General features: G+C 64.5%; 47 protein-coding genes and 1 pseudogene. 28 read left to right on the forward strand and 20 right to left on the reverse strand.

Annotated features, from left to right (window positions below; all coding sequences use genetic code 11):
• Nucleotides 1-202: 202 nt before the first annotated feature.
• On the reverse strand, nucleotides 203-1381 hold the full coding sequence (locus HU720_RS11445; protein ID WP_186520037.1) for an acetyl-CoA C-acetyltransferase: 1179 nt from the start codon (nucleotides 1379-1381) through the stop codon (nucleotides 203-205).
• Nucleotides 1382-1749: 368 nt separating this feature from the next.
• On the opposite strand from HU720_RS11445, the gene fabV reads away from it, so the two are divergent.
• Nucleotides 1750-2961, forward strand: coding sequence for an enoyl-ACP reductase FabV (gene fabV, locus HU720_RS11450; RefSeq protein ID WP_186520038.1), 1212 nt, complete (start codon nucleotides 1750-1752; stop codon nucleotides 2959-2961).
• Between the two features lie 109 nt (nucleotides 2962-3070).
• Nucleotides 3071-3967 carry an alpha/beta fold hydrolase gene (locus tag HU720_RS11455; RefSeq protein ID WP_186520039.1) on the forward strand — a complete coding sequence of 299 codons (897 nt, stop codon included), beginning with the start codon at nucleotides 3071-3073 and terminating at the stop codon, nucleotides 3965-3967.
• A gap of 167 nt (nucleotides 3968-4134) precedes the next feature.
• On the opposite strand, the gene HU720_RS11460 is transcribed toward HU720_RS11455, so the two are convergent.
• From HU720_RS11460 to HU720_RS11480, 5 genes are all read right to left on the reverse strand, one after another.
• Nucleotides 4135-4476: a HopJ type III effector protein gene (locus HU720_RS11460; protein ID WP_186520040.1), complete on the reverse strand. Its 342-nt coding sequence runs from the start codon at nucleotides 4474-4476 to the stop codon at nucleotides 4135-4137.
• Entirely contained in the window at nucleotides 4469-4765 is a 297-nt protein-coding gene (locus tag HU720_RS11465; RefSeq protein WP_186520041.1) for a DUF1244 domain-containing protein, read from the reverse strand. The genes HU720_RS11460 and HU720_RS11465 overlap by 8 nt, the downstream gene beginning before the upstream one ends.
• Before the next feature lie 10 nt (nucleotides 4766-4775).
• Complete coding sequence (gene folM, locus HU720_RS11470) at nucleotides 4776-5468, reverse strand: dihydromonapterin reductase (protein WP_186520042.1); 693 nt, start codon at nucleotides 5466-5468, stop codon at nucleotides 4776-4778.
• Nucleotides 5469-5519: 51 nt separating this feature from the next.
• Nucleotides 5520-6095: an antibiotic biosynthesis monooxygenase gene (locus HU720_RS11475; RefSeq protein ID WP_186520043.1), complete on the reverse strand. Its 576-nt coding sequence runs from the start codon at nucleotides 6093-6095 to the stop codon at nucleotides 5520-5522.
• 148 nt (nucleotides 6096-6243) lie between these two features.
• Nucleotides 6244-6861, reverse strand: coding sequence for a hypothetical protein (locus HU720_RS11480; RefSeq protein WP_186520044.1), 618 nt, complete (start codon nucleotides 6859-6861; stop codon nucleotides 6244-6246).
• Between the two features lie 190 nt (nucleotides 6862-7051).
• On the opposite strand from HU720_RS11480, the gene HU720_RS11485 reads away from it, so the two are divergent.
• Nucleotides 7052-7513, forward strand: a complete 462-nt coding sequence (locus HU720_RS11485; RefSeq protein ID WP_186520045.1) for a flavodoxin — start codon at nucleotides 7052-7054, stop codon at nucleotides 7511-7513.
• 126 nt (nucleotides 7514-7639) lie between these two features.
• On the opposite strand, the gene HU720_RS11490 is transcribed toward HU720_RS11485, so the two are convergent.
• The gene (locus tag HU720_RS11490; RefSeq protein ID WP_186520046.1) at nucleotides 7640-8521 is read right to left on the reverse strand and encodes a LysR family transcriptional regulator; all 882 of its coding nucleotides are present in this window, start codon (nucleotides 8519-8521) and stop codon (nucleotides 7640-7642) included.
• Between the two features lie 98 nt (nucleotides 8522-8619).
• Between HU720_RS11490 and HU720_RS11495 the strand changes: the two genes are divergently transcribed.
• From HU720_RS11495 to HU720_RS11505, 3 genes are all read left to right on the forward strand, one after another.
• Nucleotides 8620-9003 carry a CidA/LrgA family protein gene (locus HU720_RS11495; RefSeq protein ID WP_186520047.1) on the forward strand — a complete coding sequence of 128 codons (384 nt, stop codon included), beginning with the start codon at nucleotides 8620-8622 and terminating at the stop codon, nucleotides 9001-9003.
• The gene (locus HU720_RS11500) at nucleotides 8993-9679 is read left to right on the forward strand and encodes an LrgB family protein (RefSeq protein WP_186520048.1); all 687 of its coding nucleotides are present in this window, start codon (nucleotides 8993-8995) and stop codon (nucleotides 9677-9679) included. The genes HU720_RS11495 and HU720_RS11500 overlap by 11 nt, the downstream gene beginning before the upstream one ends.
• Nucleotides 9680-9852: 173 nt before the next feature.
• Nucleotides 9853-10758 carry an alpha/beta hydrolase gene (locus HU720_RS11505; RefSeq protein ID WP_186520049.1) on the forward strand — a complete coding sequence of 302 codons (906 nt, stop codon included), beginning with the start codon at nucleotides 9853-9855 and terminating at the stop codon, nucleotides 10756-10758.
• Between the two features lie 423 nt (nucleotides 10759-11181).
• Here HU720_RS11505 and HU720_RS11510 read toward each other — a convergent pair whose 3' ends face one another.
• Nucleotides 11182-11964 carry an IclR family transcriptional regulator gene (locus HU720_RS11510; RefSeq protein WP_186520083.1) on the reverse strand — a complete coding sequence of 261 codons (783 nt, stop codon included), beginning with the start codon at nucleotides 11962-11964 and terminating at the stop codon, nucleotides 11182-11184.
• A 179-nt stretch (nucleotides 11965-12143) separates the two neighbouring features.
• On the opposite strand from HU720_RS11510, the gene hmgA reads away from it, so the two are divergent.
• From hmgA to maiA, 3 genes are read left to right on the forward strand one after another with little or no spacing between them, the layout of a single operon-like run.
• A complete protein-coding gene (gene hmgA, locus HU720_RS11515) occupies nucleotides 12144-13445 on the forward strand; it encodes a homogentisate 1,2-dioxygenase (protein ID WP_186520050.1) in 1302 nt (433 codons plus the stop codon).
• A 3-nt stretch (nucleotides 13446-13448) separates the two neighbouring features.
• The gene (gene fahA / locus HU720_RS11520) at nucleotides 13449-14741 is read left to right on the forward strand and encodes a fumarylacetoacetase (protein ID WP_186520051.1); all 1293 of its coding nucleotides are present in this window, start codon (nucleotides 13449-13451) and stop codon (nucleotides 14739-14741) included.
• A 12-nt stretch (nucleotides 14742-14753) separates the two neighbouring features.
• On the forward strand, nucleotides 14754-15386 hold the full coding sequence (gene maiA / locus HU720_RS11525; RefSeq protein ID WP_186520052.1) for a maleylacetoacetate isomerase: 633 nt from the start codon (nucleotides 14754-14756) through the stop codon (nucleotides 15384-15386).
• Here maiA and HU720_RS11530 read toward each other — a convergent pair.
• Nucleotides 15380-16186 (reverse strand): tetratricopeptide repeat protein, encoded by an 807-nt coding sequence (locus HU720_RS11530; RefSeq protein WP_186520053.1) that lies wholly within the window; start codon nucleotides 16184-16186, stop codon nucleotides 15380-15382. The genes maiA and HU720_RS11530 overlap by 7 nt on opposite strands.
• Before the next feature lie 122 nt (nucleotides 16187-16308).
• Here HU720_RS11530 and HU720_RS11535 point away from each other — a divergent pair, with 122 nt between their 5' ends.
• Nucleotides 16309-17328, forward strand: coding sequence for a Glu/Leu/Phe/Val dehydrogenase family protein (locus HU720_RS11535; protein ID WP_186520054.1), 1020 nt, complete (start codon nucleotides 16309-16311; stop codon nucleotides 17326-17328).
• A gap of 6 nt (nucleotides 17329-17334) precedes the next feature.
• Here the strand turns inward: HU720_RS11535 and HU720_RS11540 are convergent, their stop codons facing one another.
• Complete coding sequence (locus HU720_RS11540; RefSeq protein ID WP_186520055.1) at nucleotides 17335-17598, reverse strand: YebG family protein; 264 nt, start codon at nucleotides 17596-17598, stop codon at nucleotides 17335-17337.
• Nucleotides 17599-17838: 240 nt separating this feature from the next.
• Between HU720_RS11540 and HU720_RS11545 the strand changes: the two genes are divergently transcribed.
• Complete coding sequence (locus HU720_RS11545; protein WP_186520056.1) at nucleotides 17839-18309, forward strand: phosphate-starvation-inducible PsiE family protein; 471 nt, start codon at nucleotides 17839-17841, stop codon at nucleotides 18307-18309.
• Between the two features lie 3 nt (nucleotides 18310-18312).
• Here HU720_RS11545 and HU720_RS11550 read toward each other — a convergent pair whose 3' ends face one another.
• The 5 genes and pseudogenes from HU720_RS11550 to HU720_RS11570 all read right to left on the reverse strand — a co-directional run bounded on the left by HU720_RS11550 (nucleotide 18313) and on the right by HU720_RS11570 (nucleotide 23094).
• The gene (locus HU720_RS11550) at nucleotides 18313-18612 is read right to left on the reverse strand and encodes a DUF3509 domain-containing protein (RefSeq protein WP_186520057.1); all 300 of its coding nucleotides are present in this window, start codon (nucleotides 18610-18612) and stop codon (nucleotides 18313-18315) included.
• 132 nt (nucleotides 18613-18744) lie between these two features.
• The gene (locus HU720_RS11555) at nucleotides 18745-19092 is read right to left on the reverse strand and encodes an HPF/RaiA family ribosome-associated protein (protein ID WP_186520058.1); all 348 of its coding nucleotides are present in this window, start codon (nucleotides 19090-19092) and stop codon (nucleotides 18745-18747) included.
• 179 nt (nucleotides 19093-19271) lie between these two features.
• A pseudogene (gene fecA / locus HU720_RS11560) lies at nucleotides 19272-21602 on the reverse strand (TonB-dependent Fe(3+) dicitrate receptor FecA); the annotation flags it as partial.
• 77 nt (nucleotides 21603-21679) lie between these two features.
• Nucleotides 21680-22603, reverse strand: a complete 924-nt coding sequence (locus HU720_RS11565) for a FecR domain-containing protein (RefSeq protein ID WP_186520060.1) — start codon at nucleotides 22601-22603, stop codon at nucleotides 21680-21682.
• Nucleotides 22600-23094, reverse strand: coding sequence for a sigma-70 family RNA polymerase sigma factor (locus HU720_RS11570; protein ID WP_186520061.1), 495 nt, complete (start codon nucleotides 23092-23094; stop codon nucleotides 22600-22602). Before HU720_RS11570 ends, HU720_RS11565 begins: the two co-directional genes overlap by 4 nt.
• Nucleotides 23095-23252: 158 nt before the next feature.
• On the opposite strand from HU720_RS11570, the gene HU720_RS11575 reads away from it, so the two are divergent.
• The 6 genes from HU720_RS11575 to HU720_RS11600 all read left to right on the forward strand — a co-directional run bounded on the left by HU720_RS11575 (nucleotide 23253) and on the right by HU720_RS11600 (nucleotide 29646).
• Nucleotides 23253-23558, forward strand: a complete 306-nt coding sequence (locus tag HU720_RS11575) for a DUF3649 domain-containing protein (RefSeq protein WP_186520062.1) — start codon at nucleotides 23253-23255, stop codon at nucleotides 23556-23558.
• Entirely contained in the window at nucleotides 23555-25123 is a 1569-nt protein-coding gene (locus HU720_RS11580; RefSeq protein ID WP_186520063.1) for a PepSY-associated TM helix domain-containing protein, read from the forward strand. Before HU720_RS11575 ends, HU720_RS11580 begins: the two co-directional genes overlap by 4 nt.
• Nucleotides 25123-25449 carry a DUF3325 domain-containing protein gene (locus HU720_RS11585; protein ID WP_186520064.1) on the forward strand — a complete coding sequence of 109 codons (327 nt, stop codon included), beginning with the start codon at nucleotides 25123-25125 and terminating at the stop codon, nucleotides 25447-25449. The genes HU720_RS11580 and HU720_RS11585 overlap by 1 nt, the downstream gene beginning before the upstream one ends.
• Nucleotides 25450-25453: 4 nt before the next feature.
• Entirely contained in the window at nucleotides 25454-26005 is a 552-nt protein-coding gene (locus HU720_RS11590) for a sigma-70 family RNA polymerase sigma factor (RefSeq protein ID WP_186520065.1), read from the forward strand.
• Complete coding sequence (locus HU720_RS11595) at nucleotides 26002-26973, forward strand: FecR family protein (RefSeq protein ID WP_186520066.1); 972 nt, start codon at nucleotides 26002-26004, stop codon at nucleotides 26971-26973. Before HU720_RS11590 ends, HU720_RS11595 begins: the two co-directional genes overlap by 4 nt.
• 261 nt (nucleotides 26974-27234) lie before the next feature.
• Nucleotides 27235-29646, forward strand: coding sequence for a TonB-dependent receptor (locus HU720_RS11600; protein WP_186520067.1), 2412 nt, complete (start codon nucleotides 27235-27237; stop codon nucleotides 29644-29646).
• A 248-nt stretch (nucleotides 29647-29894) separates the two neighbouring features.
• Here HU720_RS11600 and HU720_RS11605 read toward each other — a convergent pair whose 3' ends face one another.
• Entirely contained in the window at nucleotides 29895-30770 is an 876-nt protein-coding gene (locus HU720_RS11605) for an AraC family transcriptional regulator (RefSeq protein WP_186520068.1), read from the reverse strand.
• A gap of 212 nt (nucleotides 30771-30982) precedes the next feature.
• Here HU720_RS11605 and HU720_RS11610 point away from each other — a divergent pair, with 212 nt between their 5' ends.
• A complete protein-coding gene (locus tag HU720_RS11610) occupies nucleotides 30983-31882 on the forward strand; it encodes a DMT family transporter (RefSeq protein ID WP_186520069.1) in 900 nt (299 codons plus the stop codon).
• Nucleotides 31883-31889: 7 nt separating this feature from the next.
• Here HU720_RS11610 and HU720_RS11615 read toward each other — a convergent pair whose 3' ends face one another.
• Together HU720_RS11615 and HU720_RS11620 are read right to left on the reverse strand one after the other, a co-directional pair.
• Nucleotides 31890-32864: a D-glycerate dehydrogenase gene (locus tag HU720_RS11615; protein WP_186520070.1), complete on the reverse strand. Its 975-nt coding sequence runs from the start codon at nucleotides 32862-32864 to the stop codon at nucleotides 31890-31892.
• A 223-nt stretch (nucleotides 32865-33087) separates the two neighbouring features.
• Complete coding sequence (locus tag HU720_RS11620) at nucleotides 33088-34035, reverse strand: LysR family transcriptional regulator (RefSeq protein ID WP_186520071.1); 948 nt, start codon at nucleotides 34033-34035, stop codon at nucleotides 33088-33090.
• Nucleotides 34036-34215: 180 nt separating this feature from the next.
• Between HU720_RS11620 and HU720_RS11625 the strand changes: the two genes are divergently transcribed.
• The 6 genes from HU720_RS11625 to HU720_RS11650 all read left to right on the forward strand — a co-directional run bounded on the left by HU720_RS11625 (nucleotide 34216) and on the right by HU720_RS11650 (nucleotide 40757).
• The gene (locus tag HU720_RS11625; protein ID WP_186520072.1) at nucleotides 34216-35742 is read left to right on the forward strand and encodes an efflux transporter outer membrane subunit; all 1527 of its coding nucleotides are present in this window, start codon (nucleotides 34216-34218) and stop codon (nucleotides 35740-35742) included.
• Nucleotides 35739-37916 (forward strand): FUSC family protein, encoded by a 2178-nt coding sequence (locus HU720_RS11630; RefSeq protein WP_186520073.1) that lies wholly within the window; start codon nucleotides 35739-35741, stop codon nucleotides 37914-37916. The genes HU720_RS11625 and HU720_RS11630 overlap by 4 nt, the downstream gene beginning before the upstream one ends.
• Nucleotides 37906-38106, forward strand: coding sequence for a DUF1656 domain-containing protein (locus tag HU720_RS11635; RefSeq protein ID WP_186520074.1), 201 nt, complete (start codon nucleotides 37906-37908; stop codon nucleotides 38104-38106). Before HU720_RS11630 ends, HU720_RS11635 begins: the two co-directional genes overlap by 11 nt.
• Before the next feature lie 10 nt (nucleotides 38107-38116).
• Nucleotides 38117-38977, forward strand: a complete 861-nt coding sequence (locus HU720_RS11640) for an HlyD family secretion protein (RefSeq protein ID WP_186520075.1) — start codon at nucleotides 38117-38119, stop codon at nucleotides 38975-38977.
• A 141-nt stretch (nucleotides 38978-39118) separates the two neighbouring features.
• On the forward strand, nucleotides 39119-39445 hold the full coding sequence (locus HU720_RS11645) for a helix-turn-helix transcriptional regulator (RefSeq protein WP_186520076.1): 327 nt from the start codon (nucleotides 39119-39121) through the stop codon (nucleotides 39443-39445).
• Entirely contained in the window at nucleotides 39435-40757 is a 1323-nt protein-coding gene (locus tag HU720_RS11650) for a HipA domain-containing protein (RefSeq protein ID WP_186520077.1), read from the forward strand. Before HU720_RS11645 ends, HU720_RS11650 begins: the two co-directional genes overlap by 11 nt.
• Before the next feature lie 11 nt (nucleotides 40758-40768).
• Here HU720_RS11650 and HU720_RS11655 read toward each other — a convergent pair whose 3' ends face one another.
• Nucleotides 40769-41224 (reverse strand): universal stress protein, encoded by a 456-nt coding sequence (locus HU720_RS11655; protein ID WP_186520078.1) that lies wholly within the window; start codon nucleotides 41222-41224, stop codon nucleotides 40769-40771.
• Between the two features lie 225 nt (nucleotides 41225-41449).
• Here HU720_RS11655 and HU720_RS11660 point away from each other — a divergent pair, with 225 nt between their 5' ends.
• The 4 genes from HU720_RS11660 (at nucleotide 41450) to HU720_RS11675 (ending at nucleotide 46770) form a co-directional block, all read left to right on the forward strand.
• Complete coding sequence (locus HU720_RS11660) at nucleotides 41450-42355, forward strand: LysR family transcriptional regulator (RefSeq protein ID WP_186520079.1); 906 nt, start codon at nucleotides 41450-41452, stop codon at nucleotides 42353-42355.
• Between the two features lie 296 nt (nucleotides 42356-42651).
• The gene (locus HU720_RS11665; RefSeq protein ID WP_186520080.1) at nucleotides 42652-44175 is read left to right on the forward strand and encodes an MFS transporter; all 1524 of its coding nucleotides are present in this window, start codon (nucleotides 42652-42654) and stop codon (nucleotides 44173-44175) included.
• Nucleotides 44176-44203: 28 nt separating this feature from the next.
• Nucleotides 44204-45265: an HlyD family secretion protein gene (locus HU720_RS11670; protein WP_186520081.1), complete on the forward strand. Its 1062-nt coding sequence runs from the start codon at nucleotides 44204-44206 to the stop codon at nucleotides 45263-45265.
• 11 nt (nucleotides 45266-45276) lie between these two features.
• The gene (locus tag HU720_RS11675; RefSeq protein ID WP_238337686.1) at nucleotides 45277-46770 is read left to right on the forward strand and encodes an efflux transporter outer membrane subunit; all 1494 of its coding nucleotides are present in this window, start codon (nucleotides 45277-45279) and stop codon (nucleotides 46768-46770) included.
• Between the two features lie 231 nt (nucleotides 46771-47001).
• Here the strand turns inward: HU720_RS11675 and HU720_RS11680 are convergent, their stop codons facing one another.
• Nucleotides 47002-47814, reverse strand: a complete 813-nt coding sequence (locus HU720_RS11680; RefSeq protein WP_186520082.1) for an SDR family oxidoreductase — start codon at nucleotides 47812-47814, stop codon at nucleotides 47002-47004.
• Nucleotides 47815-47973 lie beyond the last annotated feature (159 nt).

Genomic DNA, 47973 nt, shown 5'->3' on the forward strand with positions numbered 1-47973 from the left:
TTTCAGGGCTGCTGCGCAGCCCAACGCGGGACAAGCCCGCTCGCCACAACTGTCTATCATTTCCCATAGGATTGGGTCCAACCAGCAATGTTGCGGTTGCGCATGGCCTCTATGGGAGCTGGCGCCAGCCTGCGATGAGGCCCTTGCAGGCTTCGAATTTCCCACAAGCACTAACCCCGTCAGCGGGCGCAGGCCCCAGGCATCACCGCTCTATCGCCAGCGCCACGCCTTGCCCACCACCAATGCACAGCGTGGCCAGCCCTTTCTTCGCATCGCGGCGAATCATTTCATGCAGCAGGCTCACCAGCACCCGGCACCCCGAGGCACCAATCGGGTGGCCCAATGCAATCGCGCCGCCGTTGACGTTGACCTTGGCGGCGTCCCACTCCAGCTCCTTGCCAACCGCCAATGCCTGCGCCGCGAAGGCTTCGTTGGCCTCGATCAGGTCTAGTTCGCCCAACTGCCACCCGGCTTTGGCCAGGCAGCGCTGGGTCGCCGACACCGGGCCGATACCCATGATTGCAGGGTCTACCCCGGCGCTGGCATAGGCGGCAACCTTGGCCAGTACCGGCAGGCCCAACGCTTGGGCTTTGCTGGCGCTCATCAGCAGCACGGCAGCAGCGCCGTCATTCAGGCTGGAAGCATTGCCGGCGGTGACGCTACCGTCCTTCTTGAACGCCGCCCGCAGCTTGCCGAGCGATTCGGCAGTGGTGCCGGCGCGCGGTTGCTCGTCGGTGTCGAACACCAGCGCCTCGCCCTTTTTCTGCGGGATATGAACCGGGGTGATTTCAGCCTTGAAGCGCCCGGCCTCGATGGCCGCCACGGCTTTTTGCTGGGAAGCTGCGGCAAAGGCGTCCTGTTGCTCACGGGTCAGGCTGTACTTTTGCACCAGGTTTTCAGCCGTGATACCCATGTGGTAGTCATTGAAAGCATCCCACAGGCCGTCGCTGATCATGCTGTCGATCAACTGGCCATGGCCCATGCGCTGGCCGGTGCGCGCCGATGGCATCACATAGGGCGCCAAGCTCATGTTTTCCTGGCCACCGGCAATGACCACCTCGGCGTCGCCACAACGGATGGCCTGCGCGGCCAGGTGCAGGGCCTTGAGCCCCGAGCCACAGACCTTGTTCAGCGTCAGTGCCGGCACGGCAAACGGCAGGCCGGCCTTGACCGCGGCCTGGCGTGCGGGGTTTTGCCCGGCGCCTGCGGTCAGCACCTGGCCAAGAATCACTTCATCGACTTGAGCCGGGTCCAGTTGCGTCTGTTGCAGCAATTGGCGGATGACCGCTGCCCCCAGATCGACGGCGGACACACTGGCCAGCGCCCCCTGGAAACTGCCGATGGCAGTACGGGTAGCGGCGACGATGACGACTTCGTTCATTGTTGTTCTCCGAAATGCAGGCACGATTGCCACAGCATCTCTGCGCCGCGCTCATTTGGGAAGTTTGTTTTTCTTTGTGATTGATCTGGTTTGCAAATGAATGGCTGGACGCTGGCCGCATTGATGCCAGGCAAACATGAGGCTGATGAAAACCTTACGGAGTATGTCGGCATTAGGCTGGGCCGGGCCGGGTGCAAGTAACCAGCCGCCGATACGAGAGCGCAGCGATTCCGGCCGTAGCCGTTTTGCATCCCCCCGATGACCCCGTAATATGTGTCGGATTACGTCCGGGGGTAGTCTCACCCTCCATATCAACGCAAACGCTCTCTGTGGCGCTTGCTCAGCCTTAACCTGACGAGGTACAGACATTGGCCATCATTCATCCCAAGGTTCGCGGTTTCATCTGCACCACGACTCACCCGAAGGGCTGCGAGCTCAACGTCCGTGACCAGATCGAAGCCACCCGCAAGCTGGGCGTGCGCGAGGATGGTCCGAAGAAAGTCCTGGTGATCGGTGCGTCCAGCGGCTACGGCCTGGCAGCGCGCATCACCGCAGCATTCGGCTTCAAGGCCGACACCCTGGGTGTGTTCTTCGAAAAACCGGGCAGCGAAACCAAAGCCGGTACTGCTGGCTGGTACAACTCTGCTGCGTTCGACAAGTTCGCCAAGGCTGACGGCCTGTACAGCAAATCGGTCAATGGCGATGCCTTCTCCGATGAAGCCCGCGCCAAGGTCATCGAGCTGATCAAGAACGAAATGGGCGGCAAGGTCGACCTGGTCATCTATTCGCTGGCCTCGCCTGTGCGCAAGCTGCCGCAAAGCGGTGAAGTCATCCGCTCGGCGCTCAAGCCGATTGGCCAGCCGTACAAGTCGACCGCCATCGACACCAACAAGGACACCATCATCGAGGCCAGCATCGAGCCGGCCAGCGAGCAGGAAATCGCCGACACCGTCACCGTAATGGGTGGCCAGGACTGGCAGCTGTGGATCGACGCCCTGGCCGGTGCCGACGTATTGGCCGAAGGCGCGCGGACAGTGGCCTTCAGCTACATCGGCACCGAAATCACCTGGCCGATCTACTGGCACGGTGCCCTGGGCAAGGCCAAGCAAGACCTGGACGAAACCGCCCTGCGCCTGGACCAGAAACTGGCCGGTGAAGTCAAAGGCGGCGCCAACGTGGCGGTGCTCAAGTCGGTGGTTACCCAGGCAAGCTCGGCGATCCCGGTGATGCCGCTGTACCTGTCGATGGTGTTCAAGATCATGCAAGAGAAGGGCGTCCACGAAGGCACCCAGGACCAGCTCGACCGCATGTTCCGCGACCGCCTGTACCGCACCGACGGCGCCCCGGCCGAGGTCGACGAAAAAGCTCGCCTGCGCCTGGACGACTGGGAACTGCGCGATGACGTACAGGACGCCTGCAAGGCCATGTGGCCACAAGTGACCACCGAGAACCTGTTCGAACTGACCGACTACGCCGGTTACAAGAAGCAGTTCTTGAACTTGTTCGGCTTCGAGCGCGCTGACGTCAACTACGACGAAGACGTGGCAACCGATGTGAAGTTCGACTGCATCGAGCTGTAAGCGGCGCAATGCCTGGCGCGGTGGTTCGGGGTAGCGGACCACCGCGTTTGTTTTGAGTACCGGCCGCAATTTTTGCTAGCGTTGGCGCACAACCGCAAAGAGCCGCGCCATGAGCAGCCCCTTCGTTTTTTGCCACACCGCCGCCGACGGCTACCGCCTCGCCGGTTACCGCTGGCGCCATACCCCTGCCGACCCCCAGCGCCCGCTGGTGATCATCAACGCCGCCACCTCGGTGCGTTGCCGTTATTACGCACGCTTTGCCGACTACCTGTTCAGCCAGGGCTTCGATGTACTGACCTACGATTACCGTGGTATTGGTGAGTCGCGCCCGGCGTCCTTGCGCGGGTTCCAGGCGTCCTGGAGCGACTGGGGGCGGCTGGACTTCGAAGCGATGCTGCAACTGGCGGGCGCCGAGCATCCCGGTCAACCAGTGCATGTGGTCGGCCACAGTTTCGGCGGCTGGGCGCTGGGCCTGGCGCCGAGTGCTGCGCAGGTGCAACGGGCGGTGCTGGTGGGCGCGCAGTTCGCCTATTGGCGTGACTACGCCGCAGGGCAGCGCTGGCGGTTGGTGGGCAAGTGGCACGTGCTGATGCCGCTGCTTACCCGCGTGTTCGGGTATTTCCCTGGCAAGCGCCTGGGCTGGCTGGAAGACACCCCCGCCGGCGTGGTGCACGATTGGAGCACGCCCACGGCGCGCTATGAACATCGCCCCAGCGGCCGTTTGCTGAGCAGCTTGCCGTTTTCGCAGGTCAGCGCGGCTACCTTGGCCGTCAGCCTGACTGATGACCCATTCGGCACGGTGGCGGCCACCGAGCGCTTGCTGGCGTACTTGCATGGCAGTGAGCGCCGGCACCTGCGGGTGGCGCCTGGGGATATCGCGGTGGGGGAGATTGGCCATTTCGCGTTCTTTCACGAACGGTTTCGCGAAAGCCTGTGGCCGATTGCGTTGGCGTGGTTGCAGGCGGGGACGCTGCCGGAGGCGGTACCGGGCCGGGTGATCAGTTGAAGGCCCAATCGCGGGTGTAGGAGCGGCCTTGTGTCGCGAAAGGGCTGCGCAGCAGCCCCAGTATCTCGCCGTCATGCAAAATTGCTGGGTCTGCTACGCAGCCCTTTCGCGACACAAGGCCGCTCCTACACTGGCTGCGTGGTAGTGGCCTCGCCCCGCAAGCGGTATCAGGCGAGCCGCGTCAGTGGCTGCCCGGCAAATTTCACCCCCGCCAGCCCGTGCTTGATCAGCGCACGGATGTTGCCATGGTCACTGCCTTCAGGCGTTGCCAGCACGCTGCGGTAGTGCTCACCGAAAGCCAGCAGCGCTTCCTGGTCGCTCAAGCCTTCCAGCAACGCCAGGCCCAAGGTCTTGCACGAACCTTCGTTTTGCCCGGCGGCATTGTGCACACCGCCATTGTCGAACGCCTGGGGCTGGTAGCTGTAGTTGCCGGCAATGAACGCCAAGGTGTCGGCGAACGCGTGTTCGCCACTGGCCAGGCTGGCGCGCAGGGTAGTCAGATCAGTCACGGGGTTTTCCTTTTTCGAACGCCGCTTGCTGCTCGGCGCTGGCTTCTTTCTGGTGTTGGGCTTTCCACTCGGCGTAAGGCATGCCGTAGACCGCCTCGCGGGCGTCGTCCAGGCTCAGCTCCAGCTGGCGCTCGTCAGCGGCGGCTTTGTACCACTTGGACAGGCAGTTGCGGCAGAAGCCGGAGAGGTTCATCAAGTCGATGTTCTGCACGTCGGTGCGCTTTTGCAGATGGTCGACCAGGCGCCGGAACGCGGCGGCTTCGAGTTCAAGCTGTTGTTGTGGGGTCATGGGGTGTCTCTCAGATCATGCGGTTCTTCAGGTGGCGGCCGCCGTTTATCACCAACTGGCTGCCGGTGCTGTACTGGCTTTCGAGCAGAAACAGCACGGCGTCGATCAGCGGCCGGGCGCCGGGTTCGAATTCCAGCAGGGCTTTTTTCAGGGTTTGCTGGCGATAGTGCTCATCGCCGCCTTCCTTGAGGATCAGCAGGCCAGGCAGGATACCGTTGACGCGCACCTTGGGCGCGTACAGTTCGGCGAACGACAACACCATGTTCTGCAGCGCGGCCTTGGTGGCCGCGTAGCCGATGTGGCTCTTGCTGCCGCGCGAGGAGGTCTCGTCGCAGATATGGATGATGTCGGCCTTGTCGACCTTGTTCAGCAACTCGCCCAGGGCCAGGTTCAGGTGGTAGGGCGCCTCTACATGCAGGCGGAACATGGTGTCGAGGTTGTCCAGGCCATCGTCCAGCCACAGCGAGGCGTTGTGAATGACGGCGCGCAGGCCGTCATAGTTGCCGTGCAGGTGGTCGATCAGCGCCTGGCGCTGGTCGGCAACGGTCAGGTCGGCCTGGAACGGGTAGATGTTCGGGTGCGCCGCGTGCGGCTGAATATGCCGGCTGGCGCTGACCACCGTATGGCCGGCCTGCGCCAGTTCCAGCGCCAGGGCCAGCCCGACACGCTGGCTGGCTCCGGTGATGAGGATTGGGCTGTTCATGTTCGGGGCGGTCTGTCGTCTGTCCGTGCGAAGTGCCCCAGCATACCCGAACTAGGTGGCCTTGCGGGCCTGCCCGGCGCCGTCTGAATGGGCGGCAGGCGCGGCATTCAGCCAGCCGGCCAGCAGGCGCGTGGACAGCGGTATGAACAGGTAGACCATTAGCGGCGTCAGCGCCAAGGTGCTGAGCAGCACGCGCGGTAGCAGGTCGAGCGCGCCCAGCCAATGGCCGAACACCAGGTTGAACAGCAGCGAGACCGGGAAGAACGCCAGCCAGATGGCGGTGGCCTGCTTCCAGCGCGGCGGCTTTTGCACCGTTTGGGTGCCGAACCAGTCTTCGATACCGCTTACGCGCGTCTCTCTGGGGCGTTCGAACAGGCCGTCACCGCGTTGCAGCCAGGCCCGGCGCGAGGCCGAATATTCCCAGGCATGCAGGGTGTCTGCGTTGGTAAAACGGAAGATGATCTGAAACTCATCGCCTTCGGCTGGCGGGGCGAGGATGCCTGAGCCGAGGTAGCCGGTGAAGTCGGTAGCCAACTGCTCGCCTTCGTGCAGCCAGGCCAGCAGGTCCTGGTAGCGGCCACGGGCGGCGCGGCGCGACACCATCAAGGTGACGGGGTGGGTAGACATCGTGTATCTCCTGGCGACGGGACTGGCGGGTAGCCGGCCCCTATGGCGTGCGGCCCGGGGTGGTGGGCGACGCAGGCTTGCTTGCAAGAATCGGGCGAGGATTATCGCTGAATCAGGTTACAGATGCTGTGCAGTTAGTCAGAAACCCTTAACTGGCCATTTGCGCATGCAGCTCTGGGTGCACCTGGCGGTGGGCCTGGAGGATGTATTCGCGCAGGCGTTCGATTTCTTCGGCGGGGCTGGCGGTCAGGTCGTAGGCGGCAAGGTTGGCCCCGATGCGCCGGCGCAGCACGCCGTTCAGGCCAATGGCCGGGATGCCGTCCGGGGCAAAGCGCAGGTCGAATTGCGCAGGTGCTTCGGGCAAGCCGCGCACCTCGACCAGCACGCCTTTGAAGGAGATGTCGCGCACCCACAGCGCGCTTGGCTTGCCGCGTGCGCCGAGCAACGGCGCTGGCTGCGGCAGCGACAGGCGCCACGGGCGCAGCATGGGGCCGTCTTCGTAGATGTCGGGGGCGCCGAGCTGCAAGTGCACGGCGTGGAATTCGTCCTCGACCAATTGCAGCGGGAAGCTGATCTGCTGGTTGTCGAGTTTCGCCTGCAGGGTGACTTGCTCGTGGGCCACCAAGCGGGTGAGCAGGGCTTTCAAGCGGCTGTCGCCATTGACCAGCAGGCCCGACATGGGGTCGGCCAGGTTCAGTTGCGGCATGTGCTGCATGTCCTGGATGAAGTCCAGCTCGTCCTGGGAGAGGAGGGCATCTGCGTGCATGGTCGAACTCGATGAAAGCGGATTTGGAGATTTCTTCACGGCGATGGACCGCGCTGGGCGCGCTTGGTTCAGTCGCTCAAGCATTTTGCGCGACGGGCGGTCGGGCACGGGACTTTCGGCGGATGCGGCCTTTTGCCATTGCCGGGTGCTAGTATCCTACGTTTTCACTCAGTTACGGAATGCTCACTCGATGAAAGTCGCCATTATTTCAGGTTCGGTGTACGGCACCGCCGATGAAGTCGCCCGGCATGCCGAGTCGTTGCTCAAGGCTGCAGGTTTCGAGGCCTGGCATGCGTCGCGCGCCACCTTGCAAGACCTGCAAGGCTTCGCCCCTGAGGCGCTGCTGGCGGTCACTTCGACCACCGGCATGGGTGAGCTGCCCGACGGCCTGATGCCGCTTTACAGCGAAATCCGCGATGTACTGCCTGGGGCCTGGCGCGGCTTGCCGGGGGCGGTGATTGGGTTGGGCGATTCCAGTTACGGCGACACGTATTGCGGTGGTGGCGAGCAACTGCGCGAGCTGTTTGCCGAGCTGGGCGTGCGCGAGGTACTGCCGATGCTGCGCCTGGACGCCAGCGAAACCGTCACCCCCGAAACCGACGCCGAGCCTTGGTTGGCCGAGTTTGCAACGGCGCTCAAGAGTTTCCCGTAGGAGCGGCCTTGTGTCGCGAAAGGGCCGCAAAGCGGCCCCGGCGATATCAACGTGGTGCACAATCCTGGGGCTGCTTCGCACCCCGTTCGCGACACAAGGCCGCTCCTACGCGGTCCGCGTTTAGCGTTATTTCGGCGCTTCGCGCAACAACGCCAGCCATGCCTGCGCCGCGCGTGACAGGTAGGCCCCGCGCCGCCAGATAAACGCAATGTCCCAGCGCAGGTACTCCGGCGCCCGCAGAGGCAACCTCACCACCCCCGGCCGCTCCAGGGCGCGTGCGACGATCGCCGGTAACAGCACCACACCTTGCCCTGCCGCCACCAACGCCGCGAGAAAGTCCGCCTGGCCGCTGCGCCCGCCTTCTTTCGGGGTAAACCCCTCTTGCTGGCAAGCACTGAGCAACCGGTCATTGAGCACAAAACTGCGCTGGTACAGCAGAAACGGCGTGTCTGCCAATTGCGCCAGCGCCACGTCAGCTTGCCCGGCCAGTGGGTGATCGGCAGGCAGCAATGCGTCCAGCGGCTCGTTGCAGAACGGCTGGTAATCGAACGCCGAGTCGCTCGGCGTCAGGCTGCCGCCCAGTTCCAGCTCGCCGCTGCTCACCGCCTGCTCAACCATGCGGCTGCCGCCTTCGAGCAATTGCACGGCGATGTTCGGGTAGCGCCGCCGGTATTCGGCGAACAACCCGGCAAACAGCGCATCGCTGCCCAACAGTGGCAAGCCCAGGCGCAGTTCGCCACGCAGCATCTGGTCAAGGTCATCGAGCTCGCCCAGCAATTCCTGGCGCTGGCGCAGCATCACTTCGCCGCGCTCCAGCACGATGCGCCCGGCGGCAGTCAGTTGCAGCTGCGAACCGTGGCGCTCAAGCAGCGGCTGGCCGATGCTCTGCTCAAGTTGCGCAACCTGCTTGCTCACCGCCGACTGGCTGATGTGCAGCGTGCCAGCGGCCTGGGTGAAGCCGCCACGGTGTACCACCTCGATAAAACTGCGCAGCTGTTTGAAGTCCATGCTCGAATTCCATTTTGGAATGTCGAGTAGTCTAACAATTCGCTTCTGGAGTGGGCGGCCCAATTTTACAATGGTGCTGTCGCTGAGGACCCCCGCCCATGAACCCTGTAATCCACAAAACCCTACGCCTGCTGGCTGAGCTTGCGGTGTTGCTTGGCCTGTTTCTGCTCGGTGGCCAACTGGCCGCCTGGTTCGGCTGGCCCATCCCTGGCGGTGTGATGGGCCTGGCGCTGCTGCTGGTGCTGTTTGCCACCGGGGCAGTCAAGCCTGCCACCCTGCAGCGTGGCGCCGGGTTGCTGATGGCCGAAATGCTGCTGTTTTTCATCCCGGCGCTGATGAGCCTGCTGGACTACGGCAGCCTGCTGCGCAGCGAGGGTTGGCGCATTTTGCTGGTGATCGCGCTGAGCACCTTGCTGGTGATGGTCGTCACCGCCGTCACCGTCGAACTGGTCTGCCGCTGGAGGCTGCGCCATGAACCTTGAGCCGATGTCGCTGTTCTGGCTGGCCTTCACCTTGGCCGCATACCTGGGCAGCCGCTGGCTGTATCGGCGCACCGGGCGTTACCTGTTGTCGCCGCTGATTCTGGTGCCGGCGCTGCTGCTGGCAGTGGCAGTGCCGCTGCATACCGCCTATGCCGAATACGCCCGCAACACCCACTGGCTGATGGGCGTGCTGGGCCCGGTGACGGTGGCCTTCGCCGTGCCCATCTGGCAGCAGCGCGCGTTGCTGGCGCGGCACTGGCCGGCGCTGCTGGTGGGCATGCTGGCGGGTAGCGTGGCTTCAATCGGCAGTTCCTGGGCGCTGGCCCGTGGGCTGGCGCTGGACCCATCGGTCAGCCTGTCGCTGCTGCCGCGCTCGATCACCACCCCGTTTGCCATGCCGGTCGCCCAGGACCTGGGCGGCGTGCCGGAACTGACAGCAGTGTTCGTGATGTTCACCGGGGTGCTCGGCGCGGTCTTTGGCGGCATTCTGCTGCGTTGGCTGCCGCTGCGCACGCCGCTGGCCCGAGGTGCGCTGTTCGGCGTTGGCGCCCATGGTGCAGGCGTCAGCCGTGCCCGCGAAGTGGGGCACGAAGAAGGCTCGGTGGCGGGCCTGGTAATGGTGCTCACCGGCCTGCTCAACCTGTTTGCCGCGCCCTTGCTGGTGATGCTGGTGTGACCGTTCGTGCCACAGGCTCGCACGGTCATCAGGCTGGCTGCCAAGGCGACTTAATACCTTCGTATTGCCTTCTAGACTCAGCCTCGACATAGAGAGCACAAGAATGTGCCGAGGTGCCTTGCAATGAACGCAGCCTTGCCCTGTTCACACACTTACACACCGGGATGCCCCTGATGCCACTGGCCGAGATTCCACTGTGCGTCTGGCGCACCCGGAGCCAGGGTTTCACCTTCCGGGGCCAGAGCATTCGATACTGGACAGCAGGGCAAGGAGAGCCTCTGCTATTGCTCCACGGGTTCCCCACTGCCAGCTGGGATTGGCACTATCTGTGGGCACCGCTCACCCAACGCTTCCGCGTGATCGCCTGCGACATGCTCGGTTTTGGCGATTCGGCCAAGCCGCCTGACCACGACTACAGTTTGATGGAGCAGGCCGACCTGCAGCAGGCCTTGCTGGCGCACTTGCGCATCGAGCAGCCGGTGCACCTGCTGGCCCATGACTACGGCGGCAGCGTCGCCCAGGAACTCCTGGCCCGGCACCACGAACAGCGCCTTGAAGTGGCCAGTTGCGTGTTTCTCAACAGCGGGCTGTTCCCCGAAACCTGCCGTATGCTGCTGGCGCAGAAACTGCTGCTCAGCCGCCTCGGCTGGCTGATCGGGCGCTCGTTTGGCCGGGATGATCTGGTTCGCAATGTCACCCAGGTGTTCGGGCCATGCACCCACCCCAGCGAAAGCGCACTGGATGACCTGTGGAGCCTGGTGGCGGCCAACCGTGGGCCGCGGGTGCTGCACAAACTGATCAATTACATCCCGGAACGTTTTGCCTGGCGCGAGCGCTGGGTCGGCGCGCTGCAGCGCGGCGGTGTGCGCTTGCGGCTGATCACCGGGGTTGTCGACCCGCTTTCCGGGGCGCACATGCTCGAACATTACCGGCAACAGGTGCCCGAGGCCGATACCGTGGCCTTGCAGGGTGTTGGCCATTACCCGCACACCGAAGCGCCGGTGCAGGTGTTGCGCCATTATTTGGCGTTTCGTCAGCAGCCGCTGAGCTACATCCCACAGAAAGTCGCCTGGTCCTGAGTCAGGGCGGTGCGCGGTCTTTGTAGGAGCGGCCTTGTGCCGCGAAAGGGCTGCGCAGCAGCCCCGGCGATTGTGCGTGAGGCCAAGATCTTGGGGCCGCTGCGCAACCCTTTCGCGACACAAGGCCGCTCCTGCACAATCACAAGCGACTTGCCTGAGACGGACAAAAAAAAGCCGCTGCAAACGCAGCGGCCAATCGAGACGTAAGATCAAGGAGCTTCAAAATCAACGTCGTTGAACCTGGGCGGGCACTCGAGGCGAGGGGGAGATGCCTTCCGTGCCGGCCAGTGCGATCAGAATAAGCGCTTGATCCTGTGGGAAAAATAGCCGCTTCTGACATTCACCTTTACGGTTCGGGTAAAAGTGAGCGGCGCACTATAACCACGCGCGCCGCCGAATTTGCGTAATGCTATGTAAGCCTTTTCAACGTTCGCCGCTGAACCCCATCCGCCAACTGGTCGCCTGCGCCGCCGCCAGCAGGCGCTTTGCGGCCGGCCCCTGCTCATCGGCATGGAAGATCGAGGTCGGCCCGACCACGGTCATCACCGCTGCCACCTGGCCCATGGCATTGAACACCGGCGCCGACAGTGCATCCACCCCCGGCATCAGCAGGCCATGCACATGGTGCAGGCCACGCTCGCGGATCTGCGCCAGCAACGGCTCATAATCCTCTACGCTTTGCGCCATGGCTGCCAGTTCACGGTCACGCAGTTCGATGGTTTCGCGTTGCGGCAGGTGCGCGGCGAACACCAGGCCTGTGGATGAGCTGAGCAGTGGCAGCACCGAACCCATCTGCGTCACCACCGTCACGGCGCGCACCGCAGGCTCGATGCTGACCACCGTCGCCCCTTGGTTGCCCCACACGGCAATGAAGCAGCTTTCGTTGAGCTCGTCGCGCAGTTGCGACAACGGCAAGGCCGCCACCTTCAGCACATCGATGCTGCCCAACGCTGCCATGCCGACGCGCAACGCTTCGCGGCCCAGGCCGTAATGGTTGGTCGCCGGGTTCTGCTCGGCAAACCCGCTGGCGATCAGTGCTTGCAGGTAACGGTGCACCTTGCTTGCCGGCATCTGCACGTGTTCGGCCAGGCGCGACAACGAGGTCGATGGCGAGAGTTCGGCCAAGGCCTTGAGGATGTCGGTGCCGACCTCTGCCGAGCGGACCTTCTGTTTGCCGTTGTCGGCGCTGGTGCTGGTTTTGGCCATGGGAATTTCTGTGTCGGACATTTCGGATTGGCGCCTTTATAGCTTGACGCCGGCATGGGAGCAAATTACGTTATTCGTAATCTGATTACGATAAAAACAATGCAGACGTGCTGCCAGCCTGTCATCCCCGGGCCTCGCAGCCTGCTGCCCGTAAAGGCTCACGCAGCCCGGAGGCATCGATGAACCGCAGCACCTCCCCCGACCTTCAGTACCTGAGCGGTTTCGGCAACGAATTCGCCAGTGAAGCGCTGCCCGGCGCCCTGCCGGTGGGGCAGAACTCGCCGCAAAAGGCGCCCTATGGGCTGTACGCCGAGCTGCTGTCCGGCACCGCCTTCACCATGGCCCGCAGCGAACTGCGCCGCACCTGGCTATACCGCATCCGCCCCTCGGCCTTGCACCCGCGTTTCCAGCGCCTTGAGCAGCAGCCGCTGGCAGCACCGCTGGGCGCAATCAACCCCAACCGCCTGCGCTGGAACCCGCAGCCGATGCCCGCCGAGCCCACCGACTTCATCGACGGTTGGCTGCCGATGGCGGCCAACTCGGCGGCGGACAAGCCAGCCGGGGTCAGCGTGTACATCTACCGCGCCAACCGCTCCATGGAGCGGGTGTTCTTCAACGCCGATGGCGAGCTGTTGCTGGTGCCTGAGCAAGGCCGGCTGCGCATCGTTACCGAGCTGGGTGTGTTGCAGGTCGAGCCGCTGGAAATTGCGGTGATCCCCCGGGGCATGAAATTCCGCGTTGAACTGCTGGACCCCCAGGCCCGCGGCTACCTTGCCGAAAACCACGGCGCCCCGCTGCGCCTGCCGGACCTGGGCCCCATTGGCAGCAACGGCCTGGCCAACCCCCGTGATTTCCTCACCCCGGTTGCCCATTACGAAGAGGCCCAGGGGCCGGTGCAACTGGTGCAGAAGTTTCTTGGCGAGCACTGGGCGTGCGAGTTGCAGCATTCGCCGCTGGATGTGGTGGCCTGGCATGGCAGCAACGTGCCGTACAAATACGACCTGCGCCGTTTCAACACCCTCGGCACGGTCAGCTTCGATCACCCCGACCCGTCGATCTTCACCGTGTTGACCTCGCCCACCAGCGTGCCGGGCATGGCCAACATCGACTTCGTGATCTTCCCGCCGCGCTGGATGGTGGCCGACAACACCTTCCGTCCGCCGTGGTTTCACCGCAACCTGATGAACGAGTTCATGGGCCTGATCAAGGGTGCCTACGACGCCAAGGCCGAGGGTTTCCTGCCCGGCGGGGCTTCGTTGCACGGGGTGATGAGCGCCCATGGCCCCGACGCCGATACCTGCGACAAGGCCATCGCCGCCGAGCTTGCGCCGCACAAAATCGACAACACCATGGCCTTCATGTTCGAGACCAGCCAGGTGCTGCGGCCAAGTGTGCAGGCCCTCGAAAGCGCGCAATTGCAGGCCGACTACGACAGCTGCTGGGCCTCGTTGCCTAGCACCTTCAACCCGAACCGGAGATAACCGATGAACCACACCGCCATTGCTCGCAGCTGGGTCGAGCACGCCAACGGGCACCGCGACTTCCCGTTGCAGAACCTGCCGCTGGGTATCTTCAGCCGGCCAGGGCAGGCGCCGCGTAGCGGCGTGGCCATCGGTGACGCCATCCTCGACCTTGAGGCCGTGCTTGCCGCAGGCCTGTTCAACGGTTCAGCCAAGGCGGCGGTCGAGGCCATGCAGGGTGGTGCACTGAACGCATTCTTCGCCCTCGGCCGCCCGGCGCGCGTGGCCCTGCGCGAGCGCCTGCTCGGTTTGCTGGCAGAAGGCAGCGAGCACCAAGGGGCGCTGCAAGCGGCGCTGTACCCTGCCAGCGACTGCACCCTGCATCTGCCGGCCAAGGTCGGTGACTACACCGACTTCTACGTCGGCATCCAGCACGCCACCAATGTCGGCAAGCTGTTCCGGCCCGACAACCCGCTGCTGCCCAACTACAAATACGTACCGATCGGCTACCACGGCCGGGCCTCCACCCTGCGCCCGTCCGGCACCGATGTGCGCCGCCCCAAGGGGCAGACGTTGCCAGCCGGGCAAACCGAGCCGAGCTTGGGCCCCTGCGCGCGCCTGGACTACGAGCTGGAGCTGGGTATCTGGATTGGCCAGGGCAACCCGATGGGCCAGGCCATCCCGATTGGCGAGGCCGATGAGCATCTGGCCGGCCTGTGCCTGCTCAACGACTGGTCGGCGCGTGATATCCAGGCTTGGGAATACCAGCCGCTTGGCCCGTTCCTGTCCAAGAGTTTCATCACCACGCTGTCGCCGTGGGTGGTCACCGCCGAGGCGCTGGAGCCGTTCCGTTGCGCGCAACCGGCCCGCCCCGAGGGTGACCCGCAACCGCTGCCTTACCTGCTCGATGCCCGCGACCAGGCCAGCGGCGCCTTCGACATCGAACTGGAAGTGCTGCTGCGCACCGCACGCATGCGCGAGCAGAACCTGCCAGCGCACCGCCTGGCGCTGAGCAACACGTTGAACATGTACTGGACCGTGGCCCAGCTGATCGCCCACCACAGTGTCAACGGTTGCGCGTTGCAGCCGGGCGACCTGTTCGGTTCGGGCACGCTGTCCGGCCCTACGCCGGATTCCTACGGCAGCCTGCTGGAGATCAGCGAGGGCGGCAAACACCCGGTGCAGCTGCCCAGCGGTGAGCAGCGCAAGTTCCTCGAAGACGGCGACGAAGTCATCCTGCGTGCCCGCTGCGTGCGCGAGGGCGTGGCCAGCATCGGCTTTGGCGAATGCCGCGGTACTGTGGTTGCGGCCAACTGAGAGGGCAGGGCGATGGAGCTGTTCGGCTATTACCGTTCCACATCGTCGTACCGGGTACGCATCGCTTTGGCACTCAAGGGCCTGGGTTACCAGGCCATCCCGGTCAACCTGCTCAAGGGTGAGCAGCGCAGCGCGGCGTACCTGGCACTAAACCCCCAGGGCCGCGTGCCGGCCTTGCGGGCGGATGACGGCGAGGTGCTGCTGCAATCGCCCGCCATCATCGAGTACCTCGAAGAACGTTATCCACAGCCCGCGCTGTTGCCAGCCGGCTGCGAGATGCGGGCCAGGGTGCGCGCTGTGGCGGCAATTATCGGCTGCGATGTTCACCCATTGCACAACGTCAGTGTGCTCAACCAGCTGCGCCAACTGGGGCATGACGAGGCGCAGGTGAGCCAGTGGATCAGCCACTGGATCGGCCAGGGCCTGGCGGCGGTGGAGCAGTTTATCGGCGATGGCGGCTACTGTTTTGGCGAGGCGCCGGGGCTGGCCGATGTGTACCTGATCCCGCAGCTTTATGCCGCCGAGCGCTTCAACATCGACTTGAGCCACTACCCGCGCATTCGCCGTGTGGCGGCGCTGGCCGCGCAGCACCCAGCCTTTGCCCAGGCCCATCCTTCCTGCCAGCCAGACACCCCAGCTCAGTGAATCGAACGCTTGCCCGAGGGTAGCTGGGCCAGGCGTTCGCTGAGTTTGAGGCGCTGCACGGGGTCGTCGGTCAGCAGCAGCGCGTGCTCCAGGTCGAAGCGTTCGGCCTGGGGGCATTCCAGTTGCTGGTACAGGTTGGCGCGGCTGAGGTAGTCGTTGACCTGCGCCGGGCCCAGCAGCATCACCCGTTCTGCGTCCACCAGCGCAGCCATGGCGTTGTCGTTGCTGATGTGCAGTTGGCGCAGGTTGCGCGACAGCCGTTGCAGCATCTGCCGCGGTGTGGCGCTGCGCATATGCTCGGCATTCAGTGGCATTTGCGGGCCGTACTGGCGCGCCAGCAGTTCGCGGCAATCGGCAGGGTACAGGCGGCGGCCACCGCAGGGGTCGAGCAGGTGATCGGCGCCGGGTACGCGCAGCAGAAAATGGCCGGGGAAGTTCACCCCCTCCAACGGGATCGACAACCGCTGGGCCAGTTCAAGGGCGATGATGGCCAGCAGCAGCGGCTGGCCGCGACGGCGTTGCAGCACCTTGTCCATCAGCGCGGCTTGCGGGCGCAGCGGGTGGTATTCGTCCTGGGCAAACCCTTGGCTGTTCAGCTCACGCAGCAGCGGCTGGGCCAGTTCGCCCAACGGCAACATCGGCAGGCGCTTGCTCACCTCACGTTGCAGGTTGTGCACCTGGCCCAGGCACGCGGCAGGGTCGACGCTGCGGTCATGTTCGGTGGCCAGCCACAAGGTAGCTTCCAGCAGGGCGACCGGCTCGCGTTCCAGGCAGGCCAGGCAAGCTTGGCGTGGGTTCATAGAAGTCTCCGTCACGCCTGTACTTGTAGCGCTGGCGCAGCCTTTCGTCCAGTGGTCCGGCCGTCACCTGGGCATTGGCCGGCTGCCTATACTGCTAAATGCACCTGCCGGGGAGCCCGTCGATGTTTGCCCTAATGCAAAGCACTCGCACCCAGTCACTGCACCTGTTCACCGACCCGCCCACCGGGTTGAAGGCAGTGGTGGTTATCCACAGTGAACAACTGGGGCCAGCCTTGGGCGGCTGTCGCTACCTGCCGTACGCCGACGACGAAAGCGCCATCGCCGATGCCATCCACCTGGCTCAGGGCATGAGCTACAAGGCTGCGCTGGCCGGGCTGGCGCTGGGCGGGGGCAAGGCGGTGATCGTGCGCAACGCCCATGTCGAAAACCGCGCCGCGCTGTTCGAAGCCTTTGGGCGCTTTGTCGATAGCTTGCAGGGGCGTTTCATCATCGCCGTGGACAGCGGCACCTCGACTCTGGACATGGACTGCATCGCCCAGTCGACGCAGCACGTCACCAGCACAACGGCATCCGGCGACCCCTCGCCGCATGCGGCCATGGGGGTCTTTGCCGGCATTCGCGCAACCGCGATGGCTCGCTTCGGCAGCGATAACCTGGAGGGGTTACGGGTGGCGGTGCAGGGGTTGGGCAATGTGGGCTATGCGCTGGCCGAACAGCTGCATGCGGCGGGTGCCGAGTTGTTGGTCAGTGACTTGGATCAGGGCAAGGTACGCGTTGCAGTGGAGCAATTGAACGCCAAGCCTTTTGCCCATGAGGCGCTGGCCAGCACCCCGTGCGATATCTTCGCGCCCTGCGGGGTTGGGCCGGTGCTCAATGGGCAATCGGTGATGCAACTGCGCTGTGCGGCAGTTGCCGGCTCGGCCAATTACCAGTTGACCCATTTGCAGGTGGCCGACCAATTGGAGCGACGCGGCATTTTGTACGCACCGGATTATGTGATCAACGCCGGTGGGTTGATCTATGTTGCGCTGACCCACCGTGGCGCCGACCACGGCACCATTACCGCGCACCTGGCGGGCATTGCCAGCCGGCTCACCGAGGTGTTCGCCCACGCCCAAGCTGAAAAGCGCTCACCGGCGCGGGTGGCGCAAACGCTCGCAGAGCGGTTGCTCTACGGTTGACGGCAATTACTGCGCCGCTTCACCTTCGAGCAATTCGGCCAGTGCATCTGGTTGGCTCTTGAACGCGCGGGCAAAGACATCGCGGTTTTTGGCCATGTAGATGCCGGCTTCTTCGACCTGCTTCTCGCTCAGCGAAGGCACCGCTTTTTGCAGCACTTCTGCCAGGCGCTCGGCCAGTTCGAGCATCTTGTCGTGACGATCTGCTTCGGCCTTATCCATGAACAAGCGCTCCGGGTCGCGGCTGCTGCGGTATACCACTTCGACGGCCATTCATCACCTCTGTGCCTTTTAGCTTGGTTGGATTTTTACTGTATAGGCATACAGTACATCGACAGGCCCCCGTTGCGCAACCCGAGTGATGGCCTTTTGCACAGAAAAACAGCGTAGCGCAAAGGTGCCCTGCGGCAATCGGCCACCTTCCAAGACAGGGTGTATGGCCCTTTAACTGCATGGCAAAAACGTCATGCACGCCATCCATCATCCTTCTGTCGTATCGGGGAATCGAACATCGTGAACATCAAATGGGCAGACAAGCTGCGCAAGGGCCTGCACGGCTCGGCAGATTCGCTGGGCAACCTGTGTGTGGAAGCGTTCCACTACCTGGCGTTGTTCGGCATCGGCGCAATCACCGCCTATGCGGCGGTGGTGACCTTCATCGACATGCTGGGCAAGGGCGGGATCAGCGTGGACGATATCCTGCTGCTGTTCATCTACCTGGAGCTGGGGGCGATGGTGGGGATCTATTTCAAGACCAACCACATGCCCATCCGCTTCCTGCTCTACGTCGCCATCACCGCGCTGACGCGCCTGCTGATCGGCGATGTGTCGCACCACAAGGCGCCGGATGCCGGGCTGCTGTATGTATGCGGCGGCATCCTGCTGTTGGCGTTTTCCATCCTGGTGGTGCGCTACGCCTCTTACCGTTATCCATCCACGCGGGTGCTGGATGCCAACGGTACGGAAGTCGACGAGGGCAAGTAGGCCTCAGTTGGCAAGACCCGCAGCGGGGAAAGGTGTGCTGCGACGGTGCTCGCCGGTCAGTGCGGCGAGCACTTCCAGCGGGTTCTGCCCAAGCTCGATGGCCAAGCCCAGGCGGATGCTGTCGATAACCCGCTGCAGGCGCACCGGGTCGTTGCGTTGCTCTTTGCTGATCAGGCGCTTGGCGACCACGCCGCTGTCGTCGGAGAGGGTCAGCATGATGCTGCCGTCCAGGCGTTCGATGCTCAGGTTGACCCGGTACTCGGGTGTGAAGGCAGCACTGATTTGGTCGAATGGGTTGTTCATGGTCAAGGTCTGCAATGAATGACTGCAGAAATTGACCGGGCCTGGGCGGGGTTGGTTCAGCCCCGTTGATCGCGGCAAACGAAAACGCCCGGCGCAAGGCCGGGCGTTGTGTCAGTAGTTCAAGAAGCTTGATCAGGCGTCTGGGTCGCTTAGCTCCAGCACCCCGCGCTTGCTGCGCAGCTTGCCGTAGAAGTGTTCCAGCGCGTGGTTGAGCTTGCTGGCGGCGCCGTCTACCGCCTGGTCTAGCGACCCTGCAGTGTGGGTAACCGAAATTGGCGAGTGGCCTTTGGGGCGAGCCTCCATTTGGCAGCGTTTGTCATGGGTGCCAGGCTTGGCGCCGTTGTCGTCGCGCAAGTGGACTTCGATGCGGGTAAGGTCATCCTCGTAACGTTCGAGGTTGCTTTGCAGGGTGGTACGCACCCAATCGTTCAAGCGGACGTTGCCCTGGATCTGGTTGCTGCTGTTGACCTGGATTTGCATGACTTCAATCCTTATTCAGCTTTGCTCGCAGAAGGTGCCGCCAAGCCACTGAGGGCGTTGGTCTTTGTGCGCCTCTTGACTCTAAGGTCAGGCAAGTGGAGAACGAATTCAAGCCCCTATTTGAAAAATAATATGTATTTGGGGTTTTGCCGGGCGCGCCTCACGCACCCGGCAGTCGGTCAGAACGCCACCGACGTTTGCACGTACAAGGTGCGCGGCTCACCGACGTATTTGCCCTTGTTGTTATCGTCGAACGAGCGGGTGTAGTACTGGCGGTTGAACAGGTTCTTCACCCCCACGGCTACCTTCAGGTCCGACAGCTGCGGGCCAAAATCGTAGCCTGCGCGGGTGCTCACCAGCATGTAGCCGGGGATGCGCCCGGTGCTGCCGTCGGCGCTCTCGCTGCCGGTATTGGCGTTGTCGGCGTACTGGCTGCTCTGGAAGCTGCTGTCCAGGTCCAACTGCCATGGCCCGTCGCTGTAACCGACGCCCACCGTGCCTTTGTGGCGCGAGGAGAACGGCACCTGATTGCCTCTGTTCGGGCCATCTTCGCGGATAGTCGCATCCACAAAGGCGTAGCTTGCATGCACATCGAAGCCGCTCAGCGCCGGGCTCAGGCTGTCCAGGGCGTAACGCAGGCTGGTTTCGATGCCCTGGTGGCGCGTCTCGCCACGGGCGATGACACTGTCGTTGCTCTGGTTGCTTTCGTACTGGTTGTCGAAATTAATCAAAAACGCGCCGATCTCCGCTTGCAGGTCGCCATTGTCGTAGCGCGTGCCAACTTCCCAGGTGCGTGCCTTTTCCGGTTTTACTGCACCGCCAGTCACCCGGTTGGGCATCTGGCTGTACTGCACGCTGCCGAACGAGCCTTCGGTGTTGGCGTACAGGTTCCAGTTGTCGGTGAGGTGATACATCACGTTCAGCGCCGGCAGCGCAGTGTTGTAACTGCCCTGGTAGCGACGGCCGTTGAGTTCGTTGGTCTGCTCGGAGTCGATCATCTCGTAGCGCACGCCCGGGGTGATGGTCCAGCGGCCGATGTCGATGCGGTCATCCAGGTAGATGGCGTGGGCTTCGGTGTGGCCGCGGGTGTCGCGGTCGTTGCGGCTGTCGGTGGTGGGCAGCACGTTGGCGTTGGTGTTTTCGCGGTAGCGCAGTTCGTGGCCGGCCTCGTTGACGTAGCGGTAGCCGATGCCCAGTTCATGCCAGCTATCGCCCAGCGCCAGGCCCTGCGAGAAGCGCGTTTCGATGCCGCGCACCCAGTACTCGCGTGGCGACAGCGAGACGAACCCGACCTGTTCCAGGTAACCGCTGCGCAGGGTGTTGGTGTAGAAGCTGTTGACGCTGAACTGGCGGTCGTCCTGCTTGTAGTCGTAGCCGACGTTGAACAAGGTGCGGCGCCCCCAGAACTTGTCCTTCAGGCGCGTCGACTGGTACGGGTCGGCATCGTAGTCGGCGCTGCTGAGGCCGCCCGGCATCTGCGCTTCGCCTTCGTAATACTGCGCCATGGCGTGCAGGCTGTTGGCTTCATCGAGCTGCAGCTTGCCCTTGAGCATCAGGTCGTCGATTTGTGTGTCGCTGTGCTCGCGCCAGTCGCCGCCGCGCGTGCCCGAATACAACAGGGCGCCGCCCAGGCCGTTGTCGTTGGTGCCACCGACCAGCAGGTTGGCGCTGTTCTTGAACCCGTCGTGGCTCGACGAGGGGCTGATCTGGTTTTGCATCGCCGCCTTGAACGTCGCCTCTTCGGGGATGGCGCGGGTGACGAAGTTGACGATGCCGCCGACGTTCTGCGGCCCGTAGCGCACGGCGCCGCCGCCGCGCACCACATCCACGGCATCCATGTTGCCCATGCTCAGCGGCGCCAGCGACAGTTGCGGCTGGCCGTAGGGGGCGAACGGCACCGGGATGCCGTCCATCAGCACGGTGGAGCGCGAGGCCAGGCGCGGGTTGAGGCCGCGAATGCCGAAGTTCAGCGCCAGGTCATGGCTGCCGGTGCCGCTGTTTTCTGGCGCGTTGACGCCGGGTATGCGGTTGAGCACTTCACGCGCCGTGGTGGCGCCGCTGCGTTCGAATGCCTCGCGGCGCACCACATCGCGGGCGCCGGGGTGTTCGAAGACGTTGTCCTGGCGGGCATCGGCCAGCCAGTCGCCGACCACGGTGGACGCGCCCAGCTCGACCGGCGCACCGGCTGCCGGGGTTGGCAGCGGTTGCAGGGTGTAGGCGTTGTCAGCCTCCTGGCGCGCCTGCAAGCCGCTGCCGCGCAGCAGCGCATCCAGGCCTTGGGCGGTGTCGAAACGGCCTTCCAGGCCTGGGCTGCTCAAGCCTTGGGTCACGGCAGAGCCGAACGAGATCAGCGCGCCGCTCTGGCGGCCGAACTGGTTGAGGGCTTGTTCGAGGTTGCCGGGGGCGATGTGGTAGTCGCGGGTTTCGCCAGCCAGGGCGAAGGGGGCAACGAGCAACAGGGCGTAGGCCGGAGGGCGCAGGTACATGTGACGAAGGTCCTGTGAGAAGGGGTTCTGCCTTCTCTGTCACGCAAGGTTCGGAAAATGGCTCAGGGTTATGAAATTATTTTTTCGGCGGCGATCAACGCTCACCCGGTAGCCGCTTCGACCGACACCCAGTAGCGAGTAAACCTGCGCACCTTCACCGGCAGCGCCACTTCGAGCATGGCCAGAATCCGCTCGCTGTCGGCAAGCGGGTAGGACCCGGAAATGCGCAAGTCAGCCACCTGCTCACTGCACCCCAGTTGCCCCAGCCGATAGCGCGAAAGCTCGGCAATGAAGTCGCCCAGGCGCATCTGCGCCACCACCAGCATGCCGTCCACCCACGCAGCGCGGTTCGGGTCCAGCGGTGCGATGGCCTGCCAGCTGCCGGTGGCGAAGCGCGCCTGATGCCCCGCCAGCAGCGACCGCCCGGCCACCTGTGCACTGCCGCTGAAGACCGAGACCAGGCTGAACCCGTCGAACTGGCGCACGTTGACCCGGCCGCTCTGCACTTGCAGCTCGCCCTGGGCTGTTTGCAAACGCAATGGCCGTGGGTCGTTGGCCGCTTCGAGCAGCAGTTCGCCCTCTTTGAGCCGCACCAGCCGCTGCTGGCCGTCGAAGCGCACATCGGCTGCGCTGCGGGTGTTCAGGTGCAGCTGGCTGCCGTCGTCCAGGGCCAGGCGGCGGCGCTGCCCGACTGGGCTGCGGTAGTCCGCCATCAGCCCCGGCAACGGGTTGTGCTGCTGCAGGCCAAGGCCGGTGGCACTGGCCACTCCCACCAGCAACAGCGCCTTGAGCGCACGGCGCCGGGCCGGGGAGGGCGGGGCCTGCAAGGTGGCGTGCACCACCGGCGAAGCCACCCCGCGCAGGCGGCCATTGACCTGCTGAATGTGCGCCCAGGCGCGTTGGTGCTCGCTGTCGGCATGCAGCCAGTGTTCCAGCGCCTGTTGCTGGTCGAAGCTTTCGTCCTGGGATTCCAGCAGCCAGTGCACCGCCTGTTGCGCCACTTGGGGCGAAAATGGGGTGTTCACAGGGCGAAGTAGCAGCGCAGCGCTGCCTTGTGCAGGTAGCGCTTGACGGTGGCCAGCGAAATGCCCAGCTCGCGGGCGATCTCGCCCTGGCCCAAGCCATCGACCTGGGCCAGCAGGAAGGCCCGCTTGACCAGCGGCGCCAGGCCATCGAGCAGGCGGTCCAGCTCCAGCAGGGTTTCGAAGATCAGCGCTTTGTCTTCTTCGCTCGGCGCCACGTGCTCGGGCACCTGCGCCAGTGCCTCAAGGTAGGCACGCTCCAGCTCCTGGCGGCGAAAGTGGTTGCACAGCACGCGCTTGGCGACGGTGGTAAGGAACGCGCGTGGCTCGACCAGTTGCGGCGCTTCACGCGCTTGCAGCAGGCGCACATAGGTGTCCTGCGCCAGGTCTGCCGCGCTGTGCGGGCAGCCCAGGCGGCGCTTGAGCCAGCCGGTCAGCCAGCTGTGGTGCGCAAGGTAGAGGCCTTCAACGGTAGAGGTCAGGGCGCTGGACACCGAGGAAACTCCGGCGCCTGCTGGCGCAACTGGAAGTAAGAATTGTTCGCATTATATTCGTCGTCTCAGGCTGTCCGCTACCCCCGCGTTCATCGCCGGGCTTTGCTTATGAGAATTGAAATCATTATTATTGATGCCCCTTTACCCGGACCCCCGCGATGAACCGCAAAGCCGCCGGACTTCCCTTGAGCTATCGCCTGGCCGTGGCCTCGCGCTGCCTTGCCGCCTGTGTCGGTGGCTATGTGCTGGCCGCGCAGGTCAGTGTCAGCGGTGCGCTGCTGCTGCCCATGGCCCAGGTCGACGCTGCGCTGACCGGCATGCTGCTGTCGTTCGTGTTTCTGCTGCTGGCGTTCATCTGGTGCTTTGCCTGTAGCAATGCCTGGCGCGCCTGGGCCGGGGTGTTGCTGCCAAGCCTGGCGCTGGGGCTGGTCAACGGGCTGGTCTACTGGATGAAAACCCCATGAAAGAGGGCTTTCGCCAAGCCATGGCATGGCTGCACACCTGGACGGGCTTGATCTTCGGCTGGCTGCTGTTTGCCATCTTCCTCACCGGCACGCTTGCCTACTTCAAGGAAGAAATCAGCCACTGGGCCAAGCCTGAAGTGCATAGCCACCCGCTCGATGCCGAGCGCAGCCTGGCCATGGCCCAGCGCTACCTTGAGGCCAATGCCGGCACTTCCAGCAACTGGCTGATCCGCCTGCCCAGCGAGCGTGAACCGGCCCTTAGCGTCGGTTGGCGCGACCCTCAGGGGCAAGGCCGGCGCGGTTTTGTGCGTAAAGAGCTGGATGCTGCCAGCGGCGCCGAGGTGCAGGCCCGTGAAAGCCGGGGTGGCGACTTTTTCTACCGCTTCCATTTCGAGCTGCAGATGCCCTATCCGTGGGGCCGCTGGCTGGCCAGTTGCTGCGCGTTCGTCATGCTGCTGGGGCTGGTCACCGGCATCATTACCCACAAGAAAATCTTCAAAGAGTTCTTCACCTTCCGCCCCGGCAAGGGCCAGCGCTCCTGGCTTGATGGGCATAACGCCATCGGCGTGCTGGCGCTGCCGTTCCACCTGATGATCAGCTACAGCAGCCTGGTGATCTTCATGTACATGGTGATGCCGGCCGGCATCCTTGCCAGCTACGGCAACAGCGGCGGCTATTTCGATGAACTGTTTGGCCGTGACGAAGTGCCCGAGGCGGCTGGCGAGCGGGTGCCACTGGTGCCTTTGCCGCAGTTGTACGCCAAGGTCCAGCAGCAGGCCCCCGGCGCGCGCATGGGTTTCATCCAGGTGCACAACCCTGGTGATCGCAATGCGCGGGTGAGCCTGGCGCGCGCCGCAGCCGACAGCGTCGCCTACAAGCGCAGCGCCAACTGGACGTTCGACGGCACCAGTGGCGCGCTGCTGACCCAAGGCGCGCCGGAAAGCGCGGCGATGATGACCGCGTTCACTTTCGTCGGCCTGCACATGGGCAATTTTGCAGGCCCTGGGCTGCGTTGGTTGTACTTCGTGTTTGGCATTGCCGGCACGGCGGTGATCGGCACGGGCCTGGTGATGTGGCTGGGCAAGCGCCAGCTCAAGCATGCCAAGAGCGCGCACATGCCCGGTGAGTTGCGCCTGGTCGAGGTGCTCAACATCGCCAGCATGAGCGGCCTGTTGCTGGGTGTGGCGGCGTTCTTCTGGGCCAACCGGCTGCTGCCGCCTGCGCTCGAAGGCCGCGACGGCTGGGAAATCGACAGCTTCTTCACGCTGTGGGCGCTGGCTTTGCTGCATGCCGCGTTGCGCCCGGGCCGCCGAGCCTGGGGCGAGCAACTGGCGCTGGGCGCCTTGGCCTTTGGCCTGTTGCCGCTGCTCAATGCACTGACCACCGGGCAGGGCCTCAACCATTCGCTCGCCGTGGGCGACTGGGCCATGGCCGGGTTCGACCTTACGGCGCTGGGCACCGGTCTGTTCCTCGCCTGGGCGGCGGGCAAGATGCTGCGTGCACCCAAGGTGGTGGCCAAACGCGCCGCAAAAGGTGACAAGCGCACAGCCCTGGAGGCGCAGTGATGCTGGCCTTCGCCCTGATCGGTTTTGCCGGGTTTGCCAGCCTGTGCCTGGCCATGGAAAAACACTTCAACGAACTGCTCAAACGCAAGCCCACGGCCGTTCAGCGCAAGGCCCTGCGCGTGGCTGGCTGGGCGTTGCTGCTGGTGTCGCTGCTGCTGGCTGTGCAGGTGCGCGGGCTGGCGTTGGGGCTGGTGGAGTGGGTTGCGGTATTGATGGCCGGCGTCACCTTGTGGGTGTTCGGCCTGCCTTACCAGCCACGGCTGTTGCTCGCGGCGGCTGCGGCCAGCTGTGTACTCGGGCCGCTGCTGGCCGTGCTTGCGCTATGACAACATGAGCGACCCTTTGCACGACAGCGGCCGGGCGCGGTTTGTCGAGGTATTTACCGCCCAGCGCGCGCGCATGGAGGCGCTGGTCAACCGGCGCATCGGCTGCCGCGCCACTGCCTCGGATCTGGTGCAGGACTTGTTCCTGCGCTTTTGGCGGCGCCCCGACGTCAAGGTCGAAGCCCTCGATACCTACCTGTTGCGCAGCGCCAGCAACCTGGCCATCGACTACCTGCGCAGCGAAGGCGCGCGCGACCGGGTTACCGAAGGCCTGTTGCACCATGACGACGAACCCGCAGCGCAGGCACCCGAGCAGGCGCTGGAGGTCGACCACGACCTGCAGTGCATTGAGGCCGCCTTGCGCGCCTTGCCCGAACGCACCCAGCAGATCTTTTTGCTCAACCGCATCCATGGTTGCACCTATGGCGAAATCGCCAAGGCCATGCAGCTGTCCCAGAGCGCCGTAGAAAAGCATATGATGCGCGCCCTTGAAGCGTGCAAGGCCAGCGTCGCCGAACCCGCCCGCTCACCCCGCCTGCCTGGGAGCGCCCGTCGATGAGCCTGGAAACGCCGATCACCGCCGAACAGTCGCAAGCGGCGTTGCGCTGGCTGGGGCGCAATCGCCAGCAGCCGGGGCAGGCCGAAAGCGCGGCGTTCAAGCGTTGGCTGTTGCAGCACCCGGCCCATCGGCAGGCCTATGCCGAGGCCGAACAGCTGTGGCAGCAGACCCAAGCCCCGGCCGCCCGGCTGGCCGCCGAGCAGCAGGCCGATCTGCAGCATTACCTCGACGCCATGCGCCGCCCACCGCGCACCCGCCAGTGGCCGCGTATTGCGGTAGCGGCGTGCCTGGTACTGGGGCTTGGCAGCGCGGCAGGCTGGCAGCCGCAGTTCTGGCTGCAGGACCTGCGCGCCGATTACACCAGCGCCGAGCAGGTGCGCCAGGTGACCCTGGCCGATCAGTCGCAACTGACCCTGGATGCCGGCAGCGCGGTCGCTGTGGATTTCGACCACGGCGAGCGGCGCGTCACTTTGTTGCGCGGGGCTGTGTTCTTTCAGGTGAGTCACACCGGTGAGCCGTTCGTGGTGCAGGCCAATGCGGGTGAGGTGCGCGTGTTGGGTACCCAGTTCGAGGTGCGCGAGCACGGTGACGGCGCCCAGGTGACGGTGCGTAGCGGGCGGGTGGCGGTGACCCCGCATCCGGGCGCGCAAGCGGCGCTGCTGACGGCTGACCAGCAGGTGCGTTACGCAGCTGGTGTTGCAGGGCCGGTGGGCAAGGTCGACAGCGAAGGCCAATTGGCCTGGCGGCAAGGCTGGCTGAATTATTACCAGGTGCCCTTGGGGCAGGTGGTCGAAGACCTGCGGCGCTATTACCCGGGGCGCATTGTGTTGCTTGATGATGAATTGGCACAGCGCACAGTCAGCGGCAGCTTCCCGGCGGGCGAACCGATGCAGGCCCTGGACTCGTTGGGCCAGGTGCTGGGTTTTTCCCGGCATACCCTGCTTGGCCGGTTGACCGTGCTGCGCTGAGCCAGCCTGCGGCTTTGTGTAGGAGCGGCCTTGTGTCGCGAAAGGGGCGCGCAGCGGCCCCAATATCTCGGCTTCATGCAAAATCGCCGGGGCCGCTACGCAGCCCTTTCGCGACACAAGGCCGCTCCTACAGGGCTACGTTGCTGGTGTCAGCCTGCAAAAAAATCAAAAAGCCGGTGAGGTATCCGCCAACGGCATCCGTGTAGTGAGTGAAAGTGCGATTCATTCGCAACCGATTATTCCCTTCTCAGGTCAGCGTCCATGAAGTTCACCCCGCGTTGCGTCCCGCTCTGGTTCGGCCTCAGCACTTTGTCCGTCCTGCCCATGGCGCCCCAGGCGCTGGCCGCGCAGCAGAGCCAAGCGTATGCCTTCGCCCAGCCGAGCCTGCCGCTGGCCCAGGCGCTCAATGCCTTCAGCCGTGCCACCGGGCAGAGCGTGGTGTACACCCTGGCACTGCCAGAGCAACAAGCACCGGCGCTCAACGGCTCGTTCAGCGCCGAGCAGGCACTGCAACAATTGCTTGGCAATTCCGGCCTGACCTGGCGCCGCCTGGATGCGCGCACCTTGACCCTGGACGCCGCTGAAACCGGCGCAGCCCTCAACCTGCAGGCGATCAACATCACCTCGCAGCAGGATGAATACAGCTACCAGCCGCCCGCCACGGCGTCGATCATGCGCGGCCAGGGCCCGAGCCTGGAGATCCCACACGCCATCAACGTGGTGCCGGCCCAAGTGCTGCGCGACCAGGCCCCGCGCAACCTGGACGATGCGCTGTACAACGTCAGCGGCATCACCCAGGGCAACAACTTCGGCGGCACCGCTGACACCGTCATGAAGCGCGGTTTTGGTGACAACCGCGACGGCTCGATCATGCGCGACGGCATGCCGCTGGTGCAGGGCCGCTCGCTCAATGCCAGTGCCGAGCGGGTCGAAGTGCTCAAGGGCCCGGCCTCGCTGCTGTACGGTATCCAGGACCCAGGCGGGGTGATCAACGTGGTCAGCAAGCGCCCGCAACGCGAGCAGTACAACGCTGTTACCGTGCGCGGCTCGACCTACGGCAGTGGCAAGAACGGCAGCGGCGGCGGCCTGGACAGCACCGGCGCGCTGGGCGAGAGCAACCTGGCCTACCGGCTGATCGTCGACCACGAAGACGAAGACTACTGGCGCAACTACGGCACCCACCGCGAATCGCTGCTGGCGCCGTCGCTGGCCTGGCTCGGCGAGGACACCCAGGTGGTGCTGTCGTATGAGCACCGTGAGTTTCTCTACCCGTTCGACCGTGGCACCGCCTTTGGCAGCAACGGCCACCCGCTGAAGATCCCCGCTACCCGGCGCCTGGACGAGCCCTACAACGATATGGAAGGGCGCTCGGACCTGTACCGGCTGGAAGTCGACCACCAGCTCAGCGACAACTGGAAAGCCCACTTCGGCTACAGCGCCAACCGCGAAACCTACGATGCCAGCCAGGTGCGCGTCACGGCGGTCAACGAGAGGGCTGGCACGCTCACCCGCAACAGTGACGGCACCCACAACGCCATGAGCCGCAACCAGTTCGCGACATTCAGCCTGAACGGCAATGTCGAGTTGGCCGGCATGCGCCATGAGCTGATCGCTGGGGTCGACCATGAGGACCGCAAGGTTTTTCGCGGCGATTTGATCCGTGGTGCGCGCAATACCTCGTTCAGCTACCTGGCCCCGGTTTATGGCCAGCAGGCTGAAGGCACCACCGTTAGCGCCACAGACAGCGACCAGACCGACAAGCTGCGCACCGACTCGCTGTTTGTGCAGGATGCCTGGCACCTCGATGACCACTGGATCGTGGTGGCCGGTGGGCGCTTCCAGCAGTATGACCAGTACGCCGGTCGTGGCCGCCCGTTCAGGGCCAACACCGATACCAGCGGGCAAACCTGGGTGCCGCATGCGGGCCTGGTGTATCAGGTGGATGACCAGCTGTCGTTCTATGGCAGCTACAGCGAGTCGTTCAAACCCAACTCGACCATTGCCCCGTTGAACCAGGCCAGCAGCGGGCCAGCCCGGCCGCTGACCCTGGACTCCGGTTTTGCCCCGGAGCAGGGCAAGGCGTGGGAGGTGGGCGCCAAGCTCGACATGCCCGGCGCCATCACCGGCACCTTGGCGCTGTTCGACATCACCAAGCGCAACGTGCTGGTGTCCAACAGCGACACGGCCACCGGCGGCATTCTGTACAGCGCGGCGGGCGAGGTGCGCTCACGCGGCGTGGAGCTGGACGTCAGCGGCCAGCTCAGCGAGCGCTGGAGCCTGCTGGGCGCTTATGCCTTCACCGACGCCGAAGTGACCGACGACCCTGACTACAAGGGTAACCGCCTGCAGAACGTCGCCCGCAACAGTGGCTCGGTTTCGGCGGTCTACGATTACGGCCGCGTGTTCGGCGGCGACCGCCTGCGCCTGGGCGCCGGCGCGCGCTATGTGGGCGAGCGGGCGGGCAATGCCAACAACGAGTTCGACCTGCCGGCTTACACCGTGGCCGATGCCTTCGCCAGCTACGAGACCAAGCTGGACGACCACAAGGTGCGCTTGCAGTTGAACGTCAAGAACCTGTTCGACAAGGTGTATTACAGCTCGGCGGTGAACCGCTACTTCGTCGCCGTGGGCGATGCCCGGCAGGTGAGCCTGTCGAGTACTTTGGAGTTCTGATTGCCTCCTGATGGGTGTTCCCTTCGCCGCAGGCTGTCGTTAGCTCCCGCAGAGGCCGTGCTCAACCGCAACATTGCTGGTTGTACCCAATCCTGTGGGAAACGATAGAGAGTTGTGGCGAGCGGGCTTGTCCCGCGTTGGGCTGCGCAGCAGCCCTGAAAACCCAAGGGTAATCCTCAGGGCTGCTGCGCAGCCCAACGCGGGACAAGCCCGCTCGCCACAAGGAGATATATCTGGCGAGCACAGGCTCAGCCCCCGAACGCTGCCCGGTATTCGCCAGGCGTGGCGCCCAGCGCCTGCCTGAACCGGTTGCTGAAATGGCTGGCGCTGGCAAAACCGCACGCCAGTGCCACTTGCCCCAGCGCCATGTGGCCAACGCGCAGCAACTGGCAGGCGCGGTGCAGCCGACGCGCCAACACGTACTGGTGGGGCGGCAGGCCGAAGCTTGCGCGGAACATCCGCGCAAAGTGGTATTCGGACAGGTTGCAGCGCAGCGCCAACTCGCCCAGGGTCAGCGGCTGATCGAGGCTGGCCTCGATGTAGTCGACCAGTTGCCGGCGCTGGTGCGGCGCAAGCCCGCCCTTGACCCGCAACCCTTCGCGCCGGCCTGTCTGGTGCAGCACCGCATGGTCGATGATCGCGTGGGCCAGGCTGTTGGTCAGTAGCCGCTCGCCGGGCTCGGCCCAGTTCAGCGCGACCAGTTGGCGAAAGCGCACGGCCTGCTGCGGGTCATCGAGAAAGGTCGCTTCATGCAACTGCATTTCCCGTGGCTCACGGTCCAGCAGGCGGGTGCAGCCCAGGGCGAACTGCGCCTCGCCCACATACAAATGCGCCAGGCGAATCTCGCCGTTGACGATCCAGTTCGACTCATGCCCGGCCGGCATGATGCACAGCTTGTCGGGCGCGCCTTTGTCGGCAGGCTTTTGCCGGCGAAACGTGCCCGTGCCGTCGGCGATGTAGCACGACAGCGTGTGGTGGCTGGGCGCCTGGTAGTCGCGAGCGTCGTTGCGGTTGCTCCACAACGCAGCCGCCAGCCCGTCGCCCAGTTGTGCGCTCAGTTCCAGCTGAGCGTGGGGGGAGGCGTGCATGGCGGTGAAGACTTGCAGGTGGTCGAATGCAGACATGGGCGGATCCTCTGCTGGCCATCCTACTGCGCCTTGGGCCAAGTGGCAGCAGGCAGCGGCGCAAAAGCGCAAGTTTGTGCAAGCGCGGGGGCGGTGCCGCGCAGAGACTGGACGCCTGCGATGGCCCTGGCTCATGGCAAACCTGCCTCCACACCTTGTGGGAGCGGGCTTGCCCCGCGACAGGGCCATAAGCCTGACCAAGGAAGCCTGCCATGAACCTGTCGTTGTACCTGCTCACTGTCCTGATCTGGGGCACCACCTGGATTGCCTTGAAGCTGCAACTGGGCGTGGTCGCCATCCCGGTATCGATCACCTATCGCTTCGCCCTGGCCGGCCTGATCCTGTTCGCCATCCTGCGGCTGACCCGGCGCCTGCAACCGATGAATCGGCGCGGCCACATGATCTGCCTGGCCCAAGGGTTGTGTCTGTTCTGCATCAACTTCATGTGCTTTCTCACCGCCAGCCAGTGGATCGCCAGCGGCCTGATCGCTGTGGTGTTTTCCACTGCCACGCTTTGGAATGCGCTGAATGCGCGGATTTTCTTCGGCCAGAAAATTGCCGCCAATGTGCTCGGCGGCGGCGTGCTGGGCCTGCTCGGGCTCGGGCTGTTGTTCTGGCCCGAGCTCAGCCACCACAGCGCCAGCCGCGAGACGCTGTACGGCCTGGGCCTGGCACTGCTCGGCACGCTGTGCTTCTCGGCGGGCAACATGCTGTCCAGCGTGCAGCAGAAGGCCGGCCTCAGGCCGATGACCACCAACGCCTGGGGCATGGCCTACGGCGCGGCGATGCTGGGCCTGTATTGCCTGGTCAGCGGCATACCGTTCGATATGGAGTGGAACACTCGCTATGTAGGGTCGCTGCTGTACCTGGTGATTCCGGGCTCGGTGATTGGCTTTACCGCCTACCTGACCCTGGTCGGGCGCATGGGGCCGGAGCGTGCGGCGTACTGCACGGTGCTGTTCCCGCTGGTGGCGCTGAATGTGTCGGCCGTGGCGGAGGGGTATGTGTGGACGGCACCGGCGCTGCTGGGGCTGGTGGTGGTGATGGCGGGTAACGTGCTGGTGTTTCGCAAACCGCGCGCCAGGGTAGCAATGCCCGCCCCGGCGCGTTGAAGCCGGTTCAGCCTTTCCACACCTGCGGGTTGACCAAGTCCTGTGGCCGCTCGCCCAGCAGGGCGGCGCGCAGGTTGTCCAGCGCCCGGTTGGCCATGGCTTCGCGAGTTTCGGCAGTGGCCGAGCCAAGGTGCGGCAGGGTCAGGGCGTTGGGCAGCTTGAACAGCGGCGAATCGCTCAACGGCTCTTTTTCATAGACATCCAGGCCCGCACCGCGAAGGGTGCCGTTTTGCAGGGCCTCGATCAGCGCCGCCTCATCCACCACCGGGCCACGGGCGATGTTGATCAGGAATGCACTGGGCTTCATCAGCTTCAGTTCACGCGCGCCGATCAGCTTGCGCGTGGCGTCGGACAGCGGCACCACGATGCACACGAAGTCAGCCTCGGCCAACAGCTGGTCCAGGCTGCGGTACTGGGCGCCAAGCTCCTGTTCAAGGGCAGCCTTGCGGCTGTTGCCGGCGTACAGGATGTTCATGTTGAAACCGAAGCGGCCGCGGCGTGCCACGGCCGCGCCGATGTTGCCCAGGCCGACGATGCCCAGGGTCTTGCCGTGCACGTCGCTGCCAAAGTGCGCAGGGCCGACGGTGGCTTGCCACTGGCCAGCCTTGGTCCAGGCGTCCAGCTCGGCGGTGCGCCGCGCGCAACCCATGATCAGGGCAAAGCCCAGGTCGGCGGTGCTTTCGGTGAGCACGTCGGGGGTGTTGGTGAGGGCGATGCCGCGCTCGTTGAAGTAGTCCAGGTCGTAGTTGTCGTAGCCGACCGACACGCTGGACACCACCTCCAGCTTGCCCGCACCTTCCAGTTGCGCCCGGCCAAGCTTGCGGCCGACGCCGATCAGGCCGTGGGCGTGGGGCAGGGCTTCGTTGAACTGGGCGTTGATATCGCCCTGTTTCGGGTTGGGCAGAATGACGTTGAAGTCTTGCTGCAGGCGCTCGGCCATGGCCGGGGTGATACGGCTGAAGGCCAGGACGGTCTTTTTCATCGGGCTGCTTCTCTGCAAGGCGGGGAACGAAGTCGGGCAGAAAAGCGGGGCCGCTGTGCGGCCCTTTCGCGACACAAGGCCGCTCCTACAGGTGGCGCAGGACTTGTAGGAGCGGCCTTGTGTCGCGATGGAGGGCAAAGCCCTCCCGTGGCCCTGTCTGCCAGACGCTGGGGTCAATGCATAGCAACCTACCATTGTCCCCACCCTCAATGCAGCAGCTTTTTCAGTTGGCGATGTGCAGTTCGTGGGTCTTGAGGTCGGCTTCGTTGGCGGCAAGAATTTCCGGCAGCGAGTTGCGCAGGTATTCGACCCAGGTCTTGATCTTGGCATCCAGGTATTGCCGCGATGGGTAGATGGCGTACAGGTTCAGCTCCTGCAAGCGGTACTCCGGCAGAATCCGCACCAGGCTGCCATCGCGCAGCCCCTCGATGGCTGTGTAGATCGGCAGCACACCCACACCCATGCCGCTGCGGATCGCGGTCTTCATGGCGTCGGCCGAGTTCACCTGGAACGGCGAGTTGGTGATGTTGACCACCTCCTGGCCTTCCGGGCCGTCGAATAACCACTTTTCCAGCGGGATCACCGGGCTGACCATGCGCAGGCAGGCGTGCTTGAGCAGATCCGAGGGCTTTTGCGCAAAACCGTGGCGGGCCACGTAGGCGGGGGCGGCACAGACAATGCTGTAGGTGATGCCCAGGCGCTGCGAAACGAAGCCTGAGTCGGGCAGCTCGGTGGCCAGCACGATGGACACGTCGTAACCCTCTTCGAGCAGGTCGGGCACGCGGTTGGCCATGGTCAGGTCGAAGGTGACATCAGGGTGCGAGTCGCGGTAGCGGGTAATGGCATCGACCACGAAATGCTGGCCGACGCCGGTCATCGAATGCACCTTCAACTGCCCGGCGGGGCGGGCGTGGGCATCGCTGGCCTCGGCTTCGGCCTCCTCCACATAGGTGAGAATCTGCTCGCAGCGCATCAGGTAGCGCTTGCCTGCCTCGGTCAGCGCAATGCGCCGGGTGGTGCGGTTGAGCAGGCGGGTTTGCAAGTGGGCTTCCAGGTTGGAGACCGCTCGCGACACGTTCGCGGTGGTCGTATCCAGTTGCGCCGCGGCAGCGGTAAAGCTGCCGAGCTGGGCTACGCAACTGAAAGCACGCATGTTTTGCAGGGTGTCCATGGGTCACTCTCGGTTTAGAGGACAAAATTGTGACATGAAGTAACGCGATTGAACGTGCGACTAAAGCCGGATTATCGCTGTTTTGGTAACAAAGATTCGCAGGAATATACGCTTATCGCCAATCAAACCCGCCCCTAGAATTGCCCGGCCCCTTCACCTCTTCCTCGGGAAATCGCCGCTGTGCCGCGTCGCAACATCGGAGCGCTCCGGGCGCTCAGTGCCTGTGTTTTAAGTTTGACCTTGAGCGGCTGTATCGGAACCTGGGGGATTGCCCCGCAAAGTACGACAATCCAGGCCAACCAGCTGGCCACCGACCACGCCATCCGCGAAGCGGTCGGTGATGCCCACTGGCCCGTGCGCCAGTGGTGGCGCGCCTATGGCGATGCGCAACTGAATGACTGGCTGGCCCAGGCCCTGGCCGGCAGCCCGAGCCTGGCCATGGCCGCTGCACGGGTACGCCAGGCGCGGGCAATGGCGGGGGTGGTCGAATCGGCTGAGCAGTTGCAGGCCAACGGCGAGGCCACCCTCAAACGCCACAATTGGCCCGAGGATCAGTTCTACGGCCCTGGCGCGCTGTCCGGCGCCAACACCTGGGACAACAACGCAGCCATCGGTTTCAGCTACGCGCTTGACCTCTGGGGCCGGGAGCGCAACGCCAGCGAGCAGGCGTTGGACCAGGCCCACATGAGCGTCGCCGAGGCCCGCCAGGCGCAGCTTGAGCTTGAGAACAACGTGGTGCGCAGCTATATCCAGCTCAGCCTGCACTATGCCCGGCGCGATATCGTCAAGGCGCAGTTGGCCCAGCAGGAACAGATTGTCGCCTTGGCCAAGCGGCGCCTGGACGGCGGCATCGGCACGCATTTCGAAGTCAGCCAGGCCGAAGCGCCGCTGCCCGAAACCCATCGCCAACTCGACAGCCTCGACGAAGCGATTGCCCTGGCCCGCAATCAGCTCGCCGCCTTGGCCGGCAAAGGCCCGGGGGCGGGCAGCCAGTTGCAGCGCCCGGCCCTGGCGCTTGGCGCAGCGCTGGAACTACCTTCGAGCCTGCCCGCCGAACTGGTCGGCCAGCGCCCCGATGTGGTCGCCAGCCGCTGGCAGGTTGCTGCCCAGGCGCGCGGCATCGACGTCGCCCATGCCGGGTTCTTTCCTAACGTCGACCTGGTCGGCAGCCTGGGTTTCATGGCCACCGGCGGCGGCCCGCTGGAGTTTCTGACCGGGCGCAAATTCAACTACAACGCAGGCCCCGCCATCAGCTTGCCGATCTTCGATGGCGGCCGCCTGCGCGCACAACTGGGCGAGGCCGCCGCCGGGTATGACCTGGCAGTGGCGCACTACAACCAGACCGTGGTCGGCGCGTTGAAGAACATTTCAGACCAGCTCATCCGCCGCGAGTCAATGAATGCACAGGCGCACTTTGCCGCCCAAAGCGTGGCCGCCGCGCAGAAAACCTACGACATCGCCACCGTGGCCTTCCAGCGCGGCCTTACCGACTACCTCAATGTGCTCCAGGCGCAGACGCTGCTGTTCCGCCAGCAGCAGGTGCAGCAGCAGGTGCAGGCGGCGCGGCTGATCGCCCACGCAGAGTTGGTAACTGCACTGGGCGGTGGCCTGCAGGCCGGCAGCGACGTGCCCGACCAGCAGCATCAGGAGGCGCCGCCAACCCCGCCGGCGCTGACCCTGCTCGACCGTACAGGCCACGCCCGATGAGCACCCTGAGCTTACCGCTGCGTTGGCTGCACAGCCTGGAATGGCGCCGGGGCTTTTTTGCCTGGGCGCGCACCGACGGCGTGACCTGGGTGTATATCTTCAAGGTGCTGGCGGCGGCGTTCATCACCCTGTGGCTGGCCATGCGCCTCGAGCTGCCGCAGCCGCGCACGGCAATGATCACCGTGTTCATCGTCATGCAGCCGCAAAGCGGCCATGTGTTCGCCAAGAGTTTCTACCGGGTGCTGGGCACCTTGGCAGGTTCGGCGATGATGGTTGCGCTGATTGCCATCTTCCCGCAGAACACCGAGCTGTTTTTGCCCAGCCTTGCGCTGTGGGTGGGGCTGTGTTCGGCCGGGGCCATGCGCTACCGCACCTTCCAGGCCTATGGCTTCGTGCTGGCCGGCTACACGGCGGCGATGATCGGCCTGCCGGTGTTGCAGCACCCCGACCAGGCCTTCATGGCCGCGGTGTGGCGGGTGCTGGAGATTGCCTTGGGGATTCTGGTGTCCACCTTTGTCAGCGCCGCGATCTTGCCGCAGTCGGCCAGCGCCGCCATGCGCAACGCCTTGTACCAGCGCTTTGGCACCTTTGCCGGGGTGGTGGTCGAGGCCCTGCGCGGCGACAGCCAACGCGACCGTTTCGAAACCAGCAACCTGCGTTTTGTTGCCGAAGCGGTGGGCCTGGAAAGCCTGCGCAACGTCACCGCCTTCGAAGACCCGCACATGCGCCGGCGCTCCGGGCGGCTGGTGCGCATGAACAGCGAGTTCATGGCCATCACCACCCGCTTCAACGCCTTGCACCGGCTGCTTGAACGCCTGCGCGCGCGCGGGCCGGTGCAGATTGTCGGGGCCATCGAGCCGGGCCTTGCGACCTTGGCCGAGCTGCTCGAACCCTACGTTGGCCGCGCGCTCACCGATGCCGATGCGCTGCGCCTGACGTTGGAGCTGGGCAGTTACAAGGAAGGCTTGCAGGCCCAGGTACGCGGGCTGCGCGCCGAGTACCTGCAAACCGGCCCGAGCGAGGCGGAGTTGCTCGATTTCCATACCGCCTTCGAGTTGCTGTACCGCTTCATCGACGAGATGTACAGCTACGCCGAAACCCACGCCTCGCTGGCCGCCCACAGCCACGCCCGCGAGCAGTGGGACGAGCCCTATGTGGCGCAGACCAGCTGGCTGGTGTCGCTGGCCGCAGGGCTTCGCGCCTCGGCGGTGCTGTTGCTGCTGGGCAGTTACTGGCTGCTCAGCGACTGGCCCAGCGGCGCCATGATGACCCTGATCGCGACCGTTACCGTGGGCCTGTCGGCGGCATCGCCCAACCCCAAGCGCATGGCCTTCCAGATGGCCTGCGGCACGGCAGTTGGGGCGTTTGTCGGCTTCTTCGAAACCTTTTTCGTGTTCCCCTGGATCGACGGTTTCCCGCTGCTGTGCATGGTGCTGGCGCCGGTGTTCACGCTGGGCGCGTTCCTGGCCTCGCGCCCGGCCTATGCCGGTTACGGGCTGGGGTTGCTGGTGTTCTTCGCCATCGGCTCGGTGCCAAACAACCTCACCGTGTATGACCCCTACGCGTTTATCAATGACTACATCGGCATGGTCATCGGCATGTTCGTCTGCGCCGCTGCCGGGGCGATCATTCTGCCGCCCAACAGCCGCTGGCTGTGGAGCCGCCTGGAGCAGGCGCTGCGCGAACAGGTGCTGTTTGCCATCAGTGGGCGCCTGCGCGGCCTCGGCTCGGCCTTCGAAAGCCGTACCCGCGACCTGCTGCACCAGGCATATGGCCTGGCTGCCGGGCAGCCGAAGGTGCAAAGCGAGCTGATGGGGTGGATGTTCACTGTGCTGGAAATCGGCCACGCGGTCATCGAGCTGCGTAAAGAGCAGGAGCGCGCGCCGGTGCACCCGGCCTATGCCCAGAGCCAGCCCTGGCGCCAGGCGATCCGCGTGATGGGGCGGGCGCTGGCGCGGCTGTTCCTGCAACCCAGCGCCAGTAACCACGAGCGCGCGCTGGTGGCGGTTGACCACGCTATCAGCCGCGTGCAGGCCACCGACGAGCCCTTCGCCCGGCACTTCGATACCTCGGTGCTGCGCCGGGTGCAGAGCTACCTGCACTTCATCCGCACCGCCCTGCTTGATCCGCAATCGCCCCTGGCTCCGGCCCAAGGACTGCACCATGCCCCGTGAAATCGCCTTCCATGGCGTGTACATGCCGACCATGACCTTGATGTTCCTGTTTGCCCTGGGCCTTGGCTGGGGGTTGGACCGGTTTATCGCAAGCCACGACGGCTATCGCTTCTTCTGGCACCCGGCGCTGTTGCGCCTGTGCCTGTTCGTCTGCCTGTTCGGCGCCTTGGCGCTGTCGCTCTACTGGTGAGAAACCTTCGATGAAAAAGTTCTTCAGCCTGATCGCCACCTTGCTGGTGCTGACCGCAGCCGTGGTGATTGGCCGGCAGTTGTGGCTGCACTACATGACCACCCCGTGGACCCGCGACGGGCGGGTGCGCGCCGATATCATCAACGTCGCCGCCGATGTGCCGGGCTATGTGGTGGAGGTGCCGGTCAAGGACAACCAGCGGGTCAAGAAGGGCGAGGTGCTGATCCGCATCGACCCCGAGCACTACCAACTGGCGGTGGAGCAGGCCAAGGCGCTGGTGGCCTCGCGCAAGGCCACTTGGGAGATGCGCAAGGTCAATGCGCGGCGCCGCGCCGACATGGACAACCTGGTCATCTCCAGGGAGAACCGCGATGACGCCAGCAACATCGCCAATTCGGCGCTCGCCGACTACCAGCACGCCCAGGCCGAGCTCGCTGCCGCCGAGCTGAACCTCAAGCGCACGCAGATCATCGCCACCGTCGATGGCTATGTCACCAACCTCAACGTGCACAAGGGCGACTACGCACGCACTGGCGAGGCGGTCATGGCGGTGGTGGATGAGCAGTCGTTCTGGGTGTATGGCTTCTTCGAAGAAACCAAGCTGCCCCATGTAAAGGTGGGTGATCAGGCCGAATTGCAGATGATGAGCGGCGAACGCCTGAGCGGCCACGTAGAGAGCATCGCGCGCGGCATCTACGACCGCGACAACCCGCAAAGCCGCGAGCTGATCGCCGACGTGAACCCGACGTTCAACTGGGTGCGGTTGGCGCAGCGGGTGCCGGTGCGCATTCATATCGACGAAGTGCCCGAGGGGTATCTGCTGGCCGCGGGCACCACCTGTACGGTGGTGGTGAAGCAAGGCGGGGAGTGACCGAGAATTCGCCTTCTTTCAATGTTCATTAAATGGTCTTTATATCGATCATTAAATGGTTTAATGGTCGTTTTGTAGATCATTTTGTTGCGATAATCCTTGCGTAGCCCATACTGGTGCAATGCCTGAGGAGAGTCCTGCATGTCAAAACGTACCTACTCGCCTATCACTCAGAGCGCTTTGCAGCTCTTTAGCCAACTCATCGCCCTCAAGCGTCGTGAAAGAGGGTTGACCCAACAAAATCTCGCAGAGCGGCTCGGCGTGACTCGAGGCACGCTGCGCCGCCTGGAAGCAGGTGATCCAAAATGCGAGATCGGTCTTTTTTTTGAATTGGCCTACTTGCTCGGTATCCATTTGTTCGACGCGCCGGAGCGTTATCAAAGCCTGGCTATCAGCATTCAAGACAAGCTGGCAGTGCTGCCCACACGTGTGCAGAAAACCAGGCAAGAGGTAGACAATGACTTCTGACACGACGCCCTGCTTCGTTTGGGCCTGGCTGCCGGGTTCCAGTCTTCCAGTGGTAGCTGGGCGTTTGGTCCGGCAGGCTGATGACAGGTTCGGCTTTATCTACGGTCGCAGCTATTTGGCCAACCCCCGCGCGATAGCACTCAACTCTCTGGAACTGGGCCTGAGCTCCGAACTGATAGAGCCGCCAGACGGGATGAAGCTGGCGAGCGGTATTCGTGACGCATCGCCAGACGCCTGGGGGCGGCGCGTGATCATCAACCGGCTATACGGCAAGGCGGGTCTGGCGGCCTATGATCAGGATCTGGACGAGCAGACCTACATGCTTGAGTCTGGTTCGGATCGCATTGGCGCGTTGGATTTTCAGACTTCCGCCAGCCACTACGTTGCACGAAGCAATGACAACGCCACGCTTGAGGAATTGCTCAATGCGGCGAGTCTGGTTGAGCAAGGCATACCCCTTACCCCTGAACTGGATCAGGCGCTGCGGCATGGTTCATCCATTGGCGGGGCAAGGCCCAAAGCGCTTATCCAGGAGCATGAACGCAAGTACGTGGCAAAATTTTCTGCCTCCGGTGACACCATCAGTGTGGTGAAGTCCGAGTTCATCATGATGCGTCTTGCGCGGCTGTCAGGGCTGAATGCGGCACCGGTCAAGCTAGAAAAGGTATTGGGCAAGGATGTGCTGCTGATTGAGCGTTTCGACCGGGTCAAGCTCGACGATGGGTGGGCGCGTCGGCTCATGGTTTCTGCACTGACTCTGCAAGGGTTGGACGAGATGATGGCTCGTTACACCAGCTATGAGGCGTTGACCCATGTGATCCGCAGGGACTTTCACGATCCGCGCGTCGATCTGCGTGAACTGTTCGCAAGGCTGGTATTCAACGTGCTCTGTGGGAACACAGATGATCATGCGCGTAACCATGCGGCGTTTTTTGATGGACAGGCCTATAGCTTGACCCCTGCCTACGATATTTGCCCGCAGAGTCGTTCGGGGAACGTGGCAAGCCAAGGTATGTTGATTCTTGGGCAGGCCAATCAGAGCCAGATAGCGTTGTGCCTCAATGCTGCGCACTTGTTCTTGCTCGACCGAGTGCAGGCTCGTGAGATTGTCATCGGGCAACTGGAAAATATTGCATTGCACTGGTCAGCGATTTGCCTGGAGGCGTCCATAAGCAATGTCGACCAGAATGTGCTGGCCACCCGTCAGATGCTCAACCCCTTTGCCTTCGAAAACTTGCCGGATCAGGATATGGACATTGCCCGATTGGCAGAGCGTATACGCCCTCAGTTGCTGGCGACTGCGCTTGCTTGAGTGCCGGCAGATCAACGGGGATCGTCAGCAACACCCACCAAAACCGGCACCTGCACCCGGTCGATCACCTTGGCGCTGATCGACGGGTCGAGCAGCCGCCCAAGGCGTGACAGGTGGCGGTGGCCCATGATGATCAGCTCGCATTCGAGCGCCTGTGCCTTGTCGATGATCGCCTCGGCCGGTTGGCCTGTCGCCATGCAGCCGACGGCCTCGAAGCCTGCTTCGCGCAGGTTGGCGACGGCGAAGGCTACCGCGCGCTCGGCCAGTTGTTGTTCGTCACAGGCGGCGGGGTACTCCTCCAGTTCCTGCTCGGTGTAGGCCTTGGGCTGGTGGTGCACGGCGAAGGTGCTGTCGATGGCCAGCAACACGTGCAGGCTGTGCTCGCCGGGGCGGCAGTAGCGTCGTGCAAGGTCTAGCAGGCTGGCCGAGGCGGGGGAGGCGTCGATGGCAATCAGGACGTGTGGCATGGGGGATCCTTGTTGGCAGTGGCGGCCTGTCGCGGGGCAAGCCCTCTTCTACAAAGTCCAGGCGCTCGCCAGCGTGGGAGCGGGCTGCCCCGCGACAGGGCCGCTAAAGGCTGACCCATAACCAGCCCAAGATAAATGGCCCGCCACGCACGGCGGCATTGCGTCTGACGCAATCCGGCAACCTGCTACCATCGCGTTTCCCACAGCAGTCACGGAACACCCGCCATGCAACTCCCGGACATGAACCTGCTGGTCGCCCTCGATGCCCTGCTCGACGAAGGCAGTGTGGTGGGCGCAGCCCAGCGCATGAACCTGAGCCCGGCAGCCATGAGCCGTACCTTGGGGCGCATCCGCGATGCCATGGGCGACCCGATTCTGGTCCGCGCTGGCCGCGGCCTGGTGCCGACGCCACGGGCGCTGGCGCTGCGTGATCAGGTGCGGCTGCTGGTGGAGCAGGCTGGGCAGGTGTTTCGCAGCGGCGATGAGGTCGACCTGGCCAACCTCGACCGGGCGTTCAACATTCGCACCAATGACCTGTTCATCGCCCTGTATGGGGCGCGGCTGCTGCACATGATGCTTGCCGAAGCACCGAACACGGTGTTGCGCTTTGTGCCCGAGCATCAGGGTGATGACGACCTGGTGCTGCGCCATGGGCAGATCGACCTGGTGGTCAGCTCGAGCATCGAGCTTGGGCCTGAAATAAAGGTGCAGAGCCTGTTCGATACTTGGTTCGTTGGCTTGGCGCGGGCCGACCACCCGATCTTCGATGGGCCAATCACCCCCGAACGTTTTGCCAGGTACCCGCAGATCAGCGTGTCGCGGCGCGGGCGGGCCAATGGGCCGATCGATGTGGAGCTGGGCAACTACGGCGTGCACCGGCGGGTAGCGCTGATCACCCCGAGTTTTCATTCAGCGATGTTCTCGTTGCCGGAGTCGGACCTGATTCTGCCGATGCCGGCGAACATCCTCGGCAGCGTGGCCAAGTTCGGCCTGCCGCTGCGCGCGTTCGAGATCCCGGTGCCGCTGGAGAAGGTGCGGGTGATGCAGGCCTGGCATCCGCGCTTTGACAACGACCCCGCGCACCGATGGTTGCGCAGGATGTTGAAGGCTTGCTGTGGTAGCGAGACCTGAAGGGGCTGCTTTGCAGCCCATCGCAGGCTATCGCCAGCTCCCACAGGTTCAAGGCAAGGCCCTGATATTGCGACTGTGCGCGGTCCCTGTGGGAGCTGGCGACAGCCTGCGATGAGGCGAGAACAGGACTGCCAATCAAATCCGTGGGAGCGGGCTTGCCCCGCGATCCAGGCGACGTCGATCCAAGGTGGATTGCGTCTGGCGCAACATAAACCTGCCAATAAGTCGCTTTCCGTCATCATTCGACCTTCTTAGACTTCCCCCAGCCGAAAATTTGTTGCTGGAGATGTCATCCCATGAGTTCCCTGACCCCACCCTCTGCCGCGCCCGCTGCGCCTGTGCAGGCGGCGTTTGGCCTGCAGGTGGTGGTGGGGCTGTTCGGCGTGCTGCTGGCGGTGCTCTGCGCCGGCCTCAACGAGTCTGTGACCAAGATTTCGCTCAACGATATCCGTGGCGCGATGGGCATCGGCGCCGATGAGGGTGCCTGGCTGCTGGCCGCCTACAGCGCAGCCTCGGTCTCGGCCATGGCCTTTGCGCCGTGGTTGGCCACCACCTTTTCACTGCGCCGTTTCACCCTGTGCGCGGTGGCCCTGTTTGCCCTGCTTGGCCTGCTGCAACCCTTCGCCCCCAACCTGCACAGCCTGATGCTGCTGCGCGTGTTGCAGGGCTTCGCCTCCGGGGCCTTGCCGCCCATGCTGATGAGCGTGGCGCTGCGCTTTCTGCCGCCAGGCATCAAGATCTACGGCCTGGCCTGCTATGCCCTGACCGCTACCTTCGGGCCCAACCTCGGCACCCCGCTGGCCGGGTTGTGGACCGAGTACGTTGGCTGGCAGTGGGCGTTCTGGCAGATCATCCTGCCGTCGCTGCTGGCGATGCTTTGCGTCGCCTGGGGCCTGCCCCAGGACCCTCTGCGCCTGGAACGCTTCAAGCAGTTCGACTGGCGCGGCGTGCTGCTGGGCCTGCCGGCCATCAGTTGCACCGTGCTCGGCTTGTCGCTGGGCGACCGCTGGGGTTGGTTCGATTCGCCGCTGATCTGCTGGCTGCTGGGCGGTGGTGGGCTGTTGCTGGTGCTGTTTCTGTACAACGAATGGTCCGAACCGCTGCCGTTCTTCCAATTGCGCATGCTGTCGCGGCGCAACCTGAGCTTTGCCTTGCTGACCCTGGCCGGGGTACTGATCGTGCTGTCTGGCACGGCCAGCCTTCCTTCGGCCTACCTGGCCCAGTTGCACGGCTATCGCCCGGCGCAGACCAGCCCCTTGATGATGCTGGTGGCCATGCCGCAGTTGCTCGCCCTGCCGCTGGCCGCTGCGCTGTGCAACATCCGCGCGGTGGACTGCCGCTGGGTGCTCGGCGTGGGCCTGGCCATGCTGGCGGCCTCGTGCGTTGGCAGCAGCCTGCTGACATCCCAGTGGATTCGCGGCGACTTCTACCCGTTCTACCTGCTGCAAGTGTTCGGCCAGCCGATGGCAGTGCTGCCGCTGCTGATGCTCTCGACCAACGGCATGAGCCCCCAGGAAGGCCCGTTCGCCTCGGCCTGGTTCAACACGGTCAAGGGCCTGGCAGCGGTGATTGCCGGTGGCCTGATCGAGGCCGTTGGCACCTTGCGCCGGCATTTTCATTCCAGCCACCTGGTCGACAGCCTGGGCAATGCGCCGCTGCTGGATGACCACGCGGCGGGCCTGGCCAAGCGCATCCATGACCAAGCCCTGGTGCTGACCTCTGCCGACCTTTACCTGGTGATGGCGGGCATCGCCATTGCCCTGATCTGCCTGATTCCCTTCGTGCCCACCCGGGTCTACCCGCCCCGTGCGGTGGCCTGAGCCTGTGGATGAATTCGAGAAAAGCAAAATGACCCAGAAACGTAAAACCCTGTTTATCGGCGCGGTGCTGGCTGTTGCCGTGCTGGCCGCCATCGCCGGCCCCTGGCTGTTTGGCAGCGACCACCACCAGAGCACCAACGATGCCTATGTCAGCGCCGACTACACAGTGGTCGCGCCCAAGGTTGCGGGCTTTATCAAGGAGGTGCTGGTTGAGGATAACCAGCAGGTCAGCGCCGGCCAGTTGCTGGCCACCATCGATGCCCGCGACTACCAGGCCGCCCTCGATGCGGCCGAGGCGCAGTTGTTGGTGGCCAAGGCGCAGAGCCTGGATGCCCGCGCTACCTTGGATCGCCAGGCCGCGCTGATTGCCCAGGCGCAAGCGGCGGTGAACGCCGCGGCTGCTGAAGTGGCCTTTGCCGACCATGAAGTCGGGCGCTACAGCCGCCTGGCCGAGCAGGGCGCCGGCACCGTGCAGAACGCCCAGCAAGCGCGCAGCCGGGTCGACCAGGCCCGCGCCCGGCTGGCCAACACCCAGGCGGCGCTGCTGGCGGCGCGCAAGCAGGTGGATGTGCTCAGCGCCCAGGTTGCCAGCGCCGATGGCCAGCTCAAACGCGCGGAGGCCGGGCTTGAAAAGGCGCGCCTGGACGTGTCGTACACCCGCATCACCGCACCGGTGGATGGCATGGTCGGCGAGCGTGCCCTGCGCGTTGGTGCGTATGTAAACCCGGGGGCGCGGTTGCTCTCGGTGGTGCCATTGGCGCAGGCGTACATCGTTGGCAATTTCCAGGAAACCCAGCTGACCCATGTGCAGCCGGGGCAGCCGGTGAGCATCAGCGTCGATACGTTTGCGGGTGAAAAACTGCACGGCCATGTGCAGAGCATCGCCCCGGCCACCGGGGTGACGTTTGCGGCGGTGAAGCCTGACAACGCCACTGGCAACTTCACCAAGGTGGTGCAGCGTATTCCGGTGAAGATCGTCTTCGATGATGGGCAGCCGTTGCTTGAGCGCTTGCGAGTGGGTATGTCGGTGGAGGCGACCATAGACACCGGGGGGGATTTGGTGGATGGCAAAGAGGTGAGTGCGCGATGAGTGGGCTGCGGATGTGTGATCGTGCCGAGATTGCTGGGGCTGCGGCGCAGCCCTTTCGCGGCACAAGGCCGCTCCTGCAAGGGATCGCGGTCGCGTGGGCTGCTCCCATACTGCTCGTCGGCTGCACCCTCGGCCCCGATTTCCAATCCCCTGCCAGCCAGGCCCCGCAAAACTGGGCTGCGCTACAAGCCCAGGCCGCGGCCAGCCAGCCGGTCGCCGAACCGTTGGAGCTGCGCTGGTGGGACAGCTTCCATGATGCCCAACTCAGCGCCCTGATCGAAAAGGTCGCCCAGCGCAACCTCGACCTGCAGATGGCCAGCGCGCGCCTGCTGCAAAGCCGCGCCATACGTGGCACGGTGGCCGCCGACCAAGCGCCTTCGGTGGATGCCGACGCCGGCTACAGCCGCGCCCGCAACAGTGCCCAAGGCTTGAGCGACCCGTCTGGCAACGCGGGCAAAAAGGCCTACAACTTGTGGCAGGGCGACCTGGTTGCCGGTTGGGAGCTGGACCTCTGGGGCCGCGTGCGGCGCCAGGTCGAGGCCGCCGATGCCAGTGTCGAGGTGGCCGAGAACGACCGCCGTGGCGTGCTGCTGGCGCTGCTTGCAGAGACCGCCGGTGATTACATCCAGTTGCGCGCCGTGCAGCATACGTTGCAGGTGACCGAGGACAACCTCAAGGTGGCCCGGCACAGTCTGAAGCTGTCCGAAGACCGTCAGGCCGAAGGCGTCGCCACGCGTCTGGACGTTGCCCAGGCCAGCGCCCAGGTTGCTTCGATCGAAGCGCGGCTGCCCAGCCTTGAAGCCCGCCGCGACGACCTGATCAACGCGCTGAGCCTGCTGGCTGCCGAGCCACCGCGCAGTTTGCAGGGCCTGTTGCAGCCAGGCGGCGAGCTGCCGGCGCCGCAGCAGCGCTTTGCCATTGGCGTGCCGTCGGAGCTTGCGCAGCGCCGGCCCGATATCCGCCAGGCCGAGGCGCGGCTGCATGCCGCCACTGCCAGTATCGGCGTGGCCAAGGCTGACTTCTACCCGAGCATTCGGCTGTCGGGCAGCGTCGGTTTTCAGGCCATGCAGCTGTCGGACTTCGGCGCCTGGGATTCGCGCCGCTTCGCCTTCGGCCCGCAACTGTCGCTGCCGCTTTTCGAAGGTGGGCGGCTCAAGGGCACCTTGCAACTGCGCGAGGCGCAGCAGCAGGAAGCGGCGCTGAATTACCGCAAGGTGGTGCTGGGGGCGTGGCATGAAATCGACGATGTATTGCGGTTGTACAACGCCAGCCAGCTGCGCCGCGACCACTTGGCCGAAGCCGTGCGGCAGAACCGTATCGCGCTTGAGACCGCGCAGCGCCAGTACGTGGAAGGGGCGGTGGATTTCCTCAACGTGCTGTCCGTGCAATCGGCGCTGCTGGCCAGCGAAGAGCAGTGGATCGACAGCTCGGCGGCTGTTTCGCAGGCCTTGGTTGGCCTGTACAAGGCGCTCGGTGGTGGGTGGCAGGCCTTCGACAAGGCCTGAAGGCCATCGCGGGGCAAGCCCGCTCCCACAGTGCTGCTGAGTTTCAGGGGGCTGATCAAGCCTGCTCGGGCCTCATCGCAGGCTGTCGCCAGCTCCCACAGAGACCGCGCCAAGCCACAATATGGCGGCCTGACCCAGACGCCTGTGGGAGCTGGCGACAGCCTGCGATGAGGCCCGAGCAGGCATCATCCAAATGCATGCACGTGTCGGGGGGGCTTGCCCCGCGGTGCCTCAGAGCGGGCGCAGCAGGCCGAAGCGTTTGCGCAATACCCAGTCCAGCACGCGCTGCGGCAGCAGCCTGGCAATCAGCGGTAGCGCCGTGCTGCCATTGCCAATACGCACCAGCGCCGGCACCGGCGACTTGCGCGTAGCGGCCAGCAGCCCTTGGGCGAAGACCGCGGCAGGCGTAGGCCGGTCCTGCGAGGCCCGCGCCCGAGCCTGTACCTGCTCACGCAGTGGCCACCACGGCGAATCGGTCGCCAGCACCTGCTCGGCCTGTTGCTGCGCATTGCTGGCAAACTGCGATTCAATCGCCCCTGGCTGTACTTCCATCACTCGGATGCCAAACGGCGCCAGCTCCAGGCGCAGGGCATCGCTCAGCCCGTGAACGGCAGCCTTGGACGCGCAATACGCCCCGGCGAACGGGGTCACCAGCACCCCCGACACGCTGCCGATGTTCACCACCAGCCCACGTGAACGGCGCAGGTGCCCGAACAGCGCGCGGGTGACGCCAACCACGGCGAACACGTTGGTTTCGAATTGCTGGCGCATGGCCTCGACGCCGCCATCGAGCAGCGGGCCCATGGCGCCGTAGCCGGCGTTGTTGATCAGGATGTCCAGTTGCGGCAGTTCCTCGGCCAAGTGGGCGAGGGCCTCGGCGTCGTTCACATCCAGTTGGCGGGCGGTGAAGCCTGCGGCGTTCAGTTGGTCGACATCTTGCGGCTTGCGGGCGGTAGCCCAGACCTGGTGGCCGGCATCGCGAAAGGCGTGGGCCAGGGCGCGGCCAATGCCGCTGGAACAACCGGTGATAAGAACGGTGGGCATTGGCTGGGCCTGTGTGGGTTGGTTGGAGGTGCTGTGGGCGATTCCATGGTTTCAAGCAAGTAGCTTTTGATCGTGTAGGAGCGGCCTTGTGTCGCGATGGGCTGCGAAGCGGCCCCAGGATTCGTGCCTCATGCAGAATCGCCGGGGCTGCTTCGCAGC

Origin of the sequence: Pseudomonas sp. SWRI51 (genome assembly GCF_014268825.1) — a bacterium.
Classification (GTDB): Bacteria; Pseudomonadota; Gammaproteobacteria; order Pseudomonadales; family Pseudomonadaceae; genus Aquipseudomonas; species Aquipseudomonas farsensis.

Excerpts from the sequence above, each read along its gene's own strand:
- HU720_RS11445 (WP_186520037.1), bottom strand. The coding sequence starts at position 1,381 with ATGAACGAAGTCGTCATCGTCGCCGCTACCCGTACTGCCATCGGCAGT.
- HU720_RS11455 (WP_186520039.1), top strand. The coding sequence starts at position 3,071 with ATGAGCAGCCCCTTCGTTTTTTGCCACACCGCCGCCGACGGCTACCGC.
- HU720_RS11465 (WP_186520041.1), bottom strand. The coding sequence starts at position 4,765 with ATGACCCCACAACAACAGCTTGAACTCGAAGCCGCCGCGTTCCGGCGC.
- folM (WP_186520042.1), bottom strand. The coding sequence starts at position 5,468 with ATGAACAGCCCAATCCTCATCACCGGAGCCAGCCAGCGTGTCGGGCTG.
- HU720_RS11475 (WP_186520043.1), bottom strand. The coding sequence starts at position 6,095 with ATGTCTACCCACCCCGTCACCTTGATGGTGTCGCGCCGCGCCGCCCGT.
- HU720_RS11480 (WP_186520044.1), bottom strand. The coding sequence starts at position 6,861 with ATGCACGCAGATGCCCTCCTCTCCCAGGACGAGCTGGACTTCATCCAG.
- HU720_RS11485 (WP_186520045.1), top strand. The coding sequence starts at position 7,052 with ATGAAAGTCGCCATTATTTCAGGTTCGGTGTACGGCACCGCCGATGAA.
- HU720_RS11490 (WP_186520046.1), bottom strand. The coding sequence starts at position 8,521 with ATGGACTTCAAACAGCTGCGCAGTTTTATCGAGGTGGTACACCGTGGC.
- HU720_RS11495 (WP_186520047.1), top strand. The coding sequence starts at position 8,620 with ATGAACCCTGTAATCCACAAAACCCTACGCCTGCTGGCTGAGCTTGCG.
- HU720_RS11500 (WP_186520048.1), top strand. The coding sequence starts at position 8,993 with ATGAACCTTGAGCCGATGTCGCTGTTCTGGCTGGCCTTCACCTTGGCC.
- HU720_RS11505 (WP_186520049.1), top strand. The coding sequence starts at position 9,853 with ATGCCACTGGCCGAGATTCCACTGTGCGTCTGGCGCACCCGGAGCCAG.
- HU720_RS11510 (WP_186520083.1), bottom strand. The coding sequence starts at position 11,964 with ATGGCCAAAACCAGCACCAGCGCCGACAACGGCAAACAGAAGGTCCGC.
- hmgA (WP_186520050.1), top strand. The coding sequence starts at position 12,144 with ATGAACCGCAGCACCTCCCCCGACCTTCAGTACCTGAGCGGTTTCGGC.
- fahA (WP_186520051.1), top strand. The coding sequence starts at position 13,449 with ATGAACCACACCGCCATTGCTCGCAGCTGGGTCGAGCACGCCAACGGG.
- maiA (WP_186520052.1), top strand. The coding sequence starts at position 14,754 with ATGGAGCTGTTCGGCTATTACCGTTCCACATCGTCGTACCGGGTACGC.
- HU720_RS11530 (WP_186520053.1), bottom strand. The coding sequence starts at position 16,186 with ATGAACCCACGCCAAGCTTGCCTGGCCTGCCTGGAACGCGAGCCGGTC.
- HU720_RS11535 (WP_186520054.1), top strand. The coding sequence starts at position 16,309 with ATGTTTGCCCTAATGCAAAGCACTCGCACCCAGTCACTGCACCTGTTC.
- HU720_RS11540 (WP_186520055.1), bottom strand. The coding sequence starts at position 17,598 with ATGGCCGTCGAAGTGGTATACCGCAGCAGCCGCGACCCGGAGCGCTTG.
- HU720_RS11550 (WP_186520057.1), bottom strand. The coding sequence starts at position 18,612 with ATGAACAACCCATTCGACCAAATCAGTGCTGCCTTCACACCCGAGTAC.
- HU720_RS11555 (WP_186520058.1), bottom strand. The coding sequence starts at position 19,092 with ATGCAAATCCAGGTCAACAGCAGCAACCAGATCCAGGGCAACGTCCGC.
- HU720_RS11575 (WP_186520062.1), top strand. The coding sequence starts at position 23,253 with ATGAACCGCAAAGCCGCCGGACTTCCCTTGAGCTATCGCCTGGCCGTG.
- HU720_RS11580 (WP_186520063.1), top strand. The coding sequence starts at position 23,555 with ATGAAAGAGGGCTTTCGCCAAGCCATGGCATGGCTGCACACCTGGACG.
- HU720_RS11585 (WP_186520064.1), top strand. The coding sequence starts at position 25,123 with ATGCTGGCCTTCGCCCTGATCGGTTTTGCCGGGTTTGCCAGCCTGTGC.
- HU720_RS11590 (WP_186520065.1), top strand. The coding sequence starts at position 25,454 with ATGAGCGACCCTTTGCACGACAGCGGCCGGGCGCGGTTTGTCGAGGTA.
- HU720_RS11595 (WP_186520066.1), top strand. The coding sequence starts at position 26,002 with ATGAGCCTGGAAACGCCGATCACCGCCGAACAGTCGCAAGCGGCGTTG.
- HU720_RS11600 (WP_186520067.1), top strand. The coding sequence starts at position 27,235 with ATGAAGTTCACCCCGCGTTGCGTCCCGCTCTGGTTCGGCCTCAGCACT.
- HU720_RS11605 (WP_186520068.1), bottom strand. The coding sequence starts at position 30,770 with ATGTCTGCATTCGACCACCTGCAAGTCTTCACCGCCATGCACGCCTCC.
- HU720_RS11610 (WP_186520069.1), top strand. The coding sequence starts at position 30,983 with ATGAACCTGTCGTTGTACCTGCTCACTGTCCTGATCTGGGGCACCACC.
- HU720_RS11615 (WP_186520070.1), bottom strand. The coding sequence starts at position 32,864 with ATGAAAAAGACCGTCCTGGCCTTCAGCCGTATCACCCCGGCCATGGCC.
- HU720_RS11620 (WP_186520071.1), bottom strand. The coding sequence starts at position 34,035 with ATGGACACCCTGCAAAACATGCGTGCTTTCAGTTGCGTAGCCCAGCTC.
- HU720_RS11630 (WP_186520073.1), top strand. The coding sequence starts at position 35,739 with ATGAGCACCCTGAGCTTACCGCTGCGTTGGCTGCACAGCCTGGAATGG.
- HU720_RS11635 (WP_186520074.1), top strand. The coding sequence starts at position 37,906 with ATGCCCCGTGAAATCGCCTTCCATGGCGTGTACATGCCGACCATGACC.
- HU720_RS11640 (WP_186520075.1), top strand. The coding sequence starts at position 38,117 with ATGAAAAAGTTCTTCAGCCTGATCGCCACCTTGCTGGTGCTGACCGCA.
- HU720_RS11645 (WP_186520076.1), top strand. The coding sequence starts at position 39,119 with ATGTCAAAACGTACCTACTCGCCTATCACTCAGAGCGCTTTGCAGCTC.
- HU720_RS11650 (WP_186520077.1), top strand. The coding sequence starts at position 39,435 with ATGACTTCTGACACGACGCCCTGCTTCGTTTGGGCCTGGCTGCCGGGT.
- HU720_RS11655 (WP_186520078.1), bottom strand. The coding sequence starts at position 41,224 with ATGCCACACGTCCTGATTGCCATCGACGCCTCCCCCGCCTCGGCCAGC.
- HU720_RS11660 (WP_186520079.1), top strand. The coding sequence starts at position 41,450 with ATGCAACTCCCGGACATGAACCTGCTGGTCGCCCTCGATGCCCTGCTC.
- HU720_RS11665 (WP_186520080.1), top strand. The coding sequence starts at position 42,652 with ATGAGTTCCCTGACCCCACCCTCTGCCGCGCCCGCTGCGCCTGTGCAG.
- HU720_RS11670 (WP_186520081.1), top strand. The coding sequence starts at position 44,204 with ATGACCCAGAAACGTAAAACCCTGTTTATCGGCGCGGTGCTGGCTGTT.
- HU720_RS11675 (WP_238337686.1), top strand. The coding sequence starts at position 45,277 with ATGTGTGATCGTGCCGAGATTGCTGGGGCTGCGGCGCAGCCCTTTCGC.
- HU720_RS11680 (WP_186520082.1), bottom strand. The coding sequence starts at position 47,814 with ATGCCCACCGTTCTTATCACCGGTTGTTCCAGCGGCATTGGCCGCGCC.